General features: G+C 67.2%; 44 protein-coding genes and 2 pseudogenes. 27 read left to right on the forward strand and 19 right to left on the reverse strand.

The genetic code is table 11. The features are described 5' to 3' along the window. From H537_RS57100 to H537_RS0129480, 7 genes and pseudogenes are all read left to right on the forward strand, one after another. A pseudogene (locus H537_RS57100) lies at positions 1-89 on the forward strand (cytochrome c-550 PedF); the annotation flags it as partial. After that, on the forward strand, positions 89-943 hold the full coding sequence (locus H537_RS57105) for a substrate-binding periplasmic protein (RefSeq protein ID WP_156902016.1): 855 nt from the start codon (positions 89-91) through the stop codon (positions 941-943). The pseudogene H537_RS57100 and the gene H537_RS57105, both read left to right, overlap by 1 nt. A gap of 247 nt (positions 944-1,190) precedes the next feature. Then, a complete protein-coding gene (locus H537_RS0129460) occupies positions 1,191-1,667 on the forward strand; it encodes a 4Fe-4S dicluster domain-containing protein (protein WP_029000731.1) in 477 nt (158 codons plus the stop codon). A gap of 24 nt (positions 1,668-1,691) precedes the next feature. Next, on the forward strand, positions 1,692-3,539 hold the full coding sequence (locus H537_RS0129465) for an aldehyde ferredoxin oxidoreductase family protein (protein ID WP_029000732.1): 1,848 nt from the start codon (positions 1,692-1,694) through the stop codon (positions 3,537-3,539). 71 nt (positions 3,540-3,610) lie between these two features. Continuing rightward, positions 3,611-4,894: an NAD(P)/FAD-dependent oxidoreductase gene (locus H537_RS0129470; protein ID WP_029000733.1), complete on the forward strand. Its 1,284-nt coding sequence runs from the start codon at positions 3,611-3,613 to the stop codon at positions 4,892-4,894. 38 nt (positions 4,895-4,932) lie between these two features. After that, complete coding sequence (gene thiS, locus H537_RS0129475) at positions 4,933-5,187, forward strand: sulfur carrier protein ThiS (RefSeq protein ID WP_029000734.1); 255 nt, start codon at positions 4,933-4,935, stop codon at positions 5,185-5,187. Positions 5,188-5,192: 5 nt separating this feature from the next. Next, a complete protein-coding gene (locus H537_RS0129480; RefSeq protein WP_238446847.1) occupies positions 5,193-5,498 on the forward strand; it encodes a hypothetical protein in 306 nt (101 codons plus the stop codon). Between the two features lie 133 nt (positions 5,499-5,631). Here H537_RS0129480 and H537_RS0129485 read toward each other — a convergent pair whose 3' ends face one another. The 9 genes from H537_RS0129485 to H537_RS0129525 all read right to left on the reverse strand — a co-directional run bounded on the left by H537_RS0129485 (position 5,632) and on the right by H537_RS0129525 (position 23,524). Next, positions 5,632-13,041 carry an autotransporter-associated beta strand repeat-containing protein gene (locus tag H537_RS0129485; RefSeq protein ID WP_029000736.1) on the reverse strand — a complete coding sequence of 2,470 codons (7,410 nt, stop codon included), beginning with the start codon at positions 13,039-13,041 and terminating at the stop codon, positions 5,632-5,634. A gap of 27 nt (positions 13,042-13,068) precedes the next feature. Then, a complete protein-coding gene (locus H537_RS0129490; protein WP_169517113.1) occupies positions 13,069-14,226 on the reverse strand; it encodes an ESPR domain-containing protein in 1,158 nt (385 codons plus the stop codon). An 885-nt stretch (positions 14,227-15,111) separates the two neighbouring features. Further along, positions 15,112-16,743: a methyl-accepting chemotaxis protein gene (locus H537_RS0129495; protein WP_029000738.1), complete on the reverse strand. Its 1,632-nt coding sequence runs from the start codon at positions 16,741-16,743 to the stop codon at positions 15,112-15,114. Between the two features lie 122 nt (positions 16,744-16,865). Further along, positions 16,866-17,990, reverse strand: a complete 1,125-nt coding sequence (locus tag H537_RS0129500; RefSeq protein WP_029000739.1) for an acyl-CoA dehydrogenase family protein — start codon at positions 17,988-17,990, stop codon at positions 16,866-16,868. Between the two features lie 37 nt (positions 17,991-18,027). Beyond that, complete coding sequence (locus H537_RS0129505; RefSeq protein ID WP_029000740.1) at positions 18,028-18,834, reverse strand: crotonase/enoyl-CoA hydratase family protein; 807 nt, start codon at positions 18,832-18,834, stop codon at positions 18,028-18,030. After that, a complete protein-coding gene (locus H537_RS0129510) occupies positions 18,831-19,892 on the reverse strand; it encodes an acyl-CoA dehydrogenase family protein (RefSeq protein WP_029000741.1) in 1,062 nt (353 codons plus the stop codon). Before H537_RS0129510 ends, H537_RS0129505 begins: the two co-directional genes overlap by 4 nt. 4 nt (positions 19,893-19,896) lie before the next feature. Beyond that, positions 19,897-21,054, reverse strand: a complete 1,158-nt coding sequence (locus H537_RS0129515; protein WP_029000742.1) for an acyl-CoA dehydrogenase family protein — start codon at positions 21,052-21,054, stop codon at positions 19,897-19,899. A gap of 69 nt (positions 21,055-21,123) precedes the next feature. After that, complete coding sequence (locus tag H537_RS0129520; protein WP_029000743.1) at positions 21,124-22,431, reverse strand: amidohydrolase family protein; 1,308 nt, start codon at positions 22,429-22,431, stop codon at positions 21,124-21,126. A gap of 256 nt (positions 22,432-22,687) precedes the next feature. Then, positions 22,688-23,524, reverse strand: coding sequence for an IclR family transcriptional regulator (locus tag H537_RS0129525; protein ID WP_211235105.1), 837 nt, complete (start codon positions 23,522-23,524; stop codon positions 22,688-22,690). 236 nt (positions 23,525-23,760) lie between these two features. Between H537_RS0129525 and H537_RS0129530 the strand changes: the two genes are divergently transcribed. Both H537_RS0129530 and H537_RS0129535 read left to right on the forward strand, forming a co-directional pair. Then, positions 23,761-23,988, forward strand: a complete 228-nt coding sequence (locus tag H537_RS0129530; RefSeq protein ID WP_043460676.1) for a ferredoxin — start codon at positions 23,761-23,763, stop codon at positions 23,986-23,988. Between the two features lie 35 nt (positions 23,989-24,023). Beyond that, on the forward strand, positions 24,024-24,986 hold the full coding sequence (locus H537_RS0129535; protein WP_029000746.1) for a VOC family protein: 963 nt from the start codon (positions 24,024-24,026) through the stop codon (positions 24,984-24,986). 330 nt (positions 24,987-25,316) lie between these two features. Here the strand turns inward: H537_RS0129535 and H537_RS0129540 are convergent, their stop codons facing one another. The 3 genes from H537_RS0129540 to H537_RS0129550 all read right to left on the reverse strand — a co-directional run bounded on the left by H537_RS0129540 (position 25,317) and on the right by H537_RS0129550 (position 27,926). Then, complete coding sequence (locus H537_RS0129540) at positions 25,317-26,039, reverse strand: SDR family oxidoreductase (protein ID WP_029000747.1); 723 nt, start codon at positions 26,037-26,039, stop codon at positions 25,317-25,319. A 15-nt stretch (positions 26,040-26,054) separates the two neighbouring features. Continuing rightward, the gene (locus H537_RS0129545; RefSeq protein ID WP_029000748.1) at positions 26,055-26,906 is read right to left on the reverse strand and encodes an SDR family oxidoreductase; all 852 of its coding nucleotides are present in this window, start codon (positions 26,904-26,906) and stop codon (positions 26,055-26,057) included. An 81-nt stretch (positions 26,907-26,987) separates the two neighbouring features. Further along, the gene (locus tag H537_RS0129550) at positions 26,988-27,926 is read right to left on the reverse strand and encodes a LysR family transcriptional regulator (protein ID WP_029000749.1); all 939 of its coding nucleotides are present in this window, start codon (positions 27,924-27,926) and stop codon (positions 26,988-26,990) included. Between the two features lie 168 nt (positions 27,927-28,094). Between H537_RS0129550 and H537_RS0129555 the strand changes: the two genes are divergently transcribed. The 11 genes from H537_RS0129555 to folE all read left to right on the forward strand — a co-directional run bounded on the left by H537_RS0129555 (position 28,095) and on the right by folE (position 38,430). Then, positions 28,095-28,301, forward strand: a complete 207-nt coding sequence (locus tag H537_RS0129555) for a hypothetical protein (protein ID WP_029000750.1) — start codon at positions 28,095-28,097, stop codon at positions 28,299-28,301. 43 nt (positions 28,302-28,344) lie between these two features. Then, complete coding sequence (locus tag H537_RS0129560) at positions 28,345-29,106, forward strand: electron transfer flavoprotein subunit beta/FixA family protein (protein ID WP_029000751.1); 762 nt, start codon at positions 28,345-28,347, stop codon at positions 29,104-29,106. 1 nt (position 29,107) lies between these two features. Beyond that, complete coding sequence (locus tag H537_RS0129565) at positions 29,108-30,040, forward strand: electron transfer flavoprotein subunit alpha/FixB family protein (protein WP_029000752.1); 933 nt, start codon at positions 29,108-29,110, stop codon at positions 30,038-30,040. 17 nt (positions 30,041-30,057) lie between these two features. Beyond that, positions 30,058-30,726, forward strand: a complete 669-nt coding sequence (locus tag H537_RS46265) for a glutathione peroxidase (RefSeq protein ID WP_051243566.1) — start codon at positions 30,058-30,060, stop codon at positions 30,724-30,726. A 76-nt stretch (positions 30,727-30,802) separates the two neighbouring features. Then, on the forward strand, positions 30,803-32,491 hold the full coding sequence (locus H537_RS0129575; protein ID WP_029000753.1) for an electron transfer flavoprotein-ubiquinone oxidoreductase: 1,689 nt from the start codon (positions 30,803-30,805) through the stop codon (positions 32,489-32,491). Positions 32,492-32,601: 110 nt separating this feature from the next. Beyond that, positions 32,602-33,810 (forward strand): NAD(P) transhydrogenase subunit alpha, encoded by a 1,209-nt coding sequence (locus H537_RS0129580; RefSeq protein WP_029000754.1) that lies wholly within the window; start codon positions 32,602-32,604, stop codon positions 33,808-33,810. Then, entirely contained in the window at positions 33,807-34,169 is a 363-nt protein-coding gene (gene panD, locus H537_RS0129585) for an aspartate 1-decarboxylase (RefSeq protein WP_029000755.1), read from the forward strand. The genes H537_RS0129580 and panD overlap by 4 nt, the downstream gene beginning before the upstream one ends. A 34-nt stretch (positions 34,170-34,203) precedes the next feature. Next, the gene (locus tag H537_RS0129590) at positions 34,204-34,548 is read left to right on the forward strand and encodes an NAD(P) transhydrogenase subunit alpha part 2 (protein WP_029000756.1); all 345 of its coding nucleotides are present in this window, start codon (positions 34,204-34,206) and stop codon (positions 34,546-34,548) included. Then, a complete protein-coding gene (locus H537_RS0129595; protein ID WP_029000757.1) occupies positions 34,545-35,981 on the forward strand; it encodes an NAD(P)(+) transhydrogenase (Re/Si-specific) subunit beta in 1,437 nt (478 codons plus the stop codon). The genes H537_RS0129590 and H537_RS0129595 overlap by 4 nt, the downstream gene beginning before the upstream one ends. A 157-nt stretch (positions 35,982-36,138) precedes the next feature. Next, positions 36,139-37,323 (forward strand): acetyl-CoA C-acyltransferase family protein, encoded by a 1,185-nt coding sequence (locus H537_RS0129600; protein WP_029000758.1) that lies wholly within the window; start codon positions 36,139-36,141, stop codon positions 37,321-37,323. 438 nt (positions 37,324-37,761) lie between these two features. Next, positions 37,762-38,430, forward strand: a complete 669-nt coding sequence (folE, locus tag H537_RS0129605; RefSeq protein WP_051243569.1) for a GTP cyclohydrolase I — start codon at positions 37,762-37,764, stop codon at positions 38,428-38,430. Between the two features lie 116 nt (positions 38,431-38,546). On the opposite strand, the gene H537_RS53530 is transcribed toward folE, so the two are convergent. Continuing rightward, positions 38,547-38,765 (reverse strand): hypothetical protein, encoded by a 219-nt coding sequence (locus H537_RS53530; protein ID WP_156902004.1) that lies wholly within the window; start codon positions 38,763-38,765, stop codon positions 38,547-38,549. Positions 38,766-40,156: 1,391 nt separating this feature from the next. Between H537_RS53530 and H537_RS46270 the strand changes: the two genes are divergently transcribed. Then, positions 40,157-43,693, forward strand: a complete 3,537-nt coding sequence (locus tag H537_RS46270; RefSeq protein WP_051243574.1) for an indolepyruvate ferredoxin oxidoreductase family protein — start codon at positions 40,157-40,159, stop codon at positions 43,691-43,693. A gap of 87 nt (positions 43,694-43,780) precedes the next feature. Continuing rightward, a complete protein-coding gene (gene can, locus H537_RS0129620; RefSeq protein ID WP_029000760.1) occupies positions 43,781-44,425 on the forward strand; it encodes a carbonate dehydratase in 645 nt (214 codons plus the stop codon). 23 nt (positions 44,426-44,448) lie between these two features. Here can and H537_RS0129625 read toward each other — a convergent pair whose 3' ends face one another. The 3 genes from H537_RS0129625 to H537_RS0129635 all read right to left on the reverse strand — a co-directional run bounded on the left by H537_RS0129625 (position 44,449) and on the right by H537_RS0129635 (position 47,974). Next, positions 44,449-45,411 carry a porin gene (locus H537_RS0129625; RefSeq protein ID WP_084151030.1) on the reverse strand — a complete coding sequence of 321 codons (963 nt, stop codon included), beginning with the start codon at positions 45,409-45,411 and terminating at the stop codon, positions 44,449-44,451. Between the two features lie 194 nt (positions 45,412-45,605). Further along, positions 45,606-46,559: a Bug family tripartite tricarboxylate transporter substrate binding protein gene (locus H537_RS0129630; protein WP_169517114.1), complete on the reverse strand. Its 954-nt coding sequence runs from the start codon at positions 46,557-46,559 to the stop codon at positions 45,606-45,608. A 191-nt stretch (positions 46,560-46,750) separates the two neighbouring features. Next, positions 46,751-47,974, reverse strand: coding sequence for an MFS transporter (locus tag H537_RS0129635; protein ID WP_029000763.1), 1,224 nt, complete (start codon positions 47,972-47,974; stop codon positions 46,751-46,753). 1,043 nt (positions 47,975-49,017) lie between these two features. Between H537_RS0129635 and H537_RS0129640 the strand changes: the two genes are divergently transcribed. Then, the gene (locus H537_RS0129640) at positions 49,018-49,869 is read left to right on the forward strand and encodes a 3-hydroxybutyryl-CoA dehydrogenase (RefSeq protein WP_029000764.1); all 852 of its coding nucleotides are present in this window, start codon (positions 49,018-49,020) and stop codon (positions 49,867-49,869) included. Between the two features lie 316 nt (positions 49,870-50,185). Here H537_RS0129640 and H537_RS0129645 read toward each other — a convergent pair whose 3' ends face one another. Continuing rightward, positions 50,186-51,151, reverse strand: a complete 966-nt coding sequence (locus H537_RS0129645; RefSeq protein ID WP_084151031.1) for a DEAD/DEAH box helicase — start codon at positions 51,149-51,151, stop codon at positions 50,186-50,188. A 16-nt stretch (positions 51,152-51,167) separates the two neighbouring features. Then, positions 51,168-51,254, reverse strand: a pseudogene (locus H537_RS56895) (hypothetical protein); the annotation flags it as partial. A gap of 270 nt (positions 51,255-51,524) precedes the next feature. Here H537_RS56895 and H537_RS0129650 point away from each other — a divergent pair. Then, positions 51,525-52,481 (forward strand): PDR/VanB family oxidoreductase, encoded by a 957-nt coding sequence (locus H537_RS0129650; RefSeq protein WP_029000766.1) that lies wholly within the window; start codon positions 51,525-51,527, stop codon positions 52,479-52,481. A 41-nt stretch (positions 52,482-52,522) separates the two neighbouring features. Then, the gene (locus tag H537_RS0129655) at positions 52,523-53,614 is read left to right on the forward strand and encodes a Rieske 2Fe-2S domain-containing protein (protein WP_211235106.1); all 1,092 of its coding nucleotides are present in this window, start codon (positions 52,523-52,525) and stop codon (positions 53,612-53,614) included. Between the two features lie 235 nt (positions 53,615-53,849). Here H537_RS0129655 and H537_RS46275 read toward each other — a convergent pair whose 3' ends face one another. Then, complete coding sequence (locus H537_RS46275) at positions 53,850-54,440, reverse strand: MarR family winged helix-turn-helix transcriptional regulator (RefSeq protein WP_051243581.1); 591 nt, start codon at positions 54,438-54,440, stop codon at positions 53,850-53,852. 225 nt (positions 54,441-54,665) lie between these two features. Here H537_RS46275 and H537_RS0129665 point away from each other — a divergent pair, with 225 nt between their 5' ends. Beyond that, positions 54,666-55,832 carry an ABC transporter substrate-binding protein gene (locus tag H537_RS0129665; protein WP_043460594.1) on the forward strand — a complete coding sequence of 389 codons (1,167 nt, stop codon included), beginning with the start codon at positions 54,666-54,668 and terminating at the stop codon, positions 55,830-55,832. Positions 55,833-55,910: 78 nt separating this feature from the next. Continuing rightward, positions 55,911-56,230, forward strand: a 320-nt coding sequence (locus H537_RS54635; RefSeq protein ID WP_043460689.1) for an ABC transporter permease subunit, incomplete at its 3' end; no start/stop codon positions are given.

Raw genomic sequence — 56,230 nt, forward strand, 5'->3', positions numbered from 1 at the left:
ACATGCCGCCGTTCGAGGGTACGCTGAACCAGGAAGCGATCTGGTCGATCAAGTCCTACCTGGAAACCCGCCGCGAGAGGCCGCTCTGATGGGCCGCCCGCCCATCACCATGAAGCGCCGCTCGATGCTGGGCGCGCTGGCCGGCGCCGGCGCCGCGGCGCTGGGGCTGCCGCTGCCGCTGTCGGCCACGCCGCTGGAGAAGATCAAGGAGCGCGGCTCGCTGACCGTGGCGCTCTACAACGAGTTCCCGCCGTTCCACGACCAGGGCAAGGGCATCGACGTCGAGCTCGCCGGCGCGCTGGCGCAGGCGCTGAACGTGAAGCTGTCGGTGCTGCCGTTCCCGGCCGGCGAGGCCATGAACGACGACCTGCGCAACATGGTCTGGAAGGGCCACTACCTGGGCTACGGCCCCGCCGACGTGCTGCTGCACGTGCCGGTGGACCGGCCGCTGATGCAGGAGAACCCGCAGGTCAGCATCTTCGGCCCCTACTGGCGCGAGCGCGTGGCCGTGGCCCGCCGGCTGGATGCGGTGCCCACGCTGGAGAGCCTGTCGCAGCTGGGCAAGGCGCGCGTGGCGGTGCCGGGGCTGTCGCTGGCGGGCTGGCTGCTCATCGGCGCCGACGGCGGCGCCTACCGCGAGCAGCTGGTGACGACCTTCAAGGACGGCGTGCTGGCCGCCCAGGCGCTCAAGAACGGCGAGGTGCCGGTGGCCGCTGGCAACCTGTCCGAGCTGCAGAGCGTGCTGCGCGGCCAGAGCGGCATCGCCATCGAGCCGCTGCCGAGCCCGCGCGCGCCGCGCGAGGGCTGGGCCGTGGGCATGGCGGTGAAGAAGGACGCCACCGAGCTCGCGCAGGCGCTGCAGGGCGCCCTCAACGACATCGCCAAGGACGGCCGTCTGGCGGCGATGTTCGACCGGCACAACGTCAGCTGGCGGCCCGTGTAGCAATTTGGAGCAATAGGCCTGCGCTTTCTGGGGTTTCACCCATGTAGGCGTGGGCCTCTTGCGCAATCAACATAGGTATGCAAGTGCATAGGGGTCCACGGACCCTGGCGTCCGGCAGGCGCGCTTTCCTTGGCGCGCCGCAGGCCGGACGATTTTTTTGGCCTCGAACATAGGCAGTGCAGTGCATAGGGACCGCGGGGATGGCGCCGGCGCGCCGGGGAACGGGGTCCGAATGAAGGGAAAAGCCATGCAGAAGTCGCTTCACATCAACCCGGACAAGTGCACCGGCTGTCTCCAGTGCGAGATGGCGTGCAGCTTCGAGAACTACGCCACCTTCGCGCCGGCCAAGTCGCGCATCAAGGTGTTCGATTTCCATCACACCGGCCGCAAGGTGCCCTACACCTGCACGCAGTGCGACGAGGCCTGGTGCCTGCACGCCTGCCCGGTGGAGGCCATCACCATCAACGCGCTGACCGGCGCCAAGGTCGTCAACGAGACGACCTGCGTGGGCTGCAAGGTGTGCACCATCAGCTGCCCCTTCGGCACCATCAACTACGTGCAGGAGACGGGCAAGGTCCAGAAGTGCGACCTCTGCGGCGGCGACCCGGCCTGCGCCACCGCCTGCCCCACCGGCGCCATCACCTACGTGGACGCCAACTGGACCGGCCTCGGGAAGATGGCCGCCTGGGCCGAGAAGCTCGGCACCCCGGCGGCCGCCGCCTGACACCACAGATCTGAGGAGCAGCACATGTCCTGGGCAGGAAAAATCCTTCGCGTCAACCTCACGGACGGCACCGTCAAGTCCGAGCCGCTGAACATGAAATGGACGCGCGAGTATCTCGGCTCGCGTGGTCTGGGCACCAAGTACTTCGTCGAGGAAGTCGATGCCAAGGTCGACCCGCTGTCGGCCGAGAACAAGATCATCTGGGCCACCGGTCCGCTGACCGGCACCATGGCCTCCACCGGCGGGCGCTACACCGTCATCACCAAGGGCCCGCTGACCGGCACCATCGCCTGTTCCAACTCCGGCGGCTACTGGGGCTCGGAGCTGAAGTTCGCGGGCTGGGACATGATCATCTTCGAGGGCGCGTCCCCGAAGCCCGTGTACCTCTACGTCGAGAACGACAAGGCCGAGCTGCGCGACGCCAGCCACCTGTGGGGCCACAGCGTCTGGGAAACCGAGGAGACGCTCAAGAAGCTGCACCAGGACCCGCTGCTGCGCATCAGCACCATCGGCCTGGCCGGCGAGAACAAGGTGCTGTTCTCCGCCATCGTCAACGACCTGCACCGCGCCGCCGGCCGCTCGGGCGTGGGCGCCGTGATGGGCAGCAAGAACCTCAAGGCCGTGGCCGTGCGCGGCACCCTGGGCGTGGGCAACGTGGCCAACCCCAAGGAGTTCATGAAGGTCACCTTCGAGAAGAAGCAGGTGCTGGCCGACAACGCCGTGACGGGCCAGGGCCTGCCGACCTACGGCACGCAGGTGCTGATGAACGTCATCAACGAGATCGGCGCGCTGCCCACGCGCAACCACCGCGACGTGCAGTTCGACGGCGCCAAGGACATCTCGGCCGAGGCCATGGCCGCCCCGCGCGCCACCGACGGCAAGAAGCACCTGGTGACCAACCAGGCCTGCTTCGGCTGCACCATCGCGTGCGGGCGCATCTCCAAGATGGACGAGACGCACTTCTCGGTGCAGAACAAGCCGCAGTACTGGGGCGCCTCCGGCGGCCTGGAGTACGAGGCGGCCTGGGCCCTGGGCGCGGCCAACGGCGTCAACGACCTGGAAGCGCTGCAGTACGCCAACCTGCTGTGCAACGAGCAGGGCATGGACCCGATCAGCTTCGGCGCCACCATCGGCGCGGTGATGGAGCTGTACGAGATGGGCGTGCTCACCGCCGAGCAGATCGGCACGCAGGCCCCCTTCGGCTCGGCCAAGGCGCTGTGCGAGCTCGCCGAGATGACGGCCAAGGGCGAGGGCTTCGGCAAGGAGATCGGCCTGGGCTCGGCGCGCCTGACCGCCAAGTACGGCCATCCCGACCTGAGCATGAGCGTCAAGGGCCAGGAGTTTCCGGCCTACGACAGCCGCGGCATCCAGGGCATGGGCCTGACCTACGCCACCAGCAACCGCGGCGCGTGCCACCTGCGCTCGTACACCGTGGCTTCGGAAGTGCTGGGCATCCCGGTCAAGACCGATCCGCTGACCGCCGAGGGCAAGCCCGAGCTGGTCAAGGCCTTCCAGGACGCCACCGCCGCCTTCGACGCCGCGGGCATCTGCATCTTCACCAGCTTCGCCTGGACGCTGGCCGACGTGCAGCCGCAGGTCGCGGCCGCCTGCGGCGAGGAGTTCACGCTGGAGAAGATGAACGAGATCGGCGAGCGCATCTGGAACATGGAGCGCGACTTCAACAACCGCGCCGGCTTCACCGCCAAGGACGACACGCTGCCCAAGCGGCTGCTGACCGAGCCGGCCAAGACCGGCCCGGCCAAGGGCCTGGTCAACAAGCTGCCCGAGATGCTGCCCAAGTACTACGAGATCCGCGGCTGGGACGCCGAGGGCCGCCTCAAGCCCGACACCCGGGAGCGCCTGGGCCTCTAAGGCCCGCGGTACCGCTGAAGTAAACGGCATGGAGGCGGTCGCGGACCGCCTCTTTTCTTGGAGCTGCTTCCATGTTGACTCACCTGATCCTCGGCGCCGGTCCGGCCGGCGTCATCGCGGCCGAGACCCTCCGCAAGCACGCGCCGCGGGACCGCATCCTCGTCGTCGGCGACGAGGTCGAGCCGCCGTACTCGCGCATGGCGATTCCGTACCTGCTGGTCGGGCGCGTCGGCGAGCCCGGCACGCACCTGCGCCACAGCCCTGACCACTACGAGCGGCTGCGCATCGACCTCAAGCGCGGCGTGCGCGCGCTGGCCGTGGACACCAAGGCGCGCAAGGTCTTCTTCAGCGACGACAGCGAGGTCGAATACGACCGGCTGCTCATCGCCACCGGCTCCAGCCCGGTGCAGCCGCCCATTCCCGGCATCAACAGCCCCGGCGTGCACACCTGCTGGACGCTGGACGATGCGCGCGCCATCGCCGCGCGGGCCCAGCCCGGCGCGCGCGTGGTGCAGGTGGGCGCGGGCTTCATCGGCTGCATCATCATGGAAGCCCTGGCGCTGCGCGGCGTGAAGCTCAGCGTGGTGGAGACCGGCGACCGCATGGTGCCGCGCATGATGGGCCCCACCGCCGGCGGCATGATCCGCGAGTGGGTGCAGTCCAAGGGCGTGGACGTGCACACCGGCGCGCGCGTGCAGGCCATCGAGACCGCGGGCAACGGGTTGCGCGTGAAACTGTCCAACGGCGAGGTGCTGGAGGCGGACCTGGTCATCAGCGCCACCGGCGTGCGGCCCAACATCGGCTTCCTGTGGGGCAGCGGCGTGCGCTGCCTGCAGGGCGTGCTCACCGACGAGCACCTGCAGACCAGCGTTCCCGGCGTCTATGCCGCGGGCGACTGCGCCGAGGCCTTCGACATCGTCAGCGGACGCACCATCGTCAGCGCCATCCAGCCCAACGCGGCGGAGCAGGCGCGCGTGGCGGCGCTGAACATGGTGGGCCAGCGCGCGGTGCTCAACGGCGTCACGCAGATCAACGTGCTCGACACGCTCGGGCTGATCTCCACCAGCTTCGGCAACTGGCAGGGCGTGCCCGGCGGCCAGAGCGCCGAGCTCGTGGACCAGGACGCCGGCAAGGCGCTGAGCCTGCAGTTCGACGGCGATCTGCTCGTGGGCTGCAACAGCGTGGGCTGGACGCAGCACGTGGGCGCCATGCGCGGCCTGGTCGAAGGCCAGGTCAAGCTCACGCCCGAGTGGAAGCAGCGCCTGATCGACGACCCCACGCAGCTGATGCCCGCCTACCTGGCCTGCGCCCAGGCGCAAGAGGCCCGCGGGCTGGGCAAGCAGCAGCCGTACTGAGCGCGGGGACGCCAAGGCCGCGGGCAACATCACGACCCATGCGCATCACTTTCAAGCTCTACGCCAGTCTCACCGAGTACCTGCCGCCCGAGGCGCGCAGCGGCAACGCGGTGCAGCTCGACCTGCCCGAGGGCAGCACCATCGCGCAGGCCGTGGAACCCTACGGCCTGCCGATGAAGCTGGTGCACCTGGTGCTGGTCAACGGCAGCTTCGTGCCGCCCGAGGCGCGCGCCACGCGCGCGCTGGTCGAAGGCGACGTGCTGGCCATCTGGCCTCCGATCGCCGGCGGCTGAAGCCCGTGCAGTTGCTGCAGTGCCCCGCCGAGTTCGAGCGGGAGATGGGCTGCACCGCCGCCGAGCTGGTGCACTGGCTTCCCGGCGCCGCCGCGCCGCACACGGTGCTGCAGCGCGCCGACGGCGCGGACATCGCGCTCGACGCGGGCGGGCGGCTGAGCCTGCGCTGGGAGGCGCTGCCGCCGCGGCGCATCGCGCTGCTGTGCGTGCCGCGGCTGCGGCTGCGCTTCGCCTTCGAAGGGGTGGACGAGGCGGCGCGGCTGCGCTTCATGCACCGCTTCGACCTGTACACGCAGCGCGGCGGCGGCTGACCCGGCGCGGGCAGGCGAGGGCACCATGCCTTTCGCCCCGGAATGAAAAACGGCGGTGGCACGCGAGCGCCACCGCCGTCTTGTTTCAGGGCCGGGCCGGCCCGGCCCCGCGGGACCGGCCGGCCGCCCGGGCTCAGAAGGCCACGTTGAGCTGGACCCTGGCGCTGCCGTCCTTGTAGCCCGACAGCGCGCTGTCGAGGCTGGCGCTGGCCGTCACGGCTTCGCTCAGGCGGACCGTGCCGCCCACGCCGAACAGGGCCAGCGTGCGCTTGCGGCTGTCGTAGGTCAGCGGGAACTGCACCGCGTTGTCGATGCCCAGGCTGGCCGTCTGCACGCGGTTGCCTTCGCCCAGCACGCTCTGCAGCGCAGCGTGCGCGGCCAGCGTGAAGGGCTTGCCCGCCACCACGTGCTGCCACTCGAAGGCGCTGCCCAGCGTCAGCGTGGTGCGGCTGGTGCTGTAGTCACCCAGCACCAGGCTGTGGCTGGAGCCGGCCTCGGTGAAGCCGTCGCTGCTGAAGCGGCCGTGGTCCAGGTTGGCGTAGGGCGTCACGGCGAAGCCGCTGGTCCGGTACGCGTCCCAGGCCAGGCCCAGGCTGACGCTGTTGGCGCTGCCGCGGGTCTCGCCCGTGGCCTCGCCGGACACCGCGTCGCGCTTGAGCTTGTAGCGGTAGCTGCCGTGGCCGATGCCGCCCAGCACGGCCAGCTTGTCGGTCACGCGGCCCTTGGCGTAGAGCCGGAAGGCCTCGCCCTTGACGGTGCCGCTGCCGTGGTCGCCGCTGAGGCCGCCGTTGCTGCTGGCCAGCACGCCGCCGATCTCCACCGAGCGGTTGAGCGCGAACTCGGTGCCGATGAGCATCTCGTTGCGGTGCAGCTTGGCCGCGTCGGCCTGGCGCACGCTGTCGGTCTGGGCCGAGGCGAAGAACTGGCCGCGGCCGCGCACTCCCTCGCCGAACTCGGCGGCGGCGCGCTTGACCAGCAGGCGCGACATCGACGTCGCGGCGCTGAAGCCGTAGTCGGCCATGGCGCCGTAGTACTCGGGCGTCATCTTGGCGATGCCGTCGCGGGTGGTGAGCACCTCGGCGGCGTTGCGGCCGACGTTCTGGGCGCCACCGGCGGCGGTGTCGATCTGGTTGACGCCCGCCTGCGAGGTGGCACGGGCGAACAGCGCCTGCGCCGCGTCGCGCTGGCTCTGGGTACGGCCCAGGTCGGCGAAGGTGCTGCCCGCGGCATTGAGCCCCGTGGCGATGGCCTGGCCGGTGGCGACGTCGAACACGACGGCGGCGTTGCGCGCGGCCACGCCGGCACCGTCGACGCCGTCGGCGTCGAACAGCACGTCGGCGAAGCTGCCGTTGACGCGCTTGGCGTTGCCGTTGGTGTCGGCGATCACCTGGTACACGTTGCCCAGGACCGGCGCGACGCCGTTCCAGGTGCGGAACGTGAGCACCGCACCCGGCGCCGCCGTGACGGTGCCGCCCACGCGCACCTGGTCGTGCTGCGTGCCGGGGGTGGTGCCGGCCAGCTCCAGCTCCAGCACGCTGTTCTCGGTGTAGCTGCCCAGGATCGTCACCGTGCCGGGCGAGTAGCCCGGAGCAAGCGTGCCCTGGTTGCTGAAGTCGCCGGTGAAGGTCAGCGAGCCGCCGACCTTGGCGCCCGCGGCGTTGCTGAACGATGCGGCGTCCACCGTGCCGCCGCCGCCCAGCGTCGCGTACTGCAGGTTCTGCGAGTCCGTCACGTGCAGCGTGCTGCCCGAGTCCACCACGGCTGCGCCGGTGCTGAGCTTGGCGCCGGCGTCCAGCGTCATGGAGCTGCCGTTGCTCAGCTGCAGGGTCTGGGTGTTGACGTTGCTGGCGCCGCTCAGGCGCAGGCTGCCGCCGTCGGTGGCCAGGCTGGAGCCCTGGGTGCTGTTGAGCACGCCGCTGAACTGGCCGCCGTTGCTGACCACCAGGTGGTAGGCGTTCATGTCCACGCGGCCGTTGCCGTCGAGCGTGCGGATGGTCTGGTCGCCGTTGGCCAGCACCAGCTTGCCGTCCACCGTCACGGCCGCCTGCAGCGACAGGCGCTGCGGCCCGCCCAGCGTGAGCGTGCTGTTGTTGGCGACCTTGACCGTGCCCGCGTCGCTGGTGCCGTTGAGCAGCACCTTGCCCTGGGTGGTCAGCGTGCCGGCGCCGAGCTTGGCGTTGACGACGCTGCCGTCATTGAGCGCGTAGGTGGTCGCGGTGAGCTTGCCGCTGCCGCCCACGGTGCCGCTGTTGACGAAGGCCGCGACGGTGTCGTCGGAGGCCAGGTTCAGCGTGCCGGCGTTGCTCAGCGTGGCGTTGGACGCCAGGCCGCCCTGGGTGACGGCCAGCTGCGCGCCGGCGGCCACCGTCACGTCGCGGCTGGCCGTGCTGCCCGAGAGCACCACGGTGCCGGCCTGGACCGACATCGCGCCGGTGTGGCTGCTGGCGCCGGAGAGCGTGAGCGTGCCCGCGCCGGTCTTGGCAAAGCTGCCCTGGCCGCTGATCTGGCCGGCGTAGGTCGAGTTGCCCGACTGGTTCAGCGTGAGCCGGTCGCCCGCGGCATCGAGCACGACGCGGCCGCTGGCCTCGCCGGCGAAGCCGGCCGTGGCGATGCTGCGCTGGCCCACCACGTTGAGCGTGCCGCTGTTGCCCACGCCGGCGGCCGTGACGTCGGCCGCCTGGCGGATCACGCCGCCGTTGGCGTTGACCACCGCGCCGGCGCTGTCGAGCCGGGCGTTGAGCAGCGCCGTGCCGCCGGCCTGGTTGGCCAGCGAGGCGACGTTCTGCGCGGCGTTGACCACGAGGCTGCCGCTGTTGGCGACGGCGCCGATGGTGTCGGCCGTGCCGGCGCGGAAGGCGGCGCCCGCGTCGATGCTCACGCTGCCGGTGTCGGCCAGGGTGCCGCCGCCGGTGGTGTCGAGCGTGCCGGCCCGGACGGTGGTGCCGCCCAGGAAGGTGTTGGCGCCGGTGAGGGTCAGCGTGCCGGTCTGCGTCTTGGACAGCGCGCCCGCGCCGGAGATCACGCCGGCGTAGGTGGAGTCGGCCGTCTGCTGCACCGTCAGGCGCGAGCCCGCGTCGATGGCGACGCTGCCCGAGCCCTGGAAGCCGGCGCTGTCGATGGTGCGCTGGCCGCTGACGTCGAGCTGGCCCTGGTTGGTCACGGTCGAGGCCGCGACGATGTCGGCCGCCTGGTGGATCACGCCGCCCTCGGCGTTGTCCACCGTGCCGGCGCTGGTGAGCCGGGCGTTGAGGCTGCTGACGCCGCCGGCCTGGTTGCTCAGCGTGGCGACGGTTTGTGCCGCGTTGACGACCAGGTTGCCGCTGTTGCTCACGGCGCCGATGGTGTCGGCGGTGCCGGCGACGAAGGACGCGCCCGCGGCCACGGTCACCGCGCCGATGTCGGCCAGGGTGCCGCCGCCGGTGGTGTCCACGGTGCCCGCGTTCACGCTCAGGCCACCGGTGAAGCCGTTGGCGCCGGTGAGCTGCAGGGTGCCCGCGCCGCTCTTGACCAGGGCGCCCTGGCCGTTGAACTGGCCGGCGTAGGTCGAGCTGCCGAGCTGGTCGATGGTCAGCCGGTCGGTCGTGCCGGCCAGCAGCACGCGGCCGCTGTCGGTGCCGCCGAAGCCCAGGGTGGCGATGGTGCGCTGGCCGCTGACGTCGATGGTGCCGTCGTTGGCCACGGCCAGGGCCGTGATGTCGGCAGCCTGGTTGAGCACGCCGCCCGCGGTGTTGGCCACCGTGCCGCCGCTGGTGAGGTTGGCGTTGAGGTGGACCGTGCCGGCATTGGCCACGTCGCCCGTGCTGGTCACGGCGGCGTCGAGGTGGGCCGTGCCGGTGGCGGCGTTGGCCAGGGACGCCACGGTCTGCGCCGCGTTGACGCGCAGGGTGCCGGCGTTGGCCACGGCGCCGATGGTGTCGGCGGTGCCGGCGACGAAGGTGGCGCCTGCGGCGACGTTCACCGCGCCGGTGTCGGCCAGGGTGCCGCCGCCGGTGGTGTCCACCGTGCCGGCCAGCACGTGGGTGCCGCCGGTGTAGGTGTTGGCGCCGGTGAGGTTCAGGGTGCCGCTGCCGGTCTTGGACAGCGCGCCCGCGCCGGAGATGACGCCCGAGTAGACCGAGTCGGCGTCCTGCTTCACCGTGAGGTTGGCGTCCTGGAGCATGGCGGCGTGGCCGCTGCCCTGGAAGCCGGCGCTGTCGATGGTGCGCTGGCCGCTGACGTTGAGCTGCCCCAGGTTGGTCACCGTGGCGGCGGCGGTGACGTCGGCCGCGAGGTTCATCACGCCGGTGGCGGCGTTGTCCACCGTGCCGGCGCTGGTGAGGGCGGCGTTGACGTGGACGGTGCCCGTGTTGGACAGCGAGGCCACGGCCTGGGCCGCGTTGACGCTCAGCGTGCCGGCGTTGTCCACCGTGCCGACGGTGTCGGCCGTGCCGGCGACGAAGGCGGCGCCGGCATGGATGGTCACGCTGCCGGTGTCGGCCAGGGTGCCGCCGCCGGTGGTGTCCACGGTGCCGGCCGCGACGGTCAGGCCGCCGGTGAAGCCGTTGGCGCCGGTGAGGCCCAGCGTGCCGGCGCCGGTCTTGCGCAGCGTGCCCTGGCCGTCGATGCGGCCGGCGTAGCTGGAGTCGCCGGCCTGGTCGATGACGAGGTGGTCTTCCGCGCCGGCCACCGACACGAGGCCGCTGGCCTCGCCGCCGAAGCCGCCGCTGGTGGCGGTGATGGTGCGCGCGCCCAGCACGTTGAGCTGGCCGCTGTTGCTCACCGAGCCGGCGCTGACGTCGGCGCCCTGGTTGAGCACGGCGCCGCTGGCGTTGCCCAGCACGCCCGCCGCCGAGACGGTGGCGCCCAGGTTCATCAGGCCGCTGTTGCTCACGTCGCCGGTGCTGGCGAGCGCGGCGGTGACGTGGGCCGTGCCGGCGTTGGACAGCGTGCCGATGGTGTCCTCGGTGCCGGCGATGAGGGTGGCACCGGCGTTGACGGTGACGCTGCCGGTATCGGCCAGGGTGCCGCCGCCGGTGGTGTCGAGCGTGCCCGCCGCGACGGTGGTACCGCCGGTGTGGGTGCTGGCGCCGGTGAGGCCCAGGGTGCCCGCGCCGGCCTTGGTGAGGCTGCCCGCGCCGGTGAACTGGCCGGCGAAGACGGATGCGCCGCTCTGGTCGACGGTGAGGGCGTCGCTGGCCTGGGCCATGGCAAAGCTGCCCTGGCCGGCCAGGGTGCCGGTCGTGAGCGTGCGCACGCCGTCGACGGCCCAGTCGCCCTGGTTGAGGACGCTGCCGGCCTGCACGGCCTCCCGCTGCAGCACCAGTGCGCCGGCCTCGTTGACGATGGCGCCGGCGGTGGTGGCCCCCGAGACGTTGAGGCCGGCGCCGCTGCGGTTGAGCAGGGTGCTGCCGACGCTGGTGGCGCCCAGGAACGACGTGGCGCCGCTGTTGACCACCGTGTTGGTGCTCAGGGCGTCCATGGCGACGAGCCGGCCCGTCGCGGCGACGCTGACCGCCGTGGCCTGCTCGGCGCCGCCCAGGATCAGCGCGCCGCCGTTGACGGCGATGCTGCTCGGCCCCGTGGTGCGCATCAGCCGGCCGATGCCGGAGTTGTCGGTGGCCAGCGTGCTGACCAGGCCGCTGTTGACTTCCAGCGACGTCAGCGCGTTCTGGCCGGTCATGTAGACGGCGCCGCCGTAGCCGGCGCTGCCGATGCGCAGGCTGCCGTTGGTCCAGTTGCCGCGCAGGTACACCGCGTCGGCATTGAGGCCGTCGATGGGCTTGGCGTGCGCGGCGTCGAGGTCCGCGTTGTGGAAGGCCGCCACGTTGCCGGTGAGGCCGGCCAGGTTCACGCTGTTCTTGAGCGTGACGGTGCCCTGGGCGTACTCGGAGCCGAACACCATCGTGGAGCCGCTGGTGAGGTAGCTGCTGCCCCACTGCAGCAGCTGGTTGGCGCCGTTGGCGGTGCGGCCGAAGTCGAGCGTGATGCCGTCGCTGCGGGCCGAGGCGAAGCCGCCGGCGCCGTTCCACATGAACTGGCCGGGCACGACCGAGCCGGCGCGCTGCGTGACGTTCTCGCCGAGCAGCAGCACGCCCGCGTTGGCGTGCGGCGCCAGGCTGCCGATGGCGCCGGTGCCGGCGAAGACGACGCTGCTGGTCGGGTGGATGCCCTGGCCCAGCGTCACTTCGGTGGTGGCGCCCTCGATGTAGGTCTTGCCGGAGTAGGTGTTGGTGCCCGCGAGCTGCACCAGGCCGCCGCCGCCGATGTGCAGGTCGGCGCCGGCGCCGGGGGCGTAGCTGCCGGCGATGCTGGCGTTGCTGTCGTCGGCGATGCCGCCCTCGACGCGGATCGTGTGGCCGGCACCCGGTGCCAGCAGCACGGTGGAGCCCTTCATCATGAAGATGTCCGCGCCCGCGGCCTGGCCCGAGTCGCCGCCGTTGTTGCTGGAGCCCGCGAGCGCCGTGTTGTCGCGGAACAGCACGTTGCCGCTGAGGGTCAGCGTGCCGCCGCTGCGCACGAAGATCGCGCCGCCGTAGCCCGAGCCGCCGCCACCGCCGTAGCCGGTGCCGTCGCTGCCCACGCCGCCGCCGAAGCCGGCCGCGCCGCCCGCGCCGGCCGAGCCGTCGAGGGAGTTGCCGCCCTGGCCGCCGGCGCCCGCGGCGCCGCCGGAGCCGCCGCCCGCGCCGAAGCCGCCCGCGCCGCCCGCGCCGCCCGCGCCGCCGGCACCGCCGTCGGTGCGGCCCGTGGCGCCATTGCCGCCATCGCCGCCGGTGCCACCGGCGCCGCCGCCGAAGAAGGTGGCGCCGTTGCCGCCCTTGCCGCCCTGGCCACCGTCGCCGCCGAAGGCCACTTGGCCATTGGCGAGGCCGACGTTCCAGGTCACGAGGTTGGCGATGTTCAGGCCCAGGTCCACGTAGGCCACTGCCGCGGCCACCGCGTGTGCCGCGGACAGCACGCCGTTGGGCGGGAAGGTGGCCAGGGCGCCCACGGCCGCGGCGGTGTCCGCCACGGCCGTCTTGGTCGCGTTGGCCACGGACATGATGAGCTGCGCGTTCAGCGGCACGCCGCTGCCGCCGTTGCCGCCCTTGCCGCCGGCTGCACTGGTGCCGTTGCGCGCGTTGCCGCCGTTGGTGCCGTTGCGGCCCTCGCCGTCGGTGATGGCGGGCACCAGCCAGCTGGCGTTGGTGCCGTTGCCGCCGTTGGCGCCGACCGCGCCCGAGGCCGCCAGGCCGTTGAGCGAGCCGCCGGTGTTGAAGGCCGAGCTGGCCGTGAAGCTGGTGAGGCCGGGCGCCGGCGCGGCGCTGAGCACCACCGTGTTGCCCGAGACGCTGACGATGCGCGTGCCGGCGGGGATGCCTTCGCCTTCGAGCACCATGCCGGCCTGCAGGCCCGCGGCGCTGCGCAGCTGCAGCACGGCGCCGGACTGGCCGAGGATGCTCTTGGTGGAGACGTCGGTCGGCACCTCCGTCAGGTTCTTGCTCAGCGTGAGCTTGCCGGTCTGTGCGTCGACGGCCGTGATGGTGGTGCCATCGGGGACGCCGGTGCCGCTGATGGTGGTGCCCACGGTCAGCCGGGTGTCGACGCCGACGAGCTAGAGGGTGTTGCCGCCCACACGGCCCACGGGCAGCGTGCCCTTGAAGCCCATGCCCGTGATCGCGTTGCTGGTCGTCACCACGTCGCCGTTGATGGCCGTGATGACGGTTCCCTCGGGCACGCCGGTGCCCGTGAGCTCCATGCCCACGCTCAGGCCCAGGCCGGCGGCGGGCAGGCGGATCTGGTTGTTGCCCAGGCTGGCGAACTGCGAAGCCTGGAAGCTGGTGAGGTCCACCAGCTTGAGCGACGCGCCCACCATCTGCAGCGGCTGGCCCGTGGCCGAGAGGTCGATGGGCTTGCTCAGCGTGATGCTGGTGACGGCATTGTTCGCGTCGCGCGCCACGCTGGTGATGGTGGTGCCCTGCGGGATGCCGGCGCCCACGATGTTCATGCCGGTGGCCACGTCGGAGTTGGCCAGGCCGGCGAAGTTGGCCACGCCGATGGTGGTGGTGCCGTTGGTGAGCGTCGCGCCGGAAAGGGTCTTGATGGCCGAGGCGTCAACCGTCAGCGGGGTGCTGAAGCTCACCGTGTTGCCCGAGATCGTGCCGATGGTGGCCGTGCCGCCCCCCATCGAGACGGCCGAGCCTGCCTTGAGCAGCGGGTTGGCGTTGCTCAGCGTCACGCCCGAGACCGTCAGCGAGCCGTTGCTGCTGCTCACCGTGGCGCTGACCTGGAAGGCCGTGACGGAGGTGACGTCGGCCGTCTTCTCCGTCAGGGAGACCGTGGCGCTGGAGATGGCGACGTCGGGCGTGCTGCCGCCTTCGCCGCCCTTGACGGCGTTGTGCTCGAAGGTGACGTCGTTGAGCGACAGCGAGGCGCCGCTGTTGACGAAGAAGACGCCGCCCAGGCCCGCGCCGCCGCCGCTGCCGGCGCCGCCCTGGGTGTAGAAGTTGGTGAACAGCGCGTTGCTGTTGGGCAGGGCACAGCCGCCGACGCCGACCGTGCAGCCGCCGCCGCCCTGGCCGTCGACGATGGCCGTCAGCCCCCCGGCCTGGGCCGCGCCCATGCCGGCCAGGCCTGCCAGCACGACGGCCGCCACCGCGGCGCGGCTGGAGGATTTGCCCCGGCCCGGGCGGTTCTCGGCCACGGCCACCCAGGACCCGGAGGCCGCATTCCAGACGACCCGAAACACGTGATTCAAAGAAGGACGACGCACTGCATTCTCCGTGGAGAAAATAGGGGTTTGTCTGGCGCCATGAATGGTGAGGCGCCAGAGCCTGGTTATTGGATTGAGGGCGGCGAAAATGAGCATGGCTCCGCCGCGACGGTGGCCCGGAGATGTGCCGCCGTCTATATTTTTTATTGATGCCTTTTCATCGGCGCCGGTATGGGCGTCCAGAAAAAGGCTGGAAAATGAATTTCAAACAGGCAGGCAGGGTCCGCTCCCCCGGCTGGCACGTGCAGCAGCCAGCCGGCAGGAGGAGAGCGTCTCGGCAGCGAGCGCGCGCATGATGCATGAGCGCATGCCGGCGCACCGCGCCGGGACTGCTGTCCTGGGATCACCATGAATGGATTCCCAGCGGTTATTCGTGCCTGGTGGGTGAGTTACAAATTCCTTGCGCTTTTGAGCTCTCTTATTGTGTCGACAGAGATTGTCGAGTTGTTGCGTTGGTTGCGGCTCAGTGTTTTTTCAATTGCTCAAGCCGGCGTGACATAAGTCGTGCATTTCTGTTGCATTGACTATGACTGCGAGGATTGCAGAAATTCGATGCAAACCTGTATTCGACCGGATGATTAGGCGGTTAAGTACGCGTGCCGTGTGATTTTCACGAACCTTGCTGCCACCTGACAGTGGGGCATGGCGGCCGGGCCCTCACGGGAGCGGCGCGAACCGGGCCGGCATCGCGGTGGGCGAGGGGCGCCGGGCAAGCGGCAGCTTGGGGAGGCGGCCTTGGGCGGGGCCGGTCGACGGCGGCTTCGTGAGAACCGAAGCGCGTGCGGGTCTGGAGGGAAAGCCCTGGCTCATTCGGCCGCGAGCAGCGGCCGTTGAGGTGCGCGGGCGGCCGGGCGCCGCCCACGCGTGCCGGCGTTCAGGCCGGGATCACACCGAGGCCGATTCCGAGGCCGCCTGCAGGACCTTGCGCGTCTGCACCCGGCTGGCCAGGGAGGCCTGCTGCAGGGTAGGCGCGGGGTCGTCGCGCCCGGTGCGGAAGATGCGCACCGAGGCGGCCACCACCTCGGCCTGGCGCTCCAGCGAGTGCGCCGCCGAGGCGAGCTGCTCCACCATCGCCGCGTTCTGCTGCGTGACGCTGTCGAGCTGGCTCACGGACTTGTTGACCAGCTCCACGCCCTGGGCCTGCTCCTGCGCGGCACGGCTCATGTCGGCGATCAGGCCGAACACCCGGTCCACCGCCTGCGCGCTCTGGCGCACGGTGCGGCCCGTGGCCTCGGCCAGCGCGTTGCCGGCTTCCACGCGCCAGGTGGCGTCGCCGATGAGGTTCTTGATCTCGCGCGCCGCGTCGGTGGTCTTGCCCGCCAGGGCGCGCACCTCGCCGGCCACGACCGCGAAGCCGCGCCCGGCCTCGCCGGCGCGCGCCGCCTCCACCGCGGCGTTGAGCGCCAGGATGTTGGTCTGGAACGAGATGCTGTCGATGACCTGGATGATCTCGCCGATGCGCTGCGAGGCCTCGCGGATCTCGCCCATGCGCTGCACCATCTCCTGCATCGACTGCCCGCCCTGGCGCGCCGCGTCGGCGGCCTCCTGCGCCAGGCCGCGCGCGGTCTCGGCATGCTCGGCGCCGTGGCGCAGCGTGACGGCGATCTCCTCCACCGACGAGGCCGTGTGCTGCAGGCTGCCGGCCTGCAGCTCGGTGCGAGCACCCAGGTCGGCATTGCCCGCGGCGATCTGCTGGGAGGCCGTGCGGATGCCGTCCACCTCGCTGCGTACGTCGCCGACAATGGCCTGCAGGCTCACGTCGAGCTGTGTCAGGGCGCGCATGAGCTGCTCGGTCTCGTCGTCGCCGCCAGCCGCCTTCGCAAGCCCGAGTTGGCCGGCGGCCAGGCGGTTGGCCGTGACAATGGCCGATTGCAGCGGCGCCACGGCCATGCGTCGCAGCAGCAGTGCTGTCGTGGCGGCCAGGGCAAGTGTTGCACCCAGGGTCAGGCCCGCGTTCAACCCGGTTGCGGCCAGGACGCTACAGGCCAGCGAGCTGGCGATGCTCAACCCCGCAATGCGGGCTCCCAGGCCCCAGCGCAGCGCCGAATGCAGCCGGCCCAGCACAGTGCGGACATGCAACTCGCCGTGTTGCAGCACATAGCGCCCGGGCTGCTCGCGCATGTGTGCGTACAGCGCTTCGGCCTCGGCCACCTGCTCGCGCGAAGGCTTGCTTCGCACCGAGAGGTAGCCTGCCACGCAGCCGTCCTCGATCACGGGCGTCACGTTGGCCAGTACCCAGTAGTGGTCCCCGTTCTTGCGGCGGTTCTTCACCACCCCGGACCAGGGCCGCCCATCCCGGATGGTGGCCCAGAGGTCGCGAAACGCCTCGGACGGCATGTCCGGATGGCGGATCAAGTTGTGTGGCTGGCCCAACAGCTCCTCGCGCGTGTAGCCGCTGGCCCGTATAAAGGCCGGATTGCCGTAGGTAATGCGGCTCTTGAGGTCAGTGGTCGACACCAGCGTCGTGCCCTCTTCCAGCACGTACTCGCAGCCGGTCACGGGGCCGGTATGGCGCATGGTCGTTTTCGTCGGGAGTCGGAGCTGCAGACACAGGCGTGTTCAGGCCGCGGCACAGGCCGCCGCGGTGAAGTGGCCTCGCGGGTCGTACGTCGGCGGGCCGTTGGCGCGACCCGCCTGGCTCACAGGGAGCGGCTGATGATTTCCTTCATGATCTCGGAAGTGCCGCCGTAGATGCGCGCCACCCGGGCATCGACCCAGGCACGGCCGACCTTGTACTCACTCATGAAGCCGTAGCCGCCGTGCAGTTGCAGCAGCTCGTCGAGCACCTTGCCCTGCATTTCCGAGCCCACGAGCTTGCACATTGCACCCACCTCGGGAGTGAGCTCGCCGCGCATGGCCTTGGCCAGGCAGTCGTCAACAAACACGCGCAGCATCGTGGCCTGGGCCTTGCACTCGGCGAGCTTGAACTTGGTGTTCTGGAAGTCGAACACGGTCTTGCCAAAGACGCGGCGGTCGCGCGTGTAGTCGATGGTTTCCTGCAGCAGCGCCTCGATCGAGGCCGCTGCGCGCAGCCCGATAATGGTGCGCTCCCAGGCCAGTTGGTGCGTGAGGTAGCCGAAACCCTTGTTTTCCTCTCCGAGCCGGTTGGCCACGGGCACGCGTACGTTGTCGAAGAACAGCTCCGACGTGTCCTGGCCCTTGAGACCGATCTTCTCCAGCAGTCGGCCCTTGGAGAAGCCAGGCCGGTCAGCCTCCACGCACACCAGCGTGAGGTCCTTGGCAGCGGGATCGAGCTTGGTGGCCGTGACCATCAGGTCGGCGTTGCCACCGTTGGTGATGAAGGTCTTCTGGCCATTGACGATGTAGTCGTCGCCGTCGCGGCGTGCGGTGGTGCGCATGCTGCGCAAGTCGCTGCCGATGCCGGGCTCGCTCATCGCGATGACGCCCACCGTCTCGCCGCTGACCATCCCGGGCAGCCAGCGCTGTTTCTGCTCCTCTGTGCCGTAGGCCACGATGTACGGCGCGACGATCTCGGAGTGGGTCGTGAAGCCCACGGCCGTGGCGTTCACGCGCGCGAGCTCCTCGATCATCACGGCCGAGTGCCCGAAGTCGCCGCCGGCGCCACCGTACTCCTCGGGCACCGTCACGCACAGCAAGCCGGCGTCACCGGCCTTGCGCCACAGCGACTTGGGCACGATGCCGGCCTTTTCCCATTCGTGCAGGTTCGGGGCGATCTCGCGCTCGATGAAGCGCCGGGCCTGCTCGCGGAACTGTTCGTGGTCTTCGCGGAATACGGGTCGCATGGTGAGTCTGTCTGGCTGTGTATCGGGGGTAGGGCGCTCAGCGGCCCGTGAACTGCGCAGGGCGCCGCTGCAGCATGGCGTTGACCGCTTCGAGGTGATCCTCGGTGTGGTGCGCCAGTGCCTGGTAGGCTGCCGAGAGCTCCAGCAGCGAGTCCAGGCGCATGTGCTGGCCCTCGCGCAGCAGCCGCTTGGTCAGGCGCAGCGCGTGAGCCGGGTTGGCCGCAATGCGTTGCGCCAGCGCCTGTGCGTGCTCCGCCAATGCCTCGCACGGCACCACTTCGGCCACCAGGCCCCACTCCAGCGCTCGGGCGGCGTTGATCGTGTCGCCGGTGAAGGCCATGAGGCTCGCCCTGGGCATGCCCACGATGCGGGGCAGCAGCCATGCCCCGCCATCGCCCGGCACGATGCCGACCTTCACGAAGCTCTCGGCGAACAGGGCGCTGTCGGCCGCGATGCGGATGTCGCACATGCACGCCAGGTCCAGCCCGGCGCCGATGGCTGGCCCGTTGATGGCAGCGATCACCGGCACGTCCAGCTCGTACAGGGCCAGCGGGATGCGCTGGATCGTGTTGCGATAGCTTTCGCGCACCTCGAAGGGGCTGCCGGCGAAGATGCCGCCGCGGTCGCGCATGTCCTTGACGTTGCCGCCGGCGCAAAAGGCGCTGCCTTCGCCGGTCAGCACCATCACCTTGACGGCAGGGTCACGTCGGATGCTGCGGCACAGCTCCTCGAGCTCGTGCATCTGGGCGGGCTCGGTGAGCGCATTGCGCGTCTCGGGGCTGTTGAGCCGGGCGGTCAGCACCGCACCCTGGCGCTCGACGGCCAGGAACGGGGTCGTGGTCATGCGATCTCTCCGAGGGTCAGATCCAGGCGGTTGGCGGTGACGGCCGGCCACAGCGACGTACTGCCGCCAGCGCATACCGCGCGGCCCAGGCGCTGTGCCCAGTGGCTAAGGTTGCCGAACTCGCTGCGCCAGCCCCACAGCCGACGGGTGGCCTGCTGCAGCGCGTGCTCATGGGTGAAGCCGATGGCACCGTGCACGGTGTGCGCCATGCCAGCCGCGACACCGGTGCCTTCGGCAGCACAGACCTTGGCCGCGGCGATGGCCCAGGCGTTGAGCTCGGTTGAGTTGCCGGCTTCGGCAAAGGCCGCCTCGGCAGCCACGGCCACGCAGCCGGTGTGCTGTGCCATCACCGCGAGCTGGTGCTGAATGGCCTGGAACGAGGCCAGAGGCTTGCCGAATTGCACGCGCTCGCCGGCGTAGGTGGTGCTCATCTGGAGAATGGCTTCCAGTGCGCCCGCGGCCTGGGCGCTGCGCAGCATGGCGCCGCCCAGCCACAGAGCCTCGCCACTGAGGCCTTGCGGCAGCCCGGCACTGGCCACCGGTGCAATGGCGTCGAAGTGCAGTTCGTCGCGAGGCTCACCGGCAACGTTGGCACGTTCGGTGCACGTGGCACGGCTGCGCGGGAGCACGACCAGCACGGGATTGGCGTCGCCGACAATGGCCACGGCATGGTGGACGTTGCGTCCCCACGGCACGTCATGCAGCGTTCCGCTCACGCGCGAGCCTTCGAGCTTCAGCGTCGAGCGCGCGGCGATACCCAAAGGCTCGTTGCGTGCCTCCAGGCCGCAGTGTCCGAGCAGGGCGTTGGCCAGCAACGTCTCGGGCAGCGGCAAGGGCAGGGTGTGACGCCCGCAGGCGCGCACGACGGGATACAGGTCCTCCCACGATGCGCCCGCGCCACCGAGCGCCTCCGGCGCCGCGGCGACTGCAAAGCCGGACTCCTCCAGCAGCGACCACAGGGCCTGCGGCCACTGGCCGGCCTCGCACGAGTTGACCAGTTCCGGCGTGACATGGTCGGCCAGCAGCCGTTCCATGGTGGATTCGAAGAGTTCACGCATGCTGCTACCTCAGTCCCAGGCCGCGGGCGATGATGCCGCGCAGGATCTCGCGGGTGCCCCCGCGCAGCGAAAACGATGGCGCCATCTGCATCAACGCCGCCAGCACCTGGGCATGGTCGCTGCCGCCGCCGACGACTGGCGGCTCGTCAAGGACGGCCTGGGCCAGTTCCGGAATCTCCTGCTCGAAGGCTGTGCCCAGGTCCTTGACGCAGGAGGCTGCCAATGCCGGGTTGGCGCCTGCGGCGAGTTCGGCCGTGACGGACAGAGACATCTGGCGCAGGCCTACCAGCCGCGCCACCAGGCGACCGATTTCCTTGGCCTGCAGGGCGTCGGGACGGCGGCCGCAGGCGTCGATGAGCGTGTGCAGCAGCGCGATGCTGCTGAGGAAGCGCTCCGGCCCGCTGCGCTCGAAGGCGAGCTCGGCCGTGACCTGCTCCCAACCCTGGCCCTCGGCCCCCACCAGGGTGTCCTGGTCCAGGTGCACATTGTCGAAGAACACCTCGTTGAAGTGCTCGCCGCCGGCCAGGTCGCGTATGGGCCGCACAGTGACGCCGGGCGCCTGCAAGTCGATGATGAACTGCGACATGCCTTCGTGGCGGGCGGCTGTCTTGTCGCCCGTGCGCACGAGTGCAATCATGTACTGCGAGTAATGGGCGTTGGTGGTCCAGATCTTCTGGCCGTTGAGCACCCACCCGCCCTTGGCATCGGTCGAACGCACGGCACGGGTGCGGATCGATGCCAGATCGGAGCCCGAGTTGGGCTCGCTCATGCCGATGCAGAAGTACGTCTCGCCGCGGCAGATGCCGGGCAGGTACTTCTCGCGCTGGGCCTCGCTGCCGTAGCGAAGGATCAGCGGGCCGCTCTGGCGGTCGGCGATCCAGTGCGCCGACACTGGCGCGCCGGCGGCAAGCAGCTCCTCGATCACCACGTAGCGGGCCCAGGGGCCGGCCTCGTGGCCGCCGTAGCGGCGGGGCAGCGCCATGCCGAGCCAGCCGCGCCGGCCGAGCTCGCGACTGAAGGCCGGGTCGGCGCCCATCCAGGAGTCGGCGCGGCGCAAGGGCGGACGCTCTTTGAGCGCCTCGGCCAGGAAAGAACGGACCTGCTCGCGCAGCGCCTGGGCCTCGGCAGGAATGTGGTGATGTCGGAATGCGATGGCTGTCATGTTCTTGCCTGGTGGGGCGCGGTGCCGGGCTGCTGGCGCCCGGCACCGCGCCGCGACAGCGTCAGTGCTTCAGAGCGCGGTCCCGGCGTCCGCGGAGGCGAACATGCGGTTGATGTCGCCGGAGGTCACGGGCTTGTTCGGATCGCGCACCGGCGCGGCGCCGCCCAGGCCCAGTGCGGGCTCGATGCTCACATGCGTGGCCTGTGCGCGCAGCGCGCCAACCGTGCAGTTCTCGCGCCCGAGGATGGCAAACGGGTCGTACGAGAACTCGCGCATGGCATTGAGGTGGCTGATCTTGTCGATGATCTCGGGCGACAAATGCTTGGCCTGGGCCCAGAACACATCCGCGGAGTGCGGCCAGGTGCAATCCGAGTGCGGGTAGTCGCACTCCCAGGTGACCTTGTCGACGTTGATCGAATCCAGGTTCTTCAGGCCGAAGGCGTCCTCGATGAAGCAGGTGATGACGTGCTCGTTGAAGATGTCGCTGGGCTTCTTGTCACCGAAGTTGGACATCGTCCAGGCATGGTGGTGGCTGTGCGTGAAGTCCGCACGCTCGAGCAGGTACGGGATCCAGCCGATGCCGCCCTCGGACAGCGCCATGCGCAGCTTGGGGTACTTCTTCCACATCGGCGCCCAGATCCAGTCGGCCGCCGAGTTGGCGATCGAGATCGGCATCGACGTGATCCAGGCGTCGATCGGAGACTCCTCGGAGGCGTGCGCTGCCTTGGCACCCGTGCCGATGTGGCAGCAGATCACCACGTCGTTGTCGGCGCAGGCCTTCCACAGCGGGTCCCAGTGGTCGTTGTGGATGGAGGGGTAGCCGTGCACGGTGGGGTTGTCCGACAGCGTCAACGCATGCACGCCCTGCTTGGCCATGCGCTCGACTTCGGCGGCAGCGGCCTGCATGTCCCACCAGGGCACCATTAGCAGCGGGATGAAGCGGCCGGGCGCGGCGTTGCACCAGTCGTGCAGGTGCCAGTCGTTGTAGGCCTGGATGGCCGCCAGCGAGACGCCGCGGTCCTCGTAGCTCTGGAAGCGCTGGCCGGCAAAGCCGGGGAAAGTGGGGAAGCACAGCGAGCCCAGCACGCCGTTGGCGTTCATGTCGTCCACGCGTGCCTTGATGTCCCAGGTGCCGCGGCGCATGTGCTCGTAGCCCAGGGGCTCCATGCCGTACTCCTCCTTGGGACGGCCCACCACGGAGTTCAGGCCCATGTAGCCCGTGGCGCGCTCCTCGAACACCCAGACGTCGCGCCCGTTCCTCTGCACCACTTGAGGCTCGCGGCCCTTGTACTTGGCCGGCATGTGGCGGGTGAACGCATTGGGCGGTTCGATCACGTGGTCGTCGACGCTGACGAGGATGACATCTTCAAGCTTCATCGGGTACTCCCGTGCGGACAAGGCCGGCGCAGGGGCGCCGACTGGGTTGATCGGAAACGATGCCGAATGCTAGATCAATAATTGGACACTTTCAATGATTGTGTTCATATGCAAACCCTAGCATTGCGTTTGCGGGAAGGGACCGCGCAACGATCAGTGCGGCCATGGGCAATCCAGCCAAGGCCCGCAAGGGGACTCCGGCTATGGACGGGCAAGCTGGGAAAAAGGCAAGCCAAGCGCCGCAGGGGCGCTCGGCTCAGTAGAGAACGGATTCGAGGCGGTGGCCGAGGTCGCGCAGCGCGTCACCCAGGGCGTCGATCTCGGCCTCGTCGCGCTGGCCGCGGATCGACACGGCAGAGATGGTGTACGCCATGTTGGCGCTGGGGTCGCACACGGGCGCGGCGATCGCCACCACGCCGGCGGCGAAGTAACCGTCATCGATGGCCCAGCCGCGCCGGCGCGCGCGGTTGACCTCGCGCAAGTAGGTCTCGAAGGACAGCGGGCGCGCCCAGCGCATCTCTTCGAAGGCCCGGCGCAATGCCTCCTCGCTCAGCCCCATGCGGCTTGCGAACAGGCGGCCGCTGGCGCCCATGAGAATGGGCAAGCGCTGGCCCGCAGGCATGTCGATGCGCAGGTCCGTCGGGCTGGACTCGGAACTCACCAGGACGATGCGGTCCTCACCCATGCGGCGCCACAGCGTTACCGTGACGCTGTGGCGCGCCGCCAGTTCGTGCATGAGGGGCTGTGCCATCTGCACGCGCTGCCCCTGCGTGACGAGCTGCTCCACCAGGCGCGCCAGCCCCAGCCCCGCCGAGTAGGTCTTGGACAGCGCGTTGAAATCCACCACGTCCTCGGCCACCAGCGTGCGCAGGATGTTGAAGCAAGTGCTGGGGTTGATGGAGAGATGCCGGGCGATATCGCTCGCGCGCTCGGGTGAGCCCTTCTGCGCCAGGTAGCGCAGGATGCGCACGGCGTTGACCACCGGCTTGACGATCACGCCGGCACCAGCTCCTTTGCCCGTGGACGACGAGGACATCGAGGAGTCGGCCGCCTCGGCGGGATCGGAAGAGGAAGATGAGGTTTCGAGCTTCATGATCGGGACAGTGCGTTCAAATTCTAAGGCTAGGATGAGTTTCTCCAATGCGAAAAAACCCGTCCGCGCCTGGAAGGCGCCGTCCTCTATCGGGGAGAGCGCACGCCCTGCGACTTCTTGCACTGGACGGACGTGCCGAATCAGGGAGAACCCTGGTTTAAAAATGCACACTTTATGGAAAGATGTGCATATCAATGGACGCCGTCAACGTGGGCGGCCCGAACGAAGGAGACAACATGAGCACCACCGGCAAGGCTATCCAGTTGCGAGTCACGGCCGATCGCAGCCGCTGCTGCGGCTACGGCCTGTGCGCGCAGATGTGCCCGCAGTTGTACAAGCTCGACGAGAACGGCCTTGTCGTGCTGGAGACCGACATGGTGCCGGCCGGCATGGAAGAAGAGGCCCGCGAGGGCGCCGCGGCCTGCCCGGCGGAGGCCATCCTCATCGAGGAAGTGCAGGGCTGAGCCCGCACCCCGTTCCCAACAGGAGACACAGCAGCGTGGACATCATCGGCATCGGCTACCTGGGCTTCGAGAGCGCCCGGATCGAGGAGTGGCGGACCTATGGTCCGCAGGTGCTGGGCTTTCAGGTCGGTGCCTCGCCCGAGGCCGATCCCGAGTCGCTGTACTTCCGGATCGACGACCGGCGCCATCGCTTTGCCTTCCATCCCGGCCAGAGGGAGCGCTTGGCCTACATCGGTTGGGAAGCGCGCGGCAAGCTGGAATTCGAAGCCGCAGTGCGGCGGCTGCGCGAGGCGGGCGTGGACGTCACCGAAGGTGATGTCGCGCTGTGCGAGCTGCGCGGCGTCAAGGCCGTTGTTCGCTTCCGCGACCCCGTGGGCTACCAGCACGAGCTGTTCTACGCCCAGAAATGGATGCCGCGCTCGTTCCAGAGCGGTCGGCCCCACGGGGGCTTCGTGGCCGATGGACGTGGCCTGGGACACGTGGTGCTGATCACGCCAGAGTTCACGCCAGAGCTGGAGCACTTCCTCACCGAGGTCATGGGCTTCCACTACTACGGCGCCGGCGCGGGCAAGGGCAAGACGGCTTTCTACCGCACCAAGCTCAACAACTACACCAGCCACGACATTGCCTATGGGCACGGGCCCGGCAAGATGGGCATCCAGCACATCGGGCTGTTCGTCAAGTCGCTGCGCGACGTGGGCGAGACCTATGACATCGTCAAGCAGCGCAATCTGCCGATGATGATGACGCTGGGCCAGCACACACAGGACCCGCACGTCTCCTTCTACCACTTCTCCCCGAGCGGCTTTGCCTTCGAAGTGATCACGGAGCTCGAACCGTGGCATCACGATGGTTTCGAGCTCAACCCCGAGAAGCTCAGTACCTGGGGCCACGAAGTCGTGGGTCCCATCCTCGGCCCGAGCGTCCGCTCGCCGCAGGAGGTGCTCGATGCCGAGGGCTTGGCGATCCTGGAGCGTAACAAGCACCGGCATGCCTGAAGCGGCGGCGCTGACCGGACGCTGAATTGCAGTCTGTCTCCTTCCCGGCCTTCTGCGGGATTTGGCCCGGCACAGGACCTGAAGTCCTGGCCGGGCTCTTTTTGCTCCGGATGCCGTAAGTGCGGCCTCGACAGGCAGGTAGACAGCGACAGTCGGTGTCCCGGGAAAAGACCATTCCGGGATGGATGGGTGGTCAGTTGCGCAAGGCTCGGTGGAGCGCCGGCGACATTGACGCCGCCGCGCCTGATGTGTCTCGCCGTTGGTGTGAAGCGCGGTGGATCGTTGGTATGGGCCTCGTGGCCGGACCTGCCACTGGACCGGCCGCGACCCTCACGCTGATTCGGATGCCGACACCAGCAGCATGCGCGCAACATTGGCGTGCGCAGGTTGCTCCAACATGAAGCGCACTGCGCGTGCGACGTCCTGCGGCGCCAGCGGTGGCGTCTGATCGGCACGCACGCCCATGCCTTGCGAGCGCATGCGCTCGAAGATCTCGGTTTCCGTGGTGCCCGGCGCAATGGTGCCCACGCGCACGCCCGTGCCCTTGAGCTCCAGGCGCAGCGAGGTCGTGAAAATTTCCAGTGCCTGCTTCAAGCCGCTGTACGCGCCCATCGACGACGAGCTCAGGTAGGCGCCGACGCTCGAGACGTTGATGATCGCGCCGCTACCCTGGGCCTTGAGCGCGCGCGCGAACACGTACGAGGCGCGTACTACCGCGTCGAAGTTCACGCGGGTCATCTGTGCCAGCTCTTCAAGATCGATCCGGTCCACCGGGCCGGAGACCACCATGCCGGCGTTGTTGATCAGGATGTCAACCCGCCCAAAGCGCTCCCGCGCCAGGTCCAGCAGGGCCTGGGGCGTGGCCGGGTCCTCGACCGCAGCAGCCAGGCAAGCACAGGGGCCGCCAAGGCTGTCCTGGAGTTCCACCAGGCGCTGCGCGCGTCGGGCCGTCACCACCAGCCGGACCCCGGCCGCGCTGAGCTCACGCGCAATGGCTTGGCCAATGCCCGACGATGCGCCGGTGACGACGGCTACGTTGTCATGCAGTTCCATGCCGCTTGGCCTGCTTCAGCTGGTGGCCTTGGCAGCCAGGCGGGCTTTCATCTCGTCCTGAAAGTCGCGCTTGAGCGTGGGGTAGTAGGCAATCTGGCCCCCCATGCCGCCGGCAATGTCGATCGACGCGGCACTGATGAAGGAGGCGTGCTCGCTGGAGAGAAAAAGTGCCATGCCGGCCACGTCCTCCGGCTTGCCGAAGCGCCCCAGCGGCACGACCTTGAGCACCATGGCCTCGAACTCCTCGCGCGGCGTGCCTTCGGGCATCTCGCGGTAGTGACGGTCCCACTGGCCGGTATCGATCCAGCCCATGTTGAGCGTGTTGACGAGGATGTTGTCCTTGGCCAGCGACATGCCCAGCGACTTCGACATCGCAATGCAGGCAGCACGGTTGACCACCGAGGGGATGCCGTCCGGCGTGATCTGCACACCCGCCAGTGCGTTGATCTCGACGATGCGACCCCAACGCTGGCGCCGCATGTGCGGCACCACCGCCTGCACGAAACGGAAGTGTCCCATCTGCAGCACGTTGGCGTGTTCCAGGATCTGCTCGGGCGTGAGCGTGTCGAGATTGCCACCACGTCCCTGACCGGCGTTGTTCACAAGCACGTCGACGCCGCCCCATTGGCTCGCCACCTCGTCCACGAAGCGCCGCACGCCCTCGGTGTCGGTGACGTCCACCGCACGGGCGATGACGGCCTGTGCCTGGTGTCCCAGCTCTTCACCCGCGGCCGCCACGTCGGCCTCGGTTCGCGCGCATATCGCCACGCGTGCCCCTTCCGCCGCAAACGCGCGCGCGATCGCGCGTCCTATGCCGCGCGAGGCGCCTGTGACGATCACCCGCTTGTTGCTCAGGTCGATATGCATGGTTGTCTCCGTGTACGGCCGCCGCATCCGGGCGCCCTCTCTGGAATTCTAGACACAAATCAAGAAATCGTTCAGCAATACTCACTCGCCGCTGGCCGGCGTGCTGCTCGACATCGCCAGGAACTCGCGAAACGCCTGCGCTGCCGGGCTCAGTGGCCGTTCACGGTTCCACGCGAGACCGACCTCCATCACGGGCAGGTGTCCTTCCACTGCGACCGCCTGAATGCGCCGCCCTTCCAGAGACCAGGGGCGAAACACCAGGTCCGACAGGATCGTCACGCCCAATCCCAGCGCCACCATCTCGCGCAGCGCCTCCATCGACGACGTCCGGATCACCGAGGCGGGCTCGATGCCCGCGCTCTTCCAGTAGCGCATGGCGTTGCGATGCGCATCGTCCACCGTCGGCACGATGTAGGGATAGCGCGCGATATCGCTCCACTGCACCGTGCTGCGCTCGGCCAGCTCGTGCGTGGCCGACACCCATAGCCGGCGACGCGAATAGGCCAGCGGCTGCAGGTGCAACTGCTGCGGAGCGTCCAGGTTCGACAGCAGCAGCGCCGCGAGCTCGATGCGGCCGTCGTGCAGCTGCCGCTCGATCTGCAACCGTGGCAGCTCCAGCGGGACCAGTTCGACGAGCGGAAACAGCTTCATGAACTTGGCCACGGCGGGCAGCAGGAAGTAGCCCTGCACGGTGTACGTGGCCGCGAGCTCCAGGCGCCCGCTGACGTCGGTGCGGTGATGGAAGGGAAAGCGCGCGGCCTCGCTGGCGAGCTCCAGGACGGCCTGCGCATGTTGCAGGAACGCATGTCCCTCGTACGTGAGCTTGACGCCACCTCGATTGCGTTCGAACAGCAGCGTGCCCAGCAGCCGCTCCAGCTCCGCAATGGCCAGCGTCATCGCCGACTGCGAGATGTTGATTTCTGCCGCGGCCACGGAGAGCTGTCCTGCTCGGGCAGCCGTCACGAAGTAGTGCAGCTGGCGAAGCGTGAAGCGTGGCGGTATGGAGGGACTCTTGGCCATGAGCAAAACCAATGTGAAACCACAGGAATTCACTAATGACTATGCCACGGAAATTGAACACAATTGCACCGAGTGTCTTGAAACGCGACGACGCGCACCCGACACCCCAGACTGTGCCGAAGGCAACTGCGGCACGTATCCCGCCCACGCACCCAATGGAGCAGCGACATGGCATTTCTGCGGCAGTGCCTTCTGGAGGCAAGGAGGCGCTCAGGCGACCTCGAGGGTTGGATCGAGTCGATGGAGTCGACGCTCGGTCGCGACAGGACGACGGCTGACGCAACGCTGCAGCAGTCCGCGTATCCCATGTCGCTGGCCGCCGCCCAGGCATCGCGCTCGGGCCCTGTGGCCTCGGCGCGGCCGCAGAGCGGCTGATTGATATCTGCAGGCAAGACGCAAAAACGAAGGAGCACAACCGATGAAGCTGCTGGTGCCCGTGAAACGGGTGGTGGACTACAACGTGAAGGTCCGGGTCAAGAGCGATGGCACAGGTGTGGACATCGCCGGCGTGAAGATGAGCATGAACCCTTTCGACGAGATCGCCGTCGAGGAGGCCGTGCGGCTCAAGGAGCAGGGCGTGGCAAGCGAGATCATCGCCGTCTCCTGTGGCGCAAGCGCTTGCCAGGAGACGCTGCGCACGGCGCTGGCCATCGGCGCGGATCGCGCCATCCTGGTCGAGACACCCAACGATCCGTCGTTCGAGCTGCAGCCGTTGGCCGTGGCCAAGATCCTCAAGGCGCTCATCGACAAGGAACAACCGGGCCTGGTGATCCTGGGCAAGCAGGCCATCGATGACGACTGCAACCAGACCGGCCAGATGCTCGCAGCACTCGCCGACCTGCCGCAGGCCACCTTCGCCTCCAAGGTGGAAGTTCTGGAGGGCAAGGCCAGGGTCACGCGAGAGGTGGACGGCGGCCTGGAGACGGTGGAAGTCACGCTGCCGGCGGTGGTGACCACCGACCTGCGCCTGAACGAGCCGCGCTACGTGACGCTGCCCAACATCATGAAGGCCAAGAAGAAGCCGCTGGAGAACATCAAGCCGGCCGACCTGGGCGTCGATGTCACGCCGCGCATCAAGACCCTCAAGGTCAGCGAGCCGCCCAAGCGCGGCGCCGGCGTGAAGGTACCCGACGTCGCCACGCTGGTGGACAAGCTCAAGAACGAAGCCAAGGTGATCTGACATGGCCGCCCTCGTCATTGCCGAACACGACAACGCGCAGCTCAAGGGCGCGACCCTCAACACCGTCACCGCGGCGCTCGCCTGCGGCGGCGAAGTGCATGTGCTGGTGGCCGGTGAGAACGCCGCCGCCGTGGCCCAGGCCGCTGCCCAGGTGCAGGGCGTGTCCATGGTGCTGCACGCTGATTCACCGGCGCTGGGCACCCAGCTGGCCGAGAACTTGGCAGCACAAGTGCTGGCGCTGGCCGGTGGCTACAGCCATATCCTGTTTCCCGCTACGTCCAGCGGGCGCAACGTCGCGCCGCGCGTGGCCGCGAGGCTGGACGTGGCGCAGCTCAGCGACGTCACCAAGGTGCTGGGCGCTGATACCTTCGAGCGCCCGATCTACGCCGGCAACGCCATCGCCACGGTGCAGAGCGCCGATGCAGTCAAGGTCATCACCGTGCGCACCACCGGCTTCGACGCCGCGCCGGCCGTCGGCGGCAGCGCTGCCATCGAGACGATGGCCGCGGTGGCCGACAGCGGCAAGAGTGCCTTCGTCGGCCGTGAGCTGACCAAGAGCGACCGCCCCGAACTGACGGCGGCCAGGATCATCGTGTCGGGCGGCCGGGCCCTGGGCTCCGCCGAGAAGTTCACGGAAGTGCTCACGCCGCTGGCCGACAAGCTTGGCGCGGCGCTGGGTGCAAGCCGTGCCGCGGTGGACGCGGGCTACGCCCCGAACGACTGGCAGGTGGGTCAGACCGGCAAGATCGTGGCGCCAGCGCTCTACATCGCCTGCGGCATCTCGGGCGCGATCCAGCACTTGGCGGGCATGAAGGACTCCAAGGTGATCGTGGCCATCAACAAGGATCCGGAAGCGCCGATCTTCAGCGTTGCGGACTACGCGTTGGAGGCTGATCTGTTTGGTGTGATACCAGAGCTGGTCGCTCAGCTTTGACGTATCGGGAGCAAGTGATGGGCACTGACGCGCACGTTGCGAAGTCCTGTACCGGGGAGCAGGACTTCTACGGGCTGATCCTGGAGCGCATCGATGGCAGGCCAATGCGTCTTGCACGCTACTGGGGGCAGGTGCTGCTGGTGGTCAACGTCGCATCCCGCAGTCCGCTGGCAACGACTCACCTGCGGGAGCTCCAATCTCTGCATGAACGCTACAACGAGGTCGGACTGAAGGTCATGGGCTTTCCGTGCAACGACTTCGGCGGCATGGAGCCTTGGGACGACGGGCGCATCCAAGACCATTACGAGCGGACATTGGGCTTGAGCTTTACGCTCTTCTCCAAGGTGTCCATTGCCCGCGAGCCGCGTCATCCGCTCTTTGCCATGCTTGCTCGTGCAGCGGAAGTGCCGCGGGACGTTGGCGGCATGCCACCGCATGCCCGGTTGGCCAGGGAGCCAGCGACGACAGCGGGCTCACAGGGTCCCGTGCATGACAACTTCGAGAAGTTCCTGGTCGGTCGCGACGGACGGTTGCTGCATCGGTTCGGCCCCGAGATACCGCCGCAGGCGCCGCAGGTGCTGACCGCCTTGGAGCAGGCGCTCGGTGTCGCGCGCAATGGCTTGTCCGCAGCGGCGGCGTCGGTCGGTCGGTCCTTCCAGCTTGCTTCCCATTCCAGCCTGACCTGACCAAGGTCTGATCGCAGGACCGTCCACGTGCCTGGCGGCCCCGCGTACTCGCTCCAAATGCCTTGTCGACCTGTCCATGAACACCCAAGACTTCCTTCTGCAGCAGTACGGTCCGCGCGAATCCATGGAGTACGACGTCGTGATCGTGGGCGCCGGCCCTGCAGGCTTGGCGACTGCCATCCGGCTCAAGCAGCTTGCCTCGGCAGCGGGCTCTGAAGTTTCCGTCGTCGTGTTGGAGAAGGGCGCCGAGCCGGGCGCCCACATCCTCTCCGGTGCCATCATGGACCCGCGCGCGCTGACGGAGCTTATTCCCGACTGGAAGGAAAAGGGGGCACCGCTCAAGCAAGCCGTCACGGCTGACGAGTTCCTGTTTCTCTCCGAAACCGGTGCGCGAGCCACTCCGCACGGCCTGCTGCCCGATTGCTTCAAGAACGAAGGCAACTACATCGTGAGCCTGGGCGAGGTGGTGCAGTGGCTGGCCGCACAGGCGGAAGAGCTGGGTGTGGAGATCTTCCCCGGTTTTGCTGCTGCGGAAGTCCTGTACGCCGAGGACGGCACGGTGCGCGGCGTGGCCACCGGCAACATGGGGCTCGGCAAGGACGGCGATCCGACCGACCACTTCCAGCTCGGCATGGAACTCCGCGGCAAGTACACCATCTTTGCCGAAGGCTCGCGCGGTCACTTGGGCAAGCAGCTCATCGAACGCTTCGCACTTGACGCGGGCAAGGATCCGCAGAGCTATGGGCTGGGCTTGAAGGAACTGTGGGAAGTCCCCGCAGCCAACCACCGTGCCGGCCTGGTGGTCCATACGGCCGGTTGGCCCCTGGATGCGGACACCTACGGAGGCAGCTTTCTTTACCACGCCGCGGACAATCGCATCGCCATTGGCTTCGTCGTGGGTCTGGACTATGCCAATCCCTGGCTGTCGCCGTTCGAGGAGTTCCAGCGCTTCAAGACCCATCCTGCCGTCGCCAAGCACCTCGCTGACGGCCGACGCATCTCCTACGGCGCGCGCGCCATCACGGCCGGCGGTCTCCTGAGCCTGCCCAAGACCGTGTTCCCGGGCGGCGCACTGGTGGGCTGCGACGCGGGCTACCTCAATGCCAGCCGCATCAAGGGCAGCCACGCCGCAATCAAGAGCGGCATGCTGTGCGCGGAAAGCCTGTTCGAGGCGCTGGCCGCGGGACGCAGCGGCGACGTACTCTCTGCCTACCCGCAAGCCTTCGAGAAAAGCTGGCTGCACGCCGAACTGCTACAGGCCAAGAACTTCAAGCAGTGGTTCAAGAAGGGCCGCGCGACGGCGACCTTGATGACAGGCATCGAACAGTGGCTGCTGCCGCGCCTTGGCGTGAAGTGCCCGCCATGGACGCTGCGGCGCACCGCGGCTGACCACACCTTCCTCAAGCCAGCGGATCAATGCGAGCGCATTGCCTATCCCAAGCCGGACGGCAAGCTCAGCTTCGATCGCCTCTCGTCAGTGTTTGTCAGCAACACCAACCACGAGGAAAACCAGCCTGCGCATCTAAGGTTGCGTGACGAGCAGGCGGCACTGGACATCAACCTGATGACCTTTGCCGGCCCCGAAGCGCGCTTCTGTCCGGCGGGCGTGTATGAATACGTGGGGCAAGCCGACGGTCGGCAGAGACTGCAGATCAATGCACAGAACTGCCTGCATTGCAAGACCTGCGACATCAAGGACCCCACGCAGAACATCACCTGGGTCGTGCCCGAAGGCGGCGGTGGCCCGGCCTATGCCGGCATGTGATCCCGTGGGCATCCGGCGGGACGGTGCGCTGGTCAAGGGACAGCAGCCTGCACAGGCAGGTTGCATGTGCAAGGGCTGCATCGTGATGGACAACAGAGGGAGTGTGATCAATGCGCATCGGCGTTCCGCTCGAAACCGCAACCGGTGAGACACGTGTCGCGGTCACGCCCGAGACCGCGAAGAAGCTCATAAGCCAGGGCCACCGGCTCCTCGTGCAATCCGGCGCCGGCGTGGCTGCAGCGGCGTCTGATGCCGCCTACGCCGCGGTAGGCGCTGAAGTAGTGGACGCCCGCGCCGCGCTCGGCTGCGATCTGGTGCTCAAGGTCCGCTCGCCCTCGGCGCAGGAACTGGAGCACATGCAGCGCGGCGCCACGCTGGTCGGAATGCTCAACCCCTTCGACGCCGAAGGCCTGCAGCGCTTGGCTGCTGCGGGTATCACCGCCTTCGCGCTGGAGGCCGCCCCGCGCACCACGCGCGCGCAGAGCATGGACGTGCTCTCCAGCCAGGCCAACATCGCCGGCTACAAGGCCGTGATCATCGCGGCCGACCGGTATCAGAAGTTCTTTCCCATGCTCATGACCGCTGCGGGGGTCGGTTTCGCCGGCTACAAGGCCGTGATCATCGCGGCCGACCGCTACCAGAAGTTCTTTCCCATGCTCATGACCGCCGCCGGCACCGTGAAGGCCGCGCGCGTGGTGATCCTGGGCGTGGGCGTGGCGGGGCTGCAGGCCATTGCCACGGCCAAGCGGCTGGGCGCGGTGATCGAGGCCTCCGACGTGCGCCCCTCGGTGAAGGAGCAGGTGGAGTCGCTGGGCGCCAAGTTCATCGACGTGCCCTACGAGACGGCCGACGAGAAGGACGCCGCGGAAGGAGTGGGCGGCTACGCGCGCCCGATGCCCGAGAGCTGGCTCACGCGCCAGCGTGCGGAAGTCGCCAAGCGCGTGGCGCTGGCCGACGTGGTGATCTCCACGGCGCTGATCCCGGGCCGCCCGGCCCCGAAGCTCGTGTCCGCAGAGATGGTGCAGTCCATGAGGCCGGGCTCGGTGATCGTGGACCTCGCCGCGGCCAACGGCGGCAACTGCGCGCTGACGGTGCCCGGGCAGACGGCGGTGCAGCACGGCGTGACGATCGTGGGCGAGACCAACCTGCCCGCGCTCGTGGCGGCGGACGCCTCTGCACTCTACGCGCGCAACGTGCTCGACTTCCTGAAGCTCATTTGCCCCAAGGAGGCCGCGGCCGTGAACGTGCCGCTGGACGACGACATCGTGGCCGCATGCCTGATGAGCCGAAATGGACAGATAACCAGGAGATCTACATGAACCGCCTGATGCTGCGTGCCAAGCTGCACCGCGCCACCGTCACTGAAGCTGATCTGCACTACGAGGGCAGTTGTGCGATTGACGCGACCCTGCTCGAGGCAGCCGACATGCGTGAGTTCGAGAAGATCGAGCTCTACAACGTCAACAACGGCGAGCGCTTTTCCACGTACATCATTCCGGCTCCACCGGGCTCGGGCATCGTGTCCCTCAACGGTGCTGCTGCGCGCAAGGCGCATGTCGGTGACCTGCTCATCATCTGCACGTACGCACCCATGAGCGAAGAGGCTGCTCGTGCCTACAAGCCGCGCTTGGTGCTGCTGGGCGAGGGTAATCGCATCCAGCAGATCAAGGCGGTCTGAGTACGCGCCTCTTCCTACCGCCAAAGGAGCTGCCATGGATGCCGTTACACCGACCGTCGTCAACCTGATCGTCTTCGTGCTGGCGATCTACGTGGGCTACCACGTGGTGTGGACGGTGACGCCCGCGCTGCACACGCCGCTGATGGCCGTGACCAACGCCATCTCCGCCATCGTCATCGTGGGCGCGATGCTGGCCGCGGCGCTGACCGAGACGGGCCTGGGCAAGACCATGGGCGTGCTGGCCGTAGCGCTGGCGGCGGTGAATGTCTTCGGCGGCTTCCTGGTGACGCGGCGCATGCTGGAGATGTTCCGCAAGAAGGAGAAGAAGGCCCCGGCCGCCGAAGGCGCCAAGCAACTGCCCCAGGAGGCCGCACGATGAGCATGAACCTCGTGACGCTGCTGTACCTGGTGGCCAGCGTCTGTTTCATCCAGGCCCTCAAGGGCCTCTCCCACCCCACCACGTCCATCCGCGGCAACGTCTTCGGCATGACGGGCATGGGCATCGCGGTGGTGACCACCGCGGCGCTGATCCTGAAGCTGGCCGAAGACCTCGGCACCGCCGGCGCTTCCTCTCTGGTGTGGGTGCTCGTTGGCCTGCTGGCAGGTGGCAGTGTGGGCACCTTCATGGCCCAGCGGGTGCAGATGACGAAGATGCCCGAGCTGGTGGCCTTCATGCACTCGATGATCGGCATGGCGGCGGTGTTCATCGCCGTCGCGGCGGTGGCCGAGCCCTGGGCCTTCGGCATCACGACCAGGGGCGGCGAGATCCCCATCGGCAACCGGCTGGAGCTTTTCCTGGGGGCCGCGATCGGCGCCATCACCTTCTCCGGGTCGGTGATCGCCTTCGGCAAGCTCTCGGGCAAGTACAAGTTCCGGCTGTTCAAGGGCGCGCCGGTGGTGTTCCCGGGGCAGCACATGCTCAACCTGGTGCTGGGCCTCTCGACCATCGCGCTGGGGCTGGTGTTCATGTTCACCGAGAGCTGGACGGCCTTCTTCGTGATGCTGGCGCTGTCCTTCATGCTGGGCGTGCTGATCATCATCCCCATCGGCGGCGCCGACATGCCGGTGGTGGTGTCGATGCTCAACAGCTACTCGGGCTGGGCCGCCGCGGGCATCGGCTTCAGCCTCAACAACTCGATGCTGATCATTGCCGGCTCGCTGGTGGGCTCCTCGGGCGCGATCCTGAGCTACATCATGTGCAAGGCCATGAACCGCTCGTTCTTCAACGTGATCCTGGGTGGCTTCGGCGGCGACACGGCCGCCGCGGCCCAGGGCGAACAGGAGCAGCGCAGCGTCAAGAGCGGCAGCGCCGACGACGCGGCCTTCATCCTGGGCAACGCGGAAACCGTGGTGATCGTCCCGGGCTACGGCCTGGCCGTGGCGCGCGCGCAGCACGCGGTCAAGGAGCTGGCCGAAAAACTCACGCACAAGGGCATCACGGTGAAGTACGCCATCCACCCGGTGGCCGGGCGCATGCCGGGGCACATGAACGTGCTGCTCGCGGAAGCCGAGGTGCCTTACGACCAGGTCTTCGAGATGGAGGACATCAACGGCGAGTTCGGCCAGGCCGACGTGGCCATCATCCTCGGGGCCAACGACGTGGTGAACCCGGCCGCGCTGCAAAAGGGCAGCCCCATCTACGGCATGCCGATCCTGGAGGCCTACAAGGCCAAGACCGTGATCGTGAACAAGCGCTCGATGGCCGCCGGCTACGCCGGCCTGGACAACGAGCTGTTCTACATGGACAAGACCATGATGGTCTTCGGGGACGCCAAGAAGGTCGTGGAGGACATGGTCAAGGCCGTGGAGTGACCGGCAAGCAGTGCCGCTACAGCAGACGCAAATCCTCGTCCCCAGACGTACACCGGGCATCCCGGCACTTACCGCTTGACGGCGTCGACGCCGATTCGCCCGCAAGCCGCAGGCAACCCAAGCAGTTCACATCAGCCACTTCAGCACAGGGAATTTCATGATGAACAAGGATATCTTCGTTGTTGGCGCGGCTCGTACCGCGATCGGCACATTTGGCGGCTCGCTCAAGGACGTGCCGCTGAGCCTACTGGCCACCACGGTCGTGCGTGAGGCCTTGCGGCGCAGCGGTGTCGAGCCAGACCGCGTGGGGCATGTCGCCATGGGCAACGTGATCCCGACCGAGCCGCGCGACGCCTACCTCTCCCGGGTGGCCGCTCTCGATGCTGGGCTTCCTCAGGAAGTGCCTGCCTTCAATGTCAACCGCCTGTGCGGCTCCGGCCTGCAAGCCATCGTGTCGGCGGCGCAGACCCTCCTGCTGGGCGATGCGCAGGTTGCCATCGGTGCTGGCGCGGAGTCGATGAGCCGGGGAGCGTATCTGTTGCCCGCCGCCCGCTGGGGCGCCCGCATGGGTGACACCCAGATCCAGGACTACATGCTGGGGGTGCTACAGGACCCCTTCCACAAGATTCACATGGGCATCACGGCCGAAAACGTTGCCGTGCGTGAAGGCATCTCACGCGAGGCTCAGGACACTCTGGCCGTGCAGAGCCATCAGCGGGCCGCTCAGGCGCTTGCAGAGGGGCGCTTCAAGGAGCAAATCGTTCCGGTGGAGATCGCCACGCGCAAGGGCACCGTGGTGTTCGACACTGACGAGCACGTGCGTGCCGACACGTCGCTCGAACAGCTGGCCAAGATGAAACCAGCTTTCGCCAAGGACGGCACGGTGACCGCCGGCAATGCCTCTGGGTTGAACGACGGCGCCGCCGCCGTGGTGCTCGCCACGGCGGACGCCGTGAAGTCTGCCGGTCTGCAGCCGATGGCGCGACTGGTGGCCTATGCACATGCAGGTGTCGACCCCAAGCTGATGGGCCTGGGGCCCGTTCCGGCAACCCGTCTGGCGCTGGAGCGAGCAGGCTTGGCCCTCCAGGATATGGACGTTATCGAAGCCAACGAGGCCTTTGCAGCGCAGGCCTGTGCCGTGGCACAGGCCCTCGGCTTCGATCCGGCCAAGGTCAACCCAAACGGTTCGGGTATCTCGCTGGGTCACCCCATCGGAGCCACCGGGGCCATCATCACCATCAAGGCCCTTCATGAACTGCAACGCCGTGGCGGGCGCTACGCACTGGTGACGATGTGCATCGGTGGCGGCCAGGGCATCGCGGCCATTATTGAAAGAGTCTGACATGCAGCAGCAGCCGTCTCTATTTGCCCAGGGGGCGGCCCTTGAACTGCAATGAAGCAGCCACGCGTCCATGAATAGAGGCACGTTGCGCTTTTGCATCAATGCGCCGCCGACCTCCTTGTGGTCATGTTCCACACGCTGCACGCCGGAGTTGTAGAGCAGTTCACGAGGGTGGTCGGTAACCCGCCGGTACCGCATGGCAAGAGAAGATTCAATCATGCGCATGACAGACATGTGCTGGCACAACTGGCACACCACACCAGAAAATCCCTGGCAGATACCATGATTTCTTTGACCACAGCAGCTGATGAAGCCACCCGCCTGGCGGGAAACGGCCAAACGCGTGAGAAGGCGTCCGGGCCCAGCCATACTGACGAGGCCGTCGCAAAGTGCATCGGGCATCCAGGGCGCCAGGTGCCCTTCGATGAAGGCATCCCGATGTCGGTCAGGATCCGAGAACGGATCCGGGCCGCGGGTAAGCGTTATCACGCCAATGACAACATTGCGGCGTTCATCGAACCTGGCGAGCTCGAGCAGTTGCTCGACGAAGTTCAGGAAAAGATGAGTGGTGTGCTTGAAAGCCTCGTCATCGATACCGAGAGCGATCACAACACCAGGGAGACGGCACGGCGGGTCGCCAAGATGTACGTGCACGAGATTTTCCGGGGCCGCTATGCCGCGCAACCGCCGGTCACCGAGTTCCCGAACGCGGAGGGGCTCAATGAATTGATGATCGTCGGGCCCATCACAGTGCGCAGCGCGTGCTCGCATCACCTGTGCCCGATCATCGGCAAGCTGTGGATCGGGCTGATGCCGAACCAGGACTCGAACCTGATTGGCCTGTCCAAGTATGTTCGACTTGCCGACTGGATCATGAGCCGGCCCCAGATCCAGGAGGAGGCCGTTACTCAGGTGGCCAACCTGCTACAGGAGAAGACCCGTCCAGACGGGCTGGCCGTCGTCATGGAGGCGGATCATTTCTGCATGCACTGGCGTGGCGTGAAGGATATGGACTCCACCATGACCAACAGCGTCATGCGCGGCGCCTTTCTGACCGATCCGACATTGCGGCGTGAATTTCTGTCCCTGCTTGAAAAAAGACGTTGACCAAACAACCGATATGACCAGTTGGTGGCTCAAACCCCGAAAATGAGAGGGACTGTATCTCGCGCTGCAGGCGGTGCCTACCATAGAGCTGCGACCCAGGAACTCGGTAGCCGCTTCTAACGCGCTTCCCGGCCCATGACGTCAGCCGCGTGACCGTCCGTTGCCCAATCGATGCGCGACTGCAGCAGGAAGTCTGACAGCCGCTCCAGCAGCGAGCGACGCAGCGGCACCGCCGCTCGGTATCCTGCTGGGCGAGAGACCTCGAGCCAGGACAACTTGCTGCGCCGGCCAAAACTCTGAGACGGCAGGGACGGGGGCAGGGCGATCGAAGACATGAGGTTCTTCCGACACACGACGTCCTGTACGGCATCGCGTCATTAGTGGAAACCCATGATAGGGTTTCCACCTATCGAATGCAATGCCGTCCTGCCCGTGTTGTCGGACCGGTGCCTGAGGGCAGCGACTTCATCCCGTGGGCGCAATTACTTTTGCCTACACCTGACGGATGTCGCCACAAAACAAGTCCATGTTTCAGAAGGCGGGCGAACCCGATCCGAGACGCATGCGGCGTGGGCTGCAACGCTGCCAGGGAAGCGTTGACCGATGTCCTGAGGATGTAGGGACCGTTGCGGGCGGGCAGTGCATTCGGGGAGTGCGCAAGCAGCCGACTGCTCATCGCGTACGCCGGTCCCCCGCTCAGGCTTGTGCACGCTCCGCGATAGATGTAGGCCTACAGATAGCCCCACCCATTCGAAGACATGCAAGGAAAGGCTGGGCGTCGAGCAAAGCGGTCTAAACGCCTTGCCGGACCATGGGTGATGTCCTGGCGCCGAGCCAGGGCAAGCTGTGCACGACCCGCCATGGCTTAGGCCGCACGACGACTCGGTTGCGCGCTGGCATTGGCCCCGTGGCATAGGGTTTTTGCGTCCTCTTTCTCCTGGCGCGAGAGGACGATTGTGCGTTGACACCGACCGTGTGCGGTGTAGTTCCCGGTCTGCCCGGGCATCCCGGACACCGAGCACAACGACCGATGTGCGACCGCTGCAAGTCCGGCATAGCGACATCGCTGACGTGTGTCGCACGAGCAGCCGTCCGGAGTTGGAGTCACACCCCACAGCGGCCGGCTGCTTTCAGCTTGCAACTCGACAGGCATGGCGTCTGGTTGCTGCCGAGGCGCGCTTGCTGCCTACGACACCCACGCTTTCTCTGGCCGTCACTCGCGGATGCACCGATGTGGCAGCGATGCAGAACGGCGTGGAACGAGTTGATGTGAGCCGGCAGCCAACCATGAGCAAAACCAATGTGACGCCACAGGAATCTACTGATGACTATGGCTGTTGAATTGAACACAATCGACGTAAATGTCACGAAACGCCGGTGCGCCAGTTGACATGCGGAAGGGCCTGCCGAAATCGACTCCGGCAGGCGACATGACTCACAGCCTCCATGGAGCAGCGACATGGCCTCTCGGCGCCAGTGCCTTCAATTGGCATACAGGTACTGCGGCAGACGCCGCTGTGACTTCATCGAATCGATGCTGTCGAGAGTCGACATGCATGGAGCCGCGCACATGCGCAGGCTGGCACTGCGTTGAATTCCCTGCCTGTCGTGCCGTGTCTGATTGCCATGCCAGGCGCCGCTGTGCAGGCCAGTGGATCTACTGCGGACGCGGCCGAACCAGGTCCTCTCTGATGCCCCAGGCATCGACAACGATCGACAAAAATTGATGGACAAGCCCGAGCTCCTAGCCCCTGTCACGCTCGAAGACAAGTACACCCTGCCCAGGGGCCGCGTCTACATGACCGGCACCCAGGCCCTGGTGCGGCTGCTGATGGCGCAAAAGGCCCGCGATGCCGCAGCCGGCCTGACCACCGCTGGCTTCGTCTCGGGCTATCGTGGCTCACCGCTGGGTGCGGTGGACCAGGAGCTGTGGAAGGCCAAGAAACACCTTGCCCAGCACGACATCAAGTTCGTTCCCGGCCTCAACGAGGAACTGGCTGCCACTGCCGTGTGGGGCACGCAGATGGTCAACCTCGACCCCAACGCCAAGGTCGATGGCGTGTTCTCGCTGTGGTACGGCAAGGGCCCCGGGGTGGACCGCAGCGGCGACGTCTTCAAGCACGGCAACATCGCCGGCTGCTCCCAACACGGCGGCGTGCTGCTCGTTGCGGGTGACGACCATTCCTGCAAGTCGTCGAGCCTGCCGCACCAGAGCGAGCACGCCTTCATCGCCGCCATGATCCCTGTGCTCAACCCCTCGGGCGTGCGCGAGTTCATCGAGTTCGGCCTGCACGGCTGGGCCATGTCGCGCTACTCGGGCTGCTGGGTGGGCTTCAAGTCCATCAGCGACACCATCGAGTCGTCCTCCTCCTTTGAGATCGATCCGATGGCCGTGGAGATCAAGGTGCCCGACACCTACCCGATCCCCAGCGACGGCTTCCACATCCGCTGGCCCGATCCGCCGCTGGAGCAGGAGAACCGGCTGCAGCGCGAGCGCCTCTATGCGCTGCTGGAGTACGTGCGCCTGAACCGGCTTAACCGCCAGGACTGGGCGGCGCCCAACGCGAAGCTGGGCATCGTCACCACCGGCAAGAGCTACCTCGACGTGCGCGAGGCGCTGGCCATGATGGGCATCGACGAAGGCAGCGCGCAGCGGCTTGGCATCCGGCTGCTCAAGATCGGCGTGTCCTGGCCGCTGGAGCCCGAGTGCATCCGCGAGTTCGCCGAAGGGCTGGACGAGATCCTGGTGGTCGAGGAGAAGCGCCAAATCATCGAGTACCAGCTCAAGGAGCAGCTCTACAACGCCCCGATCGCCTCGCGTCCCCGCGTGGTCGGCAAGTACGACGAGACGGGCGAATGGGTCAAGGTGCCGCACGACGGCATCCTGCTGTCGCCCAACGGCGAACTCACGCCGGCGGCAATCGCCAACGTGATCGCCGCGCGCATCGCCAAGGTATTCGGCAGCGACTCGCTGCCCGGGAAGGCGCGTGGCTACCTGGTTCCCTGTCTGGCTGCGGACGGATTTACCCGCCAGGAGCCAGGGTCGCAGCAGCGTCTGCCGTACTTCTGCTCGGGCTGTCCGCACAACACCAGTACCAAGGTGCCGGAAGGTTCGCGCGCCGTGGCCGGCATCGGCTGCCACTACATGGCGCAATGGATGGACCGCCGCACCGAGACCTTCACGCAGATGGGCGGCGAGGGCGTGAGCTGGATCGGCCAGGCGCCGTTCACCTCTACGCCCCACATCTTCGCCAACCTGGGTGATGGCACCTACATGCACTCGGGGTCGCTCGCGATCCGCGCGGCCAAGGCCGCGGGCGTGAACATCACCTACAAGATCCTGGTCAACGACGCGGTGGCCATGACCGGCGGCCAGCCCGTGGAGGGCTCGCCCACCGTGCCGCAGATCCTGCAGCAGCTCGCCGCCGAGGGCGTGGAGCACCTGCACCTCGTCTCTGACGAGCCCGAGCTCTACCAGCGCATGGGCGGACTGCCCGCGGGCGTGGCCGTCAGCCACCGCGACGCCATGGACGAGCTGCAGCGAGACTTGCGCGAGAAGCAGGGCGTCTCCGTGATCGTCTACGCCCAGACCTGCGCGGCCGAGAAGCGGCGCCGGCGCAAGAAGAAGCAGCTCGTCGATCCGCCCAAGCGTGTCGTGATCAACGAGGAGGTGTGCGAGGGCTGCGGCGACTGCGGCGTGCAGTCCAACTGCGTCTCCATCCTGCCGCTGGAAACCCCGCTGGGCCGCAAGCGTCAGATCGACCAGAGCTCTTGCAACAAGGACTACTCTTGCGTGAAGGGCTTCTGCCCGAGCTTCGTTACGGTCGAGGGCGGCGCGCTGCGCAAGCCTGCCAAGTCCAAGGCAACGCCGCCGGAGAACCTGCCGGCACCCGTGCTGCCCGCGCTCGAAGCGCCGTGCAACGTGGTGGTGACGGGCGTGGGCGGGACGGGCGTGGTGACCATCGGCGCGCTCATGGGCATGGCCGCGCACCTGGAAGGCAAGGGCGTGCTGGTGCTGGACATGGCAGGCCTGGCACAAAAAGGGGGTGCCGTGATGTCCCATGTGCGTCTGGCCGCCACGCCTGCCGGGCTGCATGCCGCGCGGGTCGCCGCGAAGCAGGCCGACGTGGTGCTGGGCTGCGACCTGATGGTGGGCGCAGGCAAGGATGCGATCAGCACCATGGATGCCACGCGCACGCGTGCCGTGATGAATACCGACGTGGCGCCCACCGGTGCCTTCACGCAGGATCCAGACTGGCAAACCTCGCCCGACGCGATGCTGCAGCGCGTGCGTGATGCAGCACAGTCGGTCGAAGCCCTCAACGCCACGGCGATGGCCACCGCGCTGATGGGCGACGCCGTGGCGACCAACGTGTTCGTTCTGGGCTATGCCTGGCAGAAGGGCTGGATTCCGCTGCAGGAGGCGTCCCTCATGCGTGCCATCGAGCTCAACGGCGCTGCGGTGCCGATGAACAAGGCAGCGTTCGCTTGGGGCAGGCAGGCTGCACTGGATTTGGGACTCGTGCAGCAGGCCGCCGGGCTGGACAGGCCCACCGCGGTGGTGACGATGCCCACGCGCACCCCCGGGCTGGAAGCACTGATCGAGGACCGCACGAGGCGCCTTGTCGCCTACCAGAGCGCAGCCTATGCCAGGCGCTATGAGAGCTTCGTGCGCCAGATCGCGGCGGCCGAGAAACAGCGCACCGGCACGGACCGCCTGGCGCGCGAGGTGGCGGTGAGCCTGTACAAGCTCATGGCGTACAAGGACGAGTACGAGGTAGCGCGGCTGTACGTTGAGACCGGGTTCTTCGATCGTGTCGCTTCCCAGTTCGAGGGTAATTACAAGCTGCGCTTTCACCTGGCACCGCCGCTGTTCTCCAAGCGGGATGCACAGGGCCACCTGATCAAGCAAGCCTATGGGCCGTGGATCGCCACCGCCTACAAGGTCCTTGCCAAGGCCAGGCGCCTGCGTGGCACGCCGCTGGACGTTTTCGGCTACACCGCCGAGCGCCGTGGCGAGCGCTCAGCCATCGGCAAGTTCGAGCTGCTGATGTGCCAGGTCGTCGGCATGCTCACGAAGGAACGCTTGCCTACGGCGCTGGCATTGGCTCGTCTGCCCCAAGGGGTTCGCGGCTATGGCCATGTGAAGGAGCACAACGCCGAGGCAGCCCACGCACAGCAGCGCAAGCTGCTGGCCGAGTTCTACGCCACTGTTCCGGCGCCCACATCGACCCCTGCGCAGGCAGCGCGCGCGGCTGCCTGACCGCCATGCGCATGACTTTTACAAGGATTTCCCATGACGCATCTTTCCACCCTTGGCCCAGGCGTCACGCAACCGTGTGAGGCACCGATGTGCAGCCTCGACGCCATCTTTGCCAACAACCGGGCCTGGGCGCGCCAGTGCGTGCAGGCCGACCCGGACTTCTTCACGCGGCTGGCTCGCCAGCAAACACCACGCTACCTGTGGATCGGCTGTTCTGACAGCCGGGTACCGGCCAACGAAATCGTGGGTCTTGCACCCGGCGAGGTTTTCGTGCATCGCAACATTGCCAACGTGGTGGTGCATTCGGACCTGAACTGCCTATCGGTACTGCAGTACGCGGTGGAAACCCTCAAGGTCGAACACGTCATGGTGGTAGGCCATTACGGTTGCGGTGGCGTGCAGGCTGTGGCCGAGAAGCGCTCCGCGGGCTTGGCCGACAACTGGCTGCGCCATATCGAGGACGTCGCCTTCAAGCACGAGTTGCGCCTGGGAGCGGCGTTGGATGACGAAACACGCAGCAAGCGCTTGGTCGAGCTCAACGTCATCGAGCAAGTGGCCAACGTGTGCCGCACCACCATCTTGCGCCGGGCTTGGTACCGCGGTCAGCGCATTGAGGTCCACGGCCTCGTCTATGGCTTGGCCGACGGGCTGCTGCGTCGCGTGGGTGTCAGCGTTGGCAGTGGACAAGCATGGGACGAGTGCTATCACGCATCACTGCAGAGCCTGGGCTGAAAGGGGCAAGGCACCAGGCCGCTTCAGAAGTTGTGCTGCACCCCTACGTCAAATCCGTTGCGGTCTGCCGTAGCATCGCGGTCCCGCGCGATGTTCAGGTAGACGAAGGTGCGCTTGGAGAAGTTGTAGTTGTAGCCTAGTGCCATCTTGCGGCTGATCGGGAGGCTGGCGCTGGTGTTTCTCAGGTCACCGTAAACGACCTTCAGGCGTCCCCCACCGACGGGCATGTGAGCACCCACAACCCAGCTGCGGCGCTCCTCCTGGGTGTTCGTCTCACCCTGACCGTAGCCGGCGGACAGCGTCACCGGACCGAGCACCGCGCGCATTGCAGCGAAGTGCCAAACGTCATGCACGCCGCCCGGGTTCTCGTAGCTGTAGCCCAGGAAAAGCGGTCCTGCTTGGTACCAGGCGCTGGCACCCACGGGATGCTCGGCGGTTAGCGGCCCTGGCAGGGTAGCCGAGTTCGGATTCGTGTCGCGTGCCCATTGCGCCACGAAACTCAAAGGTCCGGACTCGACCTTGTAGCTGATGGCGCCATCGTTGCGTACCGTGCCGATATTGCCATTGCCAAACGCAACCATTGACGAGACGCCGGTGTGGATGAACGGGTCGGGTGCCATCTGCACCTCGACGTAGCCAGCGATGTAGTCGCGCCCCATCGTTACGGTACCCCAGGGGCCCTTCAACCCGAGAATCGACTGTCCTTGGAAGAACCGTGCCGTGGTCAGCTCGCCAGTGTCAGACTTGAAGCGATTCTCCAGCCAGTAGAACGCGCTCAGGCCGTTGCCCAGGTTCTCCGAGCCCCGCAGTCCGAAGCGGCTTTGTGCGCCTTCGCCAAGCCCCTTGTCGCCCCTGGCCGTCTTCGTGCCGATCTTGTTGACATAGCCGGAATCGATCTTTCCGAACAGGACCACGGACGATTGCGCGGACGCCAGGCCCGCGCCTGCGGCCAACATGACAGCGGACAGGACGTGTTTGATACACATGTAACTCCCCGAAAAAATGAAGGTCTTCTCACCGGATGACGCCGGCGATGCTGAGCAGCCGCGGCATTGCGGATGGGACCGCAGTGCAGTTCATAGGCGAATGGCAACGGCGTAGGCGCATGTGGCCTCAATGCCCGGCCCAAGAACAGCGGGCACTGTGAAGCCGGTTGGCCGTCAGCGGCCGCGAGCGCGCGTCACTCGGGCTGGATGCCCGCGTCGCGGACGATCTGGCCCCACGAGGCGCTTTCGTCAGCTTGAAACTTCGCGAATCGGCCGGGCGGCAAGAAAAAAGGAACGGTGCCCAGCTTGGCATAGGCAGCCGTAGCCTCGGCGCTGCGGGAGGCCTTTTCCAGGAGCTCGCCAAGTCGTCGCACCACGTCGGCCGGTGCCTTCGCTGGCAGATACGCCCCCAGCCAGAAACTGATGTCCATGCGCTTGACGCCAGCTTCTTCGAAGGTCGGCAGGTCTGGAGCGAACGGGCTGCGCGCCGTATCGGTCACACCGATGGCCACCAGCTTGCCTGAACGCACGTGTGGCATCCCGGACAGGTCCGTGAATGCCATGTCGACCTGGCCGCTGATCAGATCCGGCATCGCCGCGTTGCCGCTGCGGTACGGTATGCCGACGATGTCCAGACCGGCCGACTTGCGCAACACCTCTGCCGGCAGTCGGCTGGTGATGCTCGTGTAGGCAAATGTGTACTTACCCGGCTGTTTCCGCAGCAGTTCAATGAAATCGCTGATGCGGCGCACCGGCAGCTTTTCCGGGTTGACGTACAGGATCATCGGGCCCTTGGCAACGGTATTGACCGGCGTGAAGTCCGCCACCGGGTCGTAGCTCAGTTTCTTGAATACATGCGGGTTGCCGGTGAAGGCAACGTTGCCCGTGACCAGGATCGTGTACCCGTCCGCGGACGCTTTCGCTACGGTCTGCGCTGCCAGCATCGAGCTGGCCCCAGGCTTGTTCTCCACGATTGCCTGGACACCTGAGGTCCTGGCAACCTCGGCGGCCAGTGCGCGCACCAACACATCAGGTGCTGCACCTGCAGTGAAGGGCGTGACGAACGTCAGCATCCGGTCAGGGTAGCCCGCAGCTGCCACGGACGTCGAGAGCGCTGCAGATGCCAGCCCTGCAACAAGCAGGGCCACGGGACGCAACTTTCTAAACATTTTCATTGTTGTTTTCTCAACTTTGTGGCGCTTTTATGATGAAAGCGTGTGGGAAAGGTCGAACTCGTGAAAACCCTCATGGCGATAGCTGTGCGCGTTTCATCGATACGTCGGGTGGCCTTGCAACACGAGCCTGGCTAACACGGCCTTTGGTCGCATGAGCATTCAAGTCACGCAGCGGGCCGGTTGGCTGTCTGCGCTGGTGGGAGGCTTCGTTCGTGCAGATGCCTGCGGTGCATCCGAAGCACGCAGATCAGGCCAAGCGATGACAACATGGCTGCAACCAGGAACACCGATGGAAAGCCAAGGCCGGTAGCTACCAATCCCATCAGTGGGCCTGCCATCCCGACTGCAAGATCGAAGAACAGGGAAAGCGTACTCAGCGCTGAAGTTCGACTGGCTTCCGGAGTGCGTGCCAATGTCTCTACGCCCAGTCCCGGATAGACCCAGGAGACACCAAGACCGGTCAGCATGGCTCCCAGAACCGCTACCGCGGGCACAGGAGCCAGCCAGATCAGCAGCAGGCCGACGGTCTGGATGGCCATGCAGGCAGACACCACCCGATAGCCTCCGAAGCGCGGGACCACGTTGGGCGTCGAGAGTCGGGCCACGATGAAAGCGATGCCGAAACCCGTAAGGCAGTAGGCTGCATTGGCCCAACCCAGGCGGTCGAAGTACAGGGCGACGAACGCCGTGAGACTGCCGAATCCCACTGAACTGCACGCCAAGGCAAGGCCGTTCGGAAGGACGGAGAAAAAGATATTGCCAAACGGCAGCCGCTTTCCCGGTACCAGCGGAGCAGCCTGCTTGGTCAGCGCGTAGCCCAGTGCGGTGAGGCCCAGCACGGCCAAGGAAAGGCCAATCCCCGCCATACCGAAGTGCTGGTGCACGAGCACACCGACGGGCGCACCGACGGCCGTACCTCCATAGGAGGCAATTCCGTTCCAGGACATTACACGCGTGGCCTGCGAGGTGCCATGCAGGCCGATGGCCCATGTGCAGCACGGCGTGGAAATCAGAGCTGCGGACGCACCCTGGACCGCCCGCGCAGCAAGCAGCAGGCAAAGGCTCAGTGCCGGAGCATTGCTCAGCAACACCGCCAAGCCGGTAAGCCCTCCGGTCACGACCAGCCCGGTCAGGCCGCACAGCACTGCAGTCTTCGCCCCGAACCGGTCCGCAACGTTTCCAGCCAGTGGCCTGGACAGCAACGACACGATGTACTGTGTGCCGATCACAACGCCAACAAGCACGGAGCTGAAGTCCAGCTCCTTGAGCACGTAGCCCGGCAGCACGGCAAGCGGGAGTCCGTTGCATACGTACGATGCAAAATTGAAGCAGACCAACGCAACGATGGCCACAGCGATTGGACGGGACGGACGCGGTGATTCGCTCATGCACTCTTCAAGGGCGCTGGAGAAAGAGCGGACCGAATCCTGCCGCGCTTCGCCATTCATTGGTGATCGTCAGTGTCAGTGGATGGCCGGCCAATGACGATGGTGTGCGCATTGCTGCTGGGTTCAAGTTGACTTCGCGCCCACCGTCGCCGTAGATGAGCCCGCAGCCGACATGTCAATGCGTGTCGAGACACATGCCGCTCAGCATGCCAAGCCCGCCTGCTCATCAGGAACGCCGCCAGCGTCCGCGATAATATAAGACAGTTTTAGAAAAACTGTCTACTAAAGTGAACCTGTTTCTTGCGTTCTCCATGGCTGAGCCGGCCCGCCTTCCACCTCGGGCAGCCAACCTGTAGCAGGCGGCCAGATGGCTTGGCGCCCGTCGCTGCCAGCACGTATTGTTCGCTAGTGGGCGGCCCCAAGAGGGCCCGCGTTCGCTGCCCAAGATCGAGCTTGGTAGCCATGTCGCTTGGCTTGCAGGCGGAGCCTGTACTGCAGTTGTTCCCAGGGCCGTTGGCATCATCCACGTCCGTGAAGCATCGCAGCGGTCAGTCCGGACACCGCGCGCGCAGGCCCTGTGGTCCCAAGCGGCTGCTTGCCGGTTCGGCCTGCACTGCTCGGGCGAGTCCGCATCGGCCTTCTCGACCAGCCGGGGTAACGCTCGCGAGCGTGTTTTCAGGCCTCTTCGTCGATGGCCCCACGCACAGGCCGTCGCACTGGGCGGAGAGAACTCGCGGCTTGTAGGCCGCGCGACGTGGCTGCCAGATCGATGGCAGTACGTTAGGTCAAGTGGTGCCGACGCTGGCTTGCTGCCATGATGAGGTAGCGCTGATTACCGCGTACGGGAACTGCCACAGCCTGCACACCGACGCCTGCAACGAGTGGTTTATCGAGGTCGGTCGATAGCGGCTGTGAGCGAGCCATGGCAAGGCGGGAAGCTTGAGCCAGGGCACCTTCGTGACCGTGGCGCACTGTGCACCTTACGCATGAAGTGCCGACCAAACATGCAGTTTTCAATTTTTAAAGTAGACGAAAGGAACAACATGAAGCTTGAACGCATCGGTGTCATTGGAGCGGGCACCATGGGCAACGGCATCGCGCAGGTGTGCGCCGTGGCCGGGCTGCAGGTAGTGATGGTGGACATCTCGGACGAGGCGGTGCAGCGCGGCGTGAAGACGCTCGCTGGCAGCCTGGAGCGCCTGGTCAAGAAGGAAAAGCTCACGGCCGCGCAGAAGGACGAGGCCCTGGCCCGCGTGCAGGGCAGCACCGACTACGCGGCGCTCAAGGACGCGCAGATCGTCATCGAGGCCGCCACCGAGAACCCCGACCTGAAGCTGCGCATCCTGCGCCAGGTCGAGGGCATCGTCGGAGACGAGGCCGTGATCGCGTCCAACACCTCGTCCATCTCCATCACGCAGCTGGCCGCGGTGCTGGACAAGCCCGAGCGCTGCATCGGCATGCACTTCTTCAACCCGGTGCCGCTGATGGGGCTGCTGGAGCTGATCCGCGGCCTGCAGACCTCCGACGAGACGCACGCGCTGGCCGCGGCCTTCGCGCAAGCGGTGGGCAAGACGCCGGTGACGGTGAAGAACAGCCCCGGTTTCGTGGTCAACCGCATCCTGTGCCCGATGATCAACGAGGCCATCTTCGTGCTGCAGGAGGGCCTGGCCACGGCCGAAGACATCGACGCGGGCATGAAGCTGGGCTGCAACCATCCCATCGGCCCGCTGGCGCTGGCGGACCTGATCGGGCTGGACACCATGCTCAGCATCATGGAGGTGTTCCACGAGGGCTTCGGCGACACGAAGTACCGCCCCGCGCCGTTGCTGCGCGAGATGGTCCAGGCCGGCCGCTTGGGTCGAAAGAGCGGACGCGGCTTCTATAGCTACGACTGAAGGCGTGGCCCGACCGCGCACGGGTGAAACGCGTGGTCATGCCATTTCCATGGCACTGCCGAGACAAGATGCCCGAGAGTGGTGCTCTACAGGCTCGCCGTGCCATGCTCGACGCCATCCTCCGGTGCCCGCAGCCGCCGTTGAAGCTGCTGCGGTACACGCCGTCAGTCAGGGAACGGAAATGACAATGCGTGCTGAAGGAAACCGATCACGACAACGCCCGCATACGTCTTGTACCGCCATTAGATTGATGTCTATGCATCCAATTTCACATAAATCGCATTGTGGTGGTTGACCATGCAACGGCGCACATCGGTTACTCGGTAAGCAGAGAACCGCTGTCGGCAATCCGATACCCCATGGCCTGGTAGCCGCGCTGGCGCCGGTCCCACATGCGCAGCAGCACCGGGTGGCCGGCGTCCACGAAGTCGATGATGCGCACACCGGCCTTGGTCGCGTGCTCACGGTGCAGCCGGCCCGCGTACTGTTGCAGCGTGCCCTTCCAGGACACGGGCATGGCGAGCACCAGGGTGTCCAGTGGCGGGTGGTCGAAGCCTTCGCCGATCAGACGGCCGGTGGCCAGCAGCACGCGCGCGGCATCCGGCGGCAGCACATCGAGGGCGTCGAGCAGCGCGTTGCGCTCCTTGCGTGACATGCGCCCATGCAGCACGAACAGCGGCGCGGCGCAGGCCGCCAGCCGGGATGCGATGGCATCGAGGTGGTCGATGCGCTCGGTGAGCACGAGCACCTTGCGGCCCTGCCGGCAGGCGGCTTCCACCTCGGCTGCGATCGCGTCCGTGCGCGCTGCGTCGGCAGCCACGCAACGGAATACCTCCTGGATGGCGGCGTCGGCCGCCACGTCGAGGCGCGTGGACAGGAAGCGCGGCACGACCTCCAGGTCCTGTGGCGCGCTGGCCGGCCGCTGCGCGGTGTGGCGCACCGGCCCGTACTGCATGAAGATGACCGGCTGCTGGCCGTCGGGGCGCAGGGGTGTGGCGGTGAGCCTCAGCACGTACCTGGCCTTGACGTGGCGCAGCAGGGTGTCGAAGGACGCGGCGCCGACGTGGTGGCACTCGTCGACGATGACGTGGCCGTACTGCGCGACGCGCTCGTCGACCTTCCCCTGGCGGTAGAGCGACTGCATCACCGCGACGTCGATGTGCCCGGTGGGCCGGGCCTTGCCGCCGCCGATGACGCCGACGGCCCTCTTTTCGACGCCGAGGAAGGCCTGCAGTCGCTCCTGCCATTGGCGCAACAGTTCGGTTGGGGAAGAGCCGGTCATAGGAGTTCAGCTGCAGCCGGCGTGTGCGGCCGCAGACATGGCTGATGAGCGTGGTGCCCAGGCGCCGGGCGTCGCGCGCGGCGACCCTGCCGGCAAAGAACACCCACGCGTGCGCGTCCTGACCCGAGCGCGAGATCTCCTGTGGCTGGCACTCGATGCGCTGCGGCGGCAGGGTCCGCCACGGTGAAGGGCTGCCACAGCCTCGGAGGAGCCCCAAGCCGCCAGCGCGAAAATCAATCGGCTCGGGAAAACCCCGACAGTTTTGATAAATCAACTAGTTGATGAATATATAGCATTTGTCTATTCTTCGCTCCATCAAGACCCAGCGTGGCGGGCCGCCGATTGCCGAGACGGCCCGCCTGCGAGCACCACCATGAGCACCCTTTCAGTCACCGTCGCGTCCAGGATCACCGAGGCCCAGGACATTTGCCGTCTCGAGCTTGTCGCCGCCGACGGATCAGCGCTGCCGTCCTTCGAAGCCGGCGCACACATCGACGTCCACGTCGGCGACGGCCTGGTGCGGCAGTACTCGCTGTGCAACGAGCCTTCCGAGCGTCACCGCTACGTGATCGCGGTGCTCAAGGATCCGGCGTCGCGCGGGGGCTCCGTGGCTGTGCACGGGCGTGTGCAACCCGGGGATCGTCTTGCCATCAGCGCGCCGCGCAACCATTTCGCGCTCATGCCGGCGCCGCAGTACTTGCTGCTGGCTGGCGGCATCGGCATCACGCCCATCCTGGCCATGGCTGAGCAGCTCCATTTGGCGGGAGGTGCCTTCGAGCTGCATTACTGCACACGCTCACCCGAGCGCACCGCCTTCCTCGAACGCGTCACCACTGCGGCGTGGAGCCACCGTGCGCAGCTGCATTTCGACAGCGACCCGGTCTCGGCGCGCCTGGATATTCCCGCGGTGCTCGCACGTGCGCCTGCTGGCACGCGGCTGTACGTCTGCGGCCCGGCCGGCTTCATCGACCACGTTCTCGATACGGCCCGCGCCAGCGGCTGGCCTGAGGAGAGGCTGCATCGCGAGTTCTTCGCCGCCCCTGCTCCCTCCGGCACTGCCGAGCAGCGCTTTCGCATCCGCCTGCACCGCAGTGGCAAGGAGATGGACGTGCCTGCCGACCAGAGCGTGACCGAGGTTCTTGCCGCGCATGGCGTGGAGGTGCCCACCTCGTGCGAGTCCGGCGTCTGTGGCACCTGCCTCACTCGCGTCATCGACGGCACGCCGGACCACCGCGACGTGTACCTCACCGATGCCGAGCACGAGCGCAACGACCAATTCACCCCGTGCTGCTCCCGATCCAGCAGCCCGCTGCTGGTGCTGGACCTGTAAAGCCTTTGATCCCGTCAACCCAGATTGAGGAAACCCTGACCATGACCTGCTCTCAAGCCCAGGCACCCGTTGGCGACATGACGAAGTTCCCGCTCGACCAGTGGTACGTCGCCGGCTTCTCTTCGGAGCTTCAGGACAAGCCCATTGCCCGGCGCCTGCTCAACCAGCCCATCGTCCTGTTTCGTACCGGCAGTGGCGAGGTTGCAGCGCTGGAGGACCGTTGCTGCCACCGCTCGCTGCCGCTGTCCTGCGGCACCGTGGAGGCCCAGGGCGTGCGCTGCGGCTACCACGGCATGCTCTATGCACCCAGCGGCACTTGCATCGAGATCCCCGGCCAGGAGCGCATCCCGGCCAAGGCCAGGGTGAAGTCCTACACGGTGGTGGAGAAGAACCAGATCGTCTGGATCTGGATGCCCAGGACCGAGGGCGCTGCCCCGACCAAGGAAGCCCCGGCCTACCCGCATCACGACGATCCGCGCTACAAGTTCGGCAGCGGCGCCTATCACTACGACGCGCCTTACCAGCTCATCCACGACAATCTGCTGGACCTGAGCCACCTGGGCTACGTGCACCTCAAGACCATTGGCGGCAACGCGCGGCAGCACATGAATGCCGAGATGAAGGTCACGGCCGAGGGCGACTGCGTGAGGGTCGTGCGCCTGATGCCCGGCACGCCTCCGCCGCCCACCTACAAGGCGGCCTGGCCCTTTGGCGACACCTGCGATCGGTGGCAGGAGATCGAGTTCGATGTCACGCATCTGCGCATCTGGACAGGCGCCATCGAGCCAGGCCTGGGAGCACTGGACGACCCGAACCGTGGCGGCTTTCACATGCGCGGCTTTCACGGCATCACGCCCGAGACGGACACCACGGCGCATTACTTCTGGAGCATGGCCAGCAACAAGCACCCAGACATGCCCGAAACGATCGATACGGTCATCGAACAGACCGCTTTCACCTTCGACGAGGACAAGCTCGTCATCGAGGCCCAGCACCGCAACATGGTGCGGTTCGGCCAGCAGGCCTCGTGGCTGGACATCCACGTCGACGTGGGTGCCGTGCGGGCCCGCCGCATCGTTGCACGACTGCTGCAGGAGGCGCAGCAACGAGAACAGCAGCTGACCGTGGCCTGACCCAGGCTCGTTTGCTTTGGCAAGAGCGCCTGCCAACTCGTGGCCACCGCCCAATAGGCGTTCGCCAGGCTGGCGTACCTGCTGCGCTCCGGGGCCTGCACGGTCGCTCAGGAACTGTGCCGGGTTGCCGCAGCACTCCAACGACTGACGCCGACCGGCAAGGTTGGACTCGACTCCCCAGCGGCGCGTCGCGCAGCTTGCCTGTGGCCGAGTGGCCGCGCCTTGTTGCGGGGAGTCAGGCGTTGGCGCTGTCGCCGGCGGCAGCCGAGCGTGTGCGCTTCTTTGCCGCGGGCGCATGCTCCTGCAGATAGCGCTCCGTGGCCACCTCGACCTCCGGCAGGTTCTCGTGCAGCCGGCGCAGCAGCCCCACGAGCGTCTTGCGCTCCTCGGCCGAGAGTACTGACAGCAGCGCCTGTTCCCTGGCCAGGGCCATGCCCATCATCTGGTCGTGCAGGCGGCGCCCCCTGGGCGTGAGCCGGGCCATGCGCAGCCGCCCGTCGTTGGCATCCAGCCCCATGGTGATGAAGCCGCGTGACTGCATTTCCTTGAAGCAGCGGCTTACCGCACCCTTGTCCAGCCCGATGACCTTGGAAACCTGCTGCGCCGAGACCTGCTCCTGCGTGGCCAGCAGCACCAGGCAGCGCCAGATCTCGATGCCCACGTCGAAGTTGGCGAGGTAGTACTGCGAGGCGCCACGCGAGAGCTTGTTGGCAATCCAGGTCAGGTACGCCGGGACGTAGTTGTCCAGGTCGATCCCGGCAGGCGCGTCCAACGCGGTAGCCGTGGCGGTGTCGGTCTTGGCGGAAGAGGCGCGGCGGGTAGGCATGGCTGGCGTGGCTTGGACAAGGACTGCATGCGCGGCACCAGAAGCGGTGGCCGCTGCGCCACTGTAGCCCAACCCTGCAAGACACCTCCCGGTGCGACGAGTTGATCTAGGGGTAAGTTAGTAGATCAATCAGTTGATATATCAAGGTTCTATCCATATATTTGCGCCAGATCAAACCGCCCTGCCGCCGACAGCGGCTGGCACATCAGGCAAAGGAGACAACCCGTGCAAGCATTCAAGTGGGCCCTGGCCACCGCCGCCGTCGCCATCGGTGCCGCGCAGGCGCAAGCCGCCAGCGTCAAGGTGGGCATCGTGGGGCCCTTTTCCGGGCCCTACGCGCACTACGGCAAGCTGTTCAAGGACGCGGTGGAGGCCTATGTCGCCATCCAGGGCGGCAAGCTCTCCGGCCACGACGTGGAGCTCATCTACCGCGACACCGGCGGCCCCAACCCGAGCGGCACGCGCAGCCTGGCGCAGGAGCTCATCGTCAAGGACAAGATCGACTACCTCGGCGGCTTCGTGTTCACGCCCAACGCGCTGGCCGTGGCGCCGCTGATCCAGCAGTCCAGGACGCCCACCGTCATCTTCAACGCCGCGGCTTCCGACATCACGGCGAAGTCGGACTACTATGTGCGCACCTCCTACACGCTGTGGCAGGTGACGGTGCCGCTGGCGCAGTGGATGGCCAGGAACGGCGTGAAAAAGGTGGTCACGGCCGTCACGGACTACGGCCCCGGCGTGGATGCGGAAAACGCTTTCAAGGCGGAGTTTGTCAAGAGTGGCGGCGAGGTGGTGAGCTCGGTGCGCATGCCCATGGCGACCACTGACTTCGCGCCCTTCGTGCAGCGCATCAAGGCCAGCGGCGCCCAGGCGGTCTACACCTTCCTGCCCGGCGGCCCGCCCAACCTGGGCTTCGTCAAGGCCTATGCCGACAACGGCCTGCGCCAGGCGGGCGTGGCGTTCTACGGTACGGCCGAGACCGACGAGTTCGACCTGCAGAAGTTCGGCGACGCAGCGCTGGGCCTGACCACCGCGTTCCACTACTCGGCCGCACATGACTCCGAGGCCAACCGCAAGTTCGTCGCCGCGCTCAAGGCCAAGGCGAGCGATGCGGTGGCCAACTACGCCTCGGTGGGCGCCTGGGACGGCATGGCCGTGATCCACAGGATGATCGAGGCCACCGGCGGCAAGCGCGACCCCGAGAAGGCCATGGCCACGGTCAAGGCGCTGCAGTGGGAAAGCCCGCGCGGTCCCGTGAAGATCGACCCGGCCACGCGCCACATCGTCCAGAACGTCTACCTGCGCAAGGTCGAGCGCAGCGGCGGCCAGCTCGTCAACCGCGAGATGCAGAGCTTCGGGCCGCAGCCTGACCACGGGCTGGCTGCCAAGTAAGCGGCAGCGCCTTCCTCCCCCTCCCAGCAACTTGTCTGCTCAGGGCGCCGCTACAAGGCGGTGGCCCAGGCCGCTGCCATGCTTCAAACCCTCCTCAACATCCTCATCGACGGCGTGTCGTACGGCATGGTGTTGTTCGTCATCTCGGTGGGGATGTCGATCACGCTGGGCCTGATGCGCTTCATCAACCTCAGCCACGGCGCGCTGGCCATGATCGGCGGCTACCTGGCCGCGTGGCTCATGCGCGAGCAGGGCCTGGGCTTCTGGCCGGGCCTGCTGCTGGCAATGCTGGGCACGGCAATGCTGGGCGCGCTGCTGGAGGCGCTGGTGCTGCGCCGCCTGTACCGGCGCAGCGAGCTGGAGCAGGTGCTCTTCACCATCGGGCTGAGCTTCTTCCT

The organism is Azohydromonas australica DSM 1124 (assembly GCF_000430725.1).
In the GTDB taxonomy this organism is placed as follows: domain Bacteria; phylum Pseudomonadota; class Gammaproteobacteria; order Burkholderiales; family Burkholderiaceae_C; genus Azohydromonas; species Azohydromonas australica.

Excerpts from the sequence above, each read along its gene's own strand:
- H537_RS57105 (WP_156902016.1), top strand. The coding sequence starts at position 89 with ATGGGCCGCCCGCCCATCACCATGAAGCGCCGCTCGATGCTGGGCGCG.
- H537_RS0129460 (WP_029000731.1), top strand. The coding sequence starts at position 1,191 with ATGCAGAAGTCGCTTCACATCAACCCGGACAAGTGCACCGGCTGTCTC.
- H537_RS0129465 (WP_029000732.1), top strand. The coding sequence starts at position 1,692 with ATGTCCTGGGCAGGAAAAATCCTTCGCGTCAACCTCACGGACGGCACC.
- H537_RS0129470 (WP_029000733.1), top strand. The coding sequence starts at position 3,611 with ATGTTGACTCACCTGATCCTCGGCGCCGGTCCGGCCGGCGTCATCGCG.
- thiS (WP_029000734.1), top strand. The coding sequence starts at position 4,933 with ATGCGCATCACTTTCAAGCTCTACGCCAGTCTCACCGAGTACCTGCCG.
- H537_RS0129495 (WP_029000738.1), bottom strand. The coding sequence starts at position 16,743 with ATGCGCCATACCGGCCCCGTGACCGGCTGCGAGTACGTGCTGGAAGAG.
- H537_RS0129500 (WP_029000739.1), bottom strand. The coding sequence starts at position 17,990 with ATGCGACCCGTATTCCGCGAAGACCACGAACAGTTCCGCGAGCAGGCC.
- H537_RS0129505 (WP_029000740.1), bottom strand. The coding sequence starts at position 18,834 with ATGACCACGACCCCGTTCCTGGCCGTCGAGCGCCAGGGTGCGGTGCTG.
- H537_RS0129510 (WP_029000741.1), bottom strand. The coding sequence starts at position 19,892 with ATGCGTGAACTCTTCGAATCCACCATGGAACGGCTGCTGGCCGACCAT.
- H537_RS0129515 (WP_029000742.1), bottom strand. The coding sequence starts at position 21,054 with ATGACAGCCATCGCATTCCGACATCACCACATTCCTGCCGAGGCCCAG.
- H537_RS0129520 (WP_029000743.1), bottom strand. The coding sequence starts at position 22,431 with ATGAAGCTTGAAGATGTCATCCTCGTCAGCGTCGACGACCACGTGATC.
- H537_RS0129525 (WP_211235105.1), bottom strand. The coding sequence starts at position 23,524 with ATGAAGCTCGAAACCTCATCTTCCTCTTCCGATCCCGCCGAGGCGGCC.
- H537_RS0129530 (WP_043460676.1), top strand. The coding sequence starts at position 23,761 with ATGAGCACCACCGGCAAGGCTATCCAGTTGCGAGTCACGGCCGATCGC.
- H537_RS0129540 (WP_029000747.1), bottom strand. The coding sequence starts at position 26,039 with ATGGAACTGCATGACAACGTAGCCGTCGTCACCGGCGCATCGTCGGGC.
- H537_RS0129545 (WP_029000748.1), bottom strand. The coding sequence starts at position 26,906 with ATGCATATCGACCTGAGCAACAAGCGGGTGATCGTCACAGGCGCCTCG.
- H537_RS0129550 (WP_029000749.1), bottom strand. The coding sequence starts at position 27,926 with ATGGCCAAGAGTCCCTCCATACCGCCACGCTTCACGCTTCGCCAGCTG.
- H537_RS0129555 (WP_029000750.1), top strand. The coding sequence starts at position 28,095 with ATGGCATTTCTGCGGCAGTGCCTTCTGGAGGCAAGGAGGCGCTCAGGC.
- H537_RS0129560 (WP_029000751.1), top strand. The coding sequence starts at position 28,345 with ATGAAGCTGCTGGTGCCCGTGAAACGGGTGGTGGACTACAACGTGAAG.
- H537_RS0129565 (WP_029000752.1), top strand. The coding sequence starts at position 29,108 with ATGGCCGCCCTCGTCATTGCCGAACACGACAACGCGCAGCTCAAGGGC.
- H537_RS46265 (WP_051243566.1), top strand. The coding sequence starts at position 30,058 with ATGGGCACTGACGCGCACGTTGCGAAGTCCTGTACCGGGGAGCAGGAC.
- H537_RS0129575 (WP_029000753.1), top strand. The coding sequence starts at position 30,803 with ATGAACACCCAAGACTTCCTTCTGCAGCAGTACGGTCCGCGCGAATCC.
- H537_RS0129580 (WP_029000754.1), top strand. The coding sequence starts at position 32,602 with ATGCGCATCGGCGTTCCGCTCGAAACCGCAACCGGTGAGACACGTGTC.
- panD (WP_029000755.1), top strand. The coding sequence starts at position 33,807 with ATGAACCGCCTGATGCTGCGTGCCAAGCTGCACCGCGCCACCGTCACT.
- H537_RS0129590 (WP_029000756.1), top strand. The coding sequence starts at position 34,204 with ATGGATGCCGTTACACCGACCGTCGTCAACCTGATCGTCTTCGTGCTG.
- H537_RS0129595 (WP_029000757.1), top strand. The coding sequence starts at position 34,545 with ATGAGCATGAACCTCGTGACGCTGCTGTACCTGGTGGCCAGCGTCTGT.
- H537_RS0129600 (WP_029000758.1), top strand. The coding sequence starts at position 36,139 with ATGATGAACAAGGATATCTTCGTTGTTGGCGCGGCTCGTACCGCGATC.
- folE (WP_051243569.1), top strand. The coding sequence starts at position 37,762 with ATGTCGGTCAGGATCCGAGAACGGATCCGGGCCGCGGGTAAGCGTTAT.
- H537_RS53530 (WP_156902004.1), bottom strand. The coding sequence starts at position 38,765 with ATGTCTTCGATCGCCCTGCCCCCGTCCCTGCCGTCTCAGAGTTTTGGC.
- H537_RS46270 (WP_051243574.1), top strand. The coding sequence starts at position 40,157 with ATGGACAAGCCCGAGCTCCTAGCCCCTGTCACGCTCGAAGACAAGTAC.
- can (WP_029000760.1), top strand. The coding sequence starts at position 43,781 with ATGTGCAGCCTCGACGCCATCTTTGCCAACAACCGGGCCTGGGCGCGC.
- H537_RS0129625 (WP_084151030.1), bottom strand. The coding sequence starts at position 45,411 with ATGTGTATCAAACACGTCCTGTCCGCTGTCATGTTGGCCGCAGGCGCG.
- H537_RS0129635 (WP_029000763.1), bottom strand. The coding sequence starts at position 47,974 with ATGAGCGAATCACCGCGTCCGTCCCGTCCAATCGCTGTGGCCATCGTT.
- H537_RS0129640 (WP_029000764.1), top strand. The coding sequence starts at position 49,018 with ATGAAGCTTGAACGCATCGGTGTCATTGGAGCGGGCACCATGGGCAAC.
- H537_RS0129645 (WP_084151031.1), bottom strand. The coding sequence starts at position 51,151 with ATGACCGGCTCTTCCCCAACCGAACTGTTGCGCCAATGGCAGGAGCGA.
- H537_RS0129650 (WP_029000766.1), top strand. The coding sequence starts at position 51,525 with ATGAGCACCCTTTCAGTCACCGTCGCGTCCAGGATCACCGAGGCCCAG.
- H537_RS0129655 (WP_211235106.1), top strand. The coding sequence starts at position 52,523 with ATGACCTGCTCTCAAGCCCAGGCACCCGTTGGCGACATGACGAAGTTC.
- H537_RS46275 (WP_051243581.1), bottom strand. The coding sequence starts at position 54,440 with ATGCCTACCCGCCGCGCCTCTTCCGCCAAGACCGACACCGCCACGGCT.